The following is a 55,638-nucleotide window of genomic DNA, read 5'->3' as shown; positions in this document are numbered from 1 at the left end:
CGCCGTGGTGATGCCGTTGCGGATCAGCGTCGCGAAGGCGTGCTGCTTCTGGAAGGCGAGCTCCTCGCGCGAATACATCTCGTAGGGACCGGCCTCGATATAGCTGCGCGGCCAGACCCGGCCCTTCTTCCAGGCCGGCTGGTTGTCGTAAGCAAGGATCGTGGTGTCGAGGTCGGAGAGCGCATCGAGATCGACGAAGCCCGGCCCGATCAGTGCATTGCCATGGTCGATCCGCCGCGCCACCTCGCCCGGGAAGCGGTGCCCGGTGAAGATCACCTCGCCATCCTCGAAGACGATCTCGCCGTTCTCGTAGAGCCGGTGCCGGCCGTCGCGGTGGCCGACGAGCCAGCGCGCCGTCAGCAGGATACGGCCCTGCGGGCGCGGAGCAGCTTGCAAGGTCACGGCGCGGTCCTGACCGAGACGCCGTCCCGGGCGACGATCCTGCCGCGCTTGACGACGCGCCGCTTCGGCGAGCGAGTCACGATCGCCTCGGCCAGCGTCTCGCCCGGCAGGATGACGAGATCGGCATTGCTGCCTTCCGACAGCCCGTAACCTGCGATCTCCATCACCCTGGCGCCCTCCGTCGTGCAGACGTCGAGGCCGAGCCGGAGCTCGTCGTCGCGCCGGAAATTATTGCGCAGGCCGACGAACATCGCCCGCTCCAGCATGTCGGCATTGCCATAGGGGCCCCAGGTGTCGCGGATGCCGTCGGAGCCCGAGCAGACGCGCACGCCGGCCTGCAGCAGCTTCTTCACCGGCGGCGCCGGGCGGCTCGCCGGCGCGGTCGTCATGATCGCGATGTCGAGCTCGGCGAGCTGCTCGATCAGCGGGTCGATCAGGGCGGGGTCGGGCGTGCCGAGGCAGAAGGCATGGCTGACCGTGACCTTGCCGTTCATGCCGAGCGCCCGCGTCCGCTCGATGATCATGTCCATCGAGAAGGCGCCGACCTCGCCGGGCTCGTGCAAATGGATGTCGAGCGGCTTGCCATGGCGCTGGCAGAGCGCGAACACCGCATCGAGATGTCCCTTCGGGTCGCGGTCGATGGTGCAGGGATCGAGCCCCCCGACGACCTCGCAACCGGCGGCCATCGCCTGTTCCATCAGCTCGAGCGTGCCCGGCCGGCGCAGCAGGCCCGATTGCGGGAAGGCGACGAGCTCGATGTCGACGATGTCGCGGTATTCGTCGCGGGTCTGCATCACGCCCTCGACGCCCCACATGCCGTGCTCGGTGTCGACGTCGACATGGCTGCGGATATGGGTCGTGCCCATCAGCGAGGACTGGATGCTCTGGCGCGCCGATTGCCGGGCCGGGTCGATGTCGAGCCGTTTCTTGCTCAGGCGCTCATTGTCGATCTTGTCGAGCAGCTTCGGGCCGACCTCGTTCTTGTACCAGGGCTGGCCCCACAGGCTCTTGTCGAGATGGGTATGGGCCTCGACCAGGCCGGGGATGACGATCTCGCCCTTGCCGTCCTCGACCGCAACGCCGGCCGGAGCTGTCAGGTTTGCCCCGACCTGCGTGATCTTGCCGTTCTCGATCAGCAGGTCGGTGGCGGGGCCGGCATAGGGCCGGACATTGCGCAGCAGCAGGGAGACGGTCATCGCAGGCGTTTCCTCTTGTCGTTAGGCCGTTTCATTCGCCGTCATTGCGAGCGCAGCGAAGCAATCCAGAGCGGCAGCGCTCGACGTCCCCCTGGATTGCTTCGCTGCGCTCGCAATGACGGGCAGTGCCCATGCTCTCCATCACCTGAGCTTCGGGTTCAGCGCGTCGCGCAGCCAGTCGCCGAGCAGGTTGACCGAGAGCACGATCAGCCCGAGCTGGAGCGAGGGGAAGACGACGAGCCACCAGGAGCCGGAAAACAGATACTGGTTGCCGATCCGGATCAGCGTGCCGAGCGAGGGCTGGGTGATCGGCATGCCGACGCCGAGGAAGGACAGGGTCGCCTCCGAGAGGATGGCGAGGCCGAGATTGAGGGTGGCTGCGACCAGCACCGGCGTCAGCGTGTTGGGCAGGATATGCCGGCGCATGATCCGCGCCGCCGGCACCTTGATGATGCGGGCCGCCAGCACATACTCCTTGCGCCGCTCGACCATGGTCGAGGCGCGGACGGTGCGGGCATAGAGCACCCAGTTGGTCAGCGCGATCGAGACGACCAGCACCACGGCGGCGAAGGGTTCGCGCAGGCCGGGCGGCAGCAATTCGCGGAAGATCGCCGAGACCAGGATCGCCATCAGCAGCGTCGGGATCGACAGCACCGTATCGCCGAGCCGCATCAGGAGGTTGTCGATGCGCCCGCCATAGAAACCGGCGACGAGCCCGACGGTGACGCCGATGCCCATCGAGACCAGCACGGCGGCGAGCCCGATGATCAGCGAGACGCGGGTGCCGTAGAGAATGGCGGAGAGCACGTCGCGCCCCTGCGGATCGGTGCCGAGCAGGAAGGGCCATTCGCCGTCCTTGTTCCAGATCGGCGGGATCTCGGCCTTGTCGATGAAGACCTGGGCGAGGTCGTGCGGGTTCTGCGGGGCGATCAGCGGTGCCAGGAAGGCGCTGGCGAAGAGCAGCGCCAGCACCAGCGCCGAGAGCCAGGCGGCCGGCGTCTTGCGGAAGCTCCAGCCGATATCGCTGTCGAGGAAGCGGCGGAGAAGGGTGGGCCGGGCGAGGCTCTCAGCGGGCATTGGCGGCTCCCGCGATCGAATCCTCGCGCAGCCGCGGATCGACCCAGGCATAGGTCAGGTCGACCAGCGTATTGAGCGAGACGAAGATGAAGGAGACGACGATCAGATAGGCCGCCATCACCGGGATATCGACGAAGGTCACCGCCTGGACGAAGAGCAGGCCCATGCCCGGCCACTGGAACACCGTCTCGGTGACCAGCGCGAAGGCGATCAGATTGCCGATCTGCAGGCCGGTCACCGTGATCACCGGCATCAGGCAGTTGCGCAGCGCGTGGCGGAAATGGACGCTGCGCGAGGGCAGGCCGCGCGCCCGGGCGAAGCGGATGAAATCGGTCCGCATCGTCTCCAGCATCTCGGCCCGCACCAGCCGCATCACCAGCGTGATCTGGAAGAGCGAGAGCGTGATGCCGGGCAGGATCAGCGCCTTGCGGCCGGACGCGGTGAGCAGCCCGGTGCTCCACCAGCCGATCTGCACGACCTCGCCGCGGCCGAAGGCCGGCAGCCATTGCAGCGTCACCGAGAAGATCAGGATGAACAGGATGCCGAGCGCGAAGCTCGGCAGCGAGACGCCGAGCACCGAGACGAACTCCAGCGCCCGCGCGAGCAGGCTCTCGCGCCTGATCGCGGTGTAGACGCCGAGCGGGATGCCGACCGCCAGCGACAGGAAGGTCGCGACCAGCACCAGCTCGAAGGTCGCCGGGAAGCGCTCGGCGATCAGCGTGAACACCTCCTGCTGGTTGCGGTAGGAGATGCCGAAATCGCCGCGCAGCGCGTTGCCGACGAAGGTCAGGAATTGAAGGACGAAGCCCTTGTCGAGCCCGAGCCGGAGGCGCAATTCGTCGCGCTGCGCCTGGCTCGCCTGCTCGTTCAGCATCAGCTCGACCGGATCGCCGACGAAGCGGAAGATCAGGAAGGCGAGGAACGCCACCGCGAGCATGACGCCGGCCGCGTTGACGAGGCGCTTGAAGAGGAAGGCCGGCATCGGTGCTCCTGTCTCCCCGCCGTCATTCCCGGGCGCAGCGAAGCGCAGACCCGGGAATCTCAGGACGAGAGGGCGCTGGTTTCCGAGATGGCCGGGTCAAGCCCGGCCATGACGCCTGGATCGTTCACTTCATCCTGGTCAGCCAGAGCCGCGGCTTGTTGTCCGAGGCCTGCACCGTCGAGGCCACCGTATTGCGCATCGCCCAGGCCATGGGCTGCTGGTGCAGCGGGATGAACAGGTGCTCGGCCTTGGCGATCTTCAGCGCCTCCATCATCAGCGGGATGCGCTTCTCGTTGTCGAGCTCGACGCCGGCCTTGTCGACGAGCGCGTCGATGCGCGGATCGCCCCAATCGCCCCAGTTGAACACGCCGCCGGTGCCGCCCTTCGAGCGCAGCACCTGCACCAGCAGCGAATAGGCGTCGATCATCGGCTCATTGGCCCAGCCGAAGGAGATCACGTCGAACTCGCCCTTGACCCGCTTCGGCGTCTGCTGGCTGCGCGGCGCGAGGGTGAGATTGGGCTTCAGGCCGGCGCGCGACCACATCGAGGCGACCGCCTGGCAGAACTCCTCCTCGTTGACGAGCGAGTCGCTCTGGCAGTTCATCTGGAAGGAGAAGCCGTTCGGGTAGCCCGCCGCCGCCAGCAGCTTCTTGGCGCCGTCGAGATCGAAGGGCAGGCGCGCATCCTGCGACGGCTCGTAGCCGGGAATGGCGGGAGCGACGAGCGCCCCGGTGTTGCGCGAGAGCCCGCGCATCGCCCGCTTCTGCACCGCCTCGATGTCGATGGCGCGGTAGAGCGCCTCGCGCACCCGGATGTCCTTGAGCGGGTTCTTGTCCTTCACATCGCTCTCGAACAGCGCGTCCTTGAGGTTGAAGGCGAAGAACACCGAGCGCAGCTCATTGGTCTGCAGCACCTTGACCTCGGGCGAGGCCGCAAGCCGCGGCAGATCCTGCAAGGGAGCGACATTGGTGAAGTCGATCTCGCCCGAGAGCAGCGCCGCGACGCGGGTCGAGGAGGAGGTGATCGGCGCGAACTCGATCTTGTCGATATTGTGCTGGGGCTTGTCCCACCAGCTCGGGTTCCTGGCGAAGACGGTCTTCGCATCGGCCCGGCGCGACTCGACCTGGAACGGCCCGGTGCCGTTGGCATTGTCGGTGGCATAGCCCTTGACGCCCTTGCCGGAATCGGTCGGCAGCAGCGAGTTGTTGGCCTCCATCCACTCCTTGTCGAAGATGTAGATGTTGGTCAGGTCGTTGAGCAGCAGCGGATAGGGGCCGTTGACCTCCAGCTCGATGGTGAAGTCGTCGATCTTCTTCGCGCTCTTATAGGCCGGGAGATTGCCCTTCAGCGGCGAGGTCTCGTGGGTCACGCGTTGCAGCGAGGCGATCACGTCGTCGGCGGTGAACGGGTTGCCGTTATGGAACTTCACCCCCTGGCGCAGCTTGAAGCGCCAGAGCGTCGGCGACACCGTCTCCCAGGATTCCGCCAGCGCCGGCTCGATCTTGAGCTCGCCGGTATAGCGCACCAGCCCTTCATAGACATGGTTGAGCACGGAAAGCGTGAAGGTCTCGCCATAGGAATAAGGATCGAGCGAGGCGATCTCGCGGGCAGACCCCCATTTCAGGGTCTTGGCTTCAGCAGCGCCGTTGAGCGCCAGGGCGGCGACGGCCGCCAGCATCCAGGCCTTCTTCATCGAGCTCTCCCCTTTATTTCGTTTGCAGAGGCCGGCCCGCAGGCCCGCCATGTTCGTCTGTGCCGCCTCTTTGATCGTCGTGACGCTTTTCGCGCCATCTCGTGTACGATTACTATTCAAACTTGCATACGATTGAGAGATCGTATTGTATGCGATTATTGATGACAAGCGGAAACTGGTACGGAGCCCGCGCCCGTGACATTGACTGCCCCCGACAAGGCCAGGTCAGGACGAGGGAAGGCCGGAATGGGCGAGCCGCGAACTCCGGGATTGCGCGCGCAATCCGTCTACAGGGCGCTTCGGCGCGCCATCATCGAGCAGGCGCTGAAGCCCGGCATGAAGCTGCCGGAGGATTCGATCGGCGAGCAGCTCGGCGTCAGCCGCACTTTGGTGCGCGAGGCCTTCGGCCGGCTGGCGATCGAGGGGCTGGTCGAGCTCAAGCCCAATCGCGGCGCCTCGGTGGCCTATCCGACGCTGGAGGAGGCGCGCGACGTCTTCGACGTGCGCCGCGGGCTCGAACGCCTCGTCGCCGAGAGCCTGGCCGGACGGCTCACCGCCGCACAGGCAGCCGAGCTCGAGGCCCATGTCCGCCAGGAGGAAAAGGCGCATGGCCAGGACGGGCCGGAATCGATCCGGCTTTCCGGCGAGTTCCACATCAAGCTCGCCGAGATGACCGGAAACGCCCTGCTGCTGCGCTATGTCCAGGAAGCCTCCTCGCGCTGCTCGCTGATCCTTGCCATCTACGGCCGGCCGCATTCCTCCGAATGCGCCGTCTCCGAGCACCGGCAACTGATCGAGGCGCTGCGCGCCGGCGACGCCGCCCGTGCCGCCCATCTGATGGACCACCATCTCCAGGCCGTCGTCACCCGGGCCCTGCTGACGCCGCGCGGCGAGCGCGACATCCACGAGGTGCTCGCGCCCTATGCCCTGAGCGAAGGACTGAACCCGCCGTGACGCAGCCACTGACGCAGGATCGGCCGCCGGCGGCGCCCGCGCCGATCGTCACCTTCGATTTTTCGCAGCTCACCCCGCGCGAGCGCTACAAGCTGCTGATCGGCGCCGTGGTGCCGCGCCCGATCGCCCTGGTGACGACGGTGGATGTGAACGGCGTCGTCAACGCCGCCCCGTTCAGCTTCTTCAACTGCCTCTCGGCCGACCCGGCGATCCTGGCGCTCGGCGTCGAATACCGCCCGACCGGCGGCCAGAAGGACACCGGGCGCAATATCCGCGAGACGCTGTCCTTCACCGTCAACATCGTCTCCGACGCCCTGCTCGACGGCATGAACGCCTGCGCGGTACCGTTCGAGCCCGGCATCGACGAGCTGGCCGAGGCGGGGCTGACCGCCATGCCCGGCGCCAAGGTGCCCTGCCCCTGGATCGGCCAGGCGCCGGCGGCCTTCGAATGCCGCCATCACACCACGCTCGGCATCGGCAATTCGCGCGAGATCATCCTGGGCGAGGTGGTCTACGCCCATTTCCGCGCCGACACGGTCGATCCCGCAAAGCACTATGTCGACCCGGCGGCGCTCGACGCCGTCGGCCGCATGGGCGGCCACGGCTACGCCACGACGCGCGATTATTTCGACCTCGTCACCATGTCGGTCGCCGACTGGAGGAGCGACCCGGCCAAGGCGAAGCGCACACGGCCCGACCGGCGCTGAGGAAAGACCGCTCCCCTCCACGCAACCACTCCATCGTCATTCCGGACAAGCCGCGAAGCGGCGCCGATCCGGAATCCATCGTAGAGAACTGCGCTCTACGATGGATTCCGGCGCTGCGCTTCGCTTGGCCGGAATGACGGGCTGTTTGCACGACGAGGATCGACGGGCAGGACCGGAGACAAGGTTGACCTGCCGGCGATTTGCGCCAGCAATGCGCGGCTCACGTCGAATCTGATCCGGGCTCTCTCATGAACAAGCATGTTTCCGCCATCGATCCGGTCAAGCTCGGCCGGCTGGCTGAGGTCGCCGTCAAGGTCGGCCTCAATCTGCAGGAGGGGCAGGACCTCTTCCTGACCGCGCCGATGGCGGCGCTGCCGCTGGTGCGCCGCATCGCCGAGCACGCCTACAAGGCCGGCGCCGGCCTGGTCACACCGATCTTCTCCGATGAGGAGCTGACCCTGGCGCGCTACCGCTTCGGCAAGGATGGCAGCTTCGACCGCGCCGCCGGCTGGCTGCACGAGGGCGCCGCCAAGGCCTTCGCCGCCAACACCGCCCGCCTCGCCATCGTCGGCGACAACCCGATGCTGCTATCGGGCCAGGATCCGGCCAAGGTCGCCCGCGCCAACAAGGCGAACTCGATCGCCTATCAGCCGGCGCTGGAGAAGATCGCCAATTTCGACATCAACTGGAACATCGTCGCCTATCCCGGCGCCGCCTGGGCGCGGCAGGTCTTCAGGGACGATGCCGAGGAGATCGCCGTGGCAAAGCTCGCCGAGGCGATCTTCGCCGCCTCGCGCGTCGACCGCGACGACCCCGTCGCCGCCTGGGCCGCCCATAATGCCGCGCTCGCCCAGCGCACGAAATGGCTGAACGGCCAGCGCTTCTCTGCCCTGCATTTCACCGGACCGGGCACCGACCTCACCGTCGGCCTCGCCGATGGCCATGATTGGCAGGGCGGCGCCTCGACCGCGAAGAACGGCGTCATCTGCAACGCCAACATCCCGACCGAGGAGGTCTTCACCACGCCGCATGCCCGCCGCGTCGAGGGCCATGTCGCGAGCACCAAGCCGCTCTCCTATCAGGGCACGCTGATCGACGACATCCAGGTGCGCTTCGCGGAAGGCCGCATCGTCGAGGCGAAGGCGTCGCGCGGCGAAGAGGTGCTGAACCGGGTGCTCGACACCGACGAGGGCGCCCGGCGCCTCGGCGAGGTGGCGCTGGTGCCGCACTCCTCGCCGATCTCGCAGAGCGGCATCCTGTTCTACAACACGCTCTTCGACGAGAACGCCTCCTGCCATATCGCGCTCGGCCAGTGCTATTCGAAATGCTTCGTCGACGGCAGCAAGCTGACGCCGGAACAAATCGCGGCGCAGGGCGGCAACAAGAGCCTGATCCATATCGACTGGATGATCGGCTCCGGCGAGGTCGACATCGACGGCGTCAAGCCCGATGGCAGCCGCGTCGCGGTCTTCCGCAAGGGCGAATGGGCCTGAGGCCGCCGGCTGAAGCCTACTCCACCCGCGCCAGCGCCTGCTCGATCGCGGCGAAGATCGTCTCGATCTCCTCGGCCGCGATGACCAGCGGCGGCGACAGCACCAGCGTGTCGCCGGCATTGCGGATCAGCACGCCGTCATCGAGGCAGAACTTGCCGCAAGCCGCGCCGCGCGCCCCCTCCGCGCCCGGGCGCGGCGCAAGGTCGATGGCGCAGAGCAGGCCGGCGCTGCGGATGTCGACGACATGCGGCGCCCCCTTCAGCCGATGCGCCCGCTCCTCCCAGAGCGGCAGCACCTTGGCGAGCCCGCCGAGAAGGTCCTGCTCGGCGAAGACGTCGAGCGTCGCGAGCCCCGCCGCGCAGGCCAGCGGATGCGCCGAATAGGTATAGCCGTGCAGCAGCTCGATCGCCTCGGGCGGCCCGGCCATGAAGGCATCGAAGACATGGCCGGCGACCAGCACGCCGCCCATCGGCACGGCGCCATTGGTCATGCCCTTGGCGCAGCTCATCAGGTCCGGCGTGACGCCATAGGCCTGCGCCGCGAAGGGCGCCCCGAGCCGGCCGAAGCCGGTGATGACCTCGTCGAAGATCAGGAGGATGCCGTGCCGGTCGCAGATCGCCCGCAGGCGTTCGAGATAGCCCTTCGGCGGCGGATAGACTCCGCCCGAACCGGTGACCGGCTCGACGATCACCGCCGCGACCGTCGCTGGATCATGGATCTGGAGAAGCGTCTCCAGCGCCTCGGTGGCGCCGAGCCCGCCCTCCGGCCGGCCGCGCGAGAACGCCATGCTGGCGCGGTCATAGGGCAAGGGCAGATGCGCGACATCCGGCAATAGCGGCCCGAAGGCGGCCTTGTGCCGGCCGATGCCGGAAACCGAGAGCCCGCCCCAGCCCATGCCGTGATAGCCCTTGGCCCGGCCGATCAGCTTGGTGCGGGACGCCTCGCCGCGGGCCTGGTGGTAGGCGCGGGCGATCTTCAGCGCCGTATCGACCGCCTCCGAGCCGGAATTGACGAAGAAGACGTGGTCGATCCCCTCCGGCGCGAAATCGCAGAGCCGCGCCGCATAGCTCTGCGCGGCGGGGTGGCTCATCTTGAAGGAGGAGACGAAGTCGAGCCGCCCGGCCGCCTCGCGGATCGCCGCGGTGATCGCCGGCTGGGCATGCCCGGCATTGACGCACCAGAGCCCGGCCATGCCGTCGAGCACGCGCCGCCCGTCCGGCGTGAAGTAATGCATGCGCTCGGCGCGCTCGAACAGCAGCGGCGCCTGCCGGAAGGCCCGCATCGGCGTGAACGGCATCCAGAAGGCGTCCGGCTCATTGGCGAGACGGACCTCGGGGCGAGCATGGACGGTCATTGGGGGCTCCTCGACAGGGATCGAGGCATGGTGTGTTTTTTAATTCTGAAACGCAACAGCGTCGATCGACGACGTTCCGTCGAGCCCATCGGCCCGGCGCAATTGCATGGCGCGCCGCAGATGGCTGCGCATCAGCGCGCTGGCGAGCTCGCGATCGCCGGCCTCGAGCGTATCGAGCATCTGCAGATGCTCGCGGCTGTTCACCACGACGCGCTCGAAACCGAAGGTCCAGTCGTAATTCGAGAGCCGGCGCATCTGGTTCTGCCGGCGCACGGCCGAATGGATGAAGCGGTTGCCGGAGGCCGCCGCGAGACCCTCGTGGAAATCGGCGTTCATCTCGAAGAAGCCGATGGCGGAGCTCTCCCTCCAGGGCCGCTCCAGCGTCTCGCGATGCCGCGTCCGCATCTCCTCGATCCAGCCCGGCGCCAGCGCGAACCCCGGCTCCAGCAGCCCCATCGGCTCGATCAGCAGACGGAAGCGATAGCGCTCGTCATGCGCCGAGAGGTCGCGCGGGCCATGCAGGAAACGCCAGCCATAGCCCGGCTTGCGCTCGATCATGTCGAGATCGGCGAGGCGCGCCAGCAGGCGCTGCAGCTCGGGCCGGCCGATCTCGTAGCGCCGCATCAGCTCGAGCTCGGAGATCTCGTCCGGCAATTTTCCGCTCTCGCGGTCGCGGGCGATGCGGACCATGGCGAGCTCGGCGATGTCGGGCAGCGCCCCGCCCGCCATCCCCGCCGGCGCGCTCAGCAGCTCGACGCCCTTGTTGGGATGGCGCCGCACCAGCCCCTGCCGCGCGAGATGGTCGATCGCGGCACGCACCGGCGTGCGCGAGACGTTGAGGCGGCGCGCCGCGCTGTTCTCGCTGAGCCAGGCGCCGGCCCCGAGCCCATCCTCCTTCACCATCTGGAGAATGCGCTCGGCGAGATCCTGCTGCAGCTTGGTCGGGCTCGTCATCGAAAAGCTCTTGCTTGTCTTATTTTTGGATGAAATACATTAGAGCAGGATGCGAGAAAGTGGGAACCGGTTTTCGCATGAATCCTGTTCTAGGCTTTTGATGAGTGACGCCGCGCCAGTGCCGGCGGTGGAGACGCGATCATGGTCCAGCCCTGCCCCTTCGTCGATGTCTCCGGCTCGCCCTATGAGCGCGGCCGCCAGCATGGCGCCGCGGTCCCCGGGCGGGTGAAGCGTTCGATCGAGCTTTATGGCGGCCAGCTCGGCGAGCTCGGCTACGACGCGGCCGCCAAATCGGCCCTGATCGCCGAATTCGCCTGCGAGATCGAGGCTTTCGGCGCCCATTATATCGAGGAGATGCGCGGCATCGCCGACGGCGCCGGCGTGCCGCTCGAAGACATCGTCATGGTCAATGCCCGCACCGAGGTCATCGCCAAGGCGAAACTGCTGAAGAACACCCCGATCGCCGAGACCGAGGAGCTCGACGATGGCTGCACCGGCGCGGTGATCCTGCCCGAGCGCAGCGCCAGCGGCGCGCTGATCCACGGCCAGAACTGGGACTGGAAGGCCGAATGCGCCGAGACCGCGATCGTGCTGCGCGTGCGCCGGCAGGACGGGCCCGACATCCTGACCTTCGTCGAGGCCGGCGGCCTCGCCCGCTGCGGCATGAACGAGGCCGGCATCTGCATCACCGCCAATTATCTCGAATCCGAGCGCGACTTCACCCAGGCCGGCGTGCCGCTGGCGCTGATCCGCCGCAAGGTGCTGGAGCAGGAGCATCTCGCCTACGCGATCAAGGCGGTGGCGACGACGCCAAAGGCCTGCTCCAACAACATGATGCTGTCGACCGTCGCCGGCTTCGCCATCGACTTCGAATGCGCCCCGGACGAGGCTTTCCCGATCTATCCCAGCGAGGGGCTGATCGTGCATGCCAATCACTGGGTCGGCCAGGTCGCCCTGACCAAGATCAGGGACACCGGCATTCCGCGCGTGCCGGAGAGCTTCTATCGCGACTGGCGGGTGAGGAAGCTGCTCGACGAGGCCGGCGGCAAGCTCACCGTCGACGATCTGAAGCACGCCTTCTTCGACGATTTCCTGACGCCGCATTCGGTCTGCCGGCCGCCGCGCCTCAACGATACCGGCAATCTCTCGGCCACCGTCGCCATGGTGATCATGGAGCCGGCCAAGGGCACGATGGAGGTCGCGCCGCTGCCGGCGCTGAACCGGACCTTCACCCGCTACAGCCTCCGCGACGAGCCGGTGACGCTCGCGCAAGCGGCCGAATAGGGCCGCACCGACCACCCGATCATAAAAGGGGAACCTGCCGATGCATCGCCACCGCCGCCTTTCCCTCGCCCTCGCCGGGCTCGGCCTCGCCGCTCTCGCCGCCGTTCCGGCCACGGCGGGCAGCGTGCGCGTCCAGCTGCCTTTCGACATCCGCTCGATCAATCCGGGCGTGAACCGCGACCACAACACCGACGGCGTCGTGCTGCACATGGTCGAAGGGCTCGTCGCCTATGGCGAGGATTCGCTGCCCAAGCCCCTGCTGGCCGAGAAGGTCGCGATCTCCGATGACGGGCTGAGCTACAGCTTCACGCTGCGCCAGGGCGTGAAGTTCCACAATGGCGCCGAGCTCTCCTCCGCCGACGTGGTCTGGAGCTGGAACCGCTACATGGATCCGAAGACCGACTGGCGCTGCCTTTCGGAATTCGACGGTCGCGGCCTGGTCAAGGTCGAGCAGGTCACGGCGCCCGACGCCCGCACCGTGGTGTTCAAGCTCGACAAGCCGAGCGCGCTCTTCCTGGCCTCGCTCGCCCGCACCGATTGCGCCATGACCGGCATCCTGCACAAGGATTCGCTCAAGCCCGATGGCCGCTTCGACAAGCCGGTCGGCACCGGCCCATTCAAGCTCGGCGAATGGAAGCGCGGCGAATACATCCAGCTGGAGCGCTTCGCCGATTATGCCGCCCTGCCGGGCAAAATCGACGGCCTCACCGGCGCCAAGCGGCCGCTGGTCGACGAGGTCCGCTTCGTCATCATCCCCGACAGCGCCACCGCCAAGGCGGCGCTGCAGCGCGGCGACATCGACATCGTCCCCGACGTCGCCAATGCCGACATCGCGGAGCTGAAGAAGAACGAGCGGATCGGCCTTTCGGTCGTCACCCATATGGGCCTGGTCGGGCTGATCATCCAGACGCGCGATCCGCTGCTCGGCAACGTCAAGCTGCGCCAGGCGATCGCCTCTGCGATCGACACGCCCGAGCTCGTCGCCCAGGTCACGGACGGCATCGGCACGCCGAACCAGTCGATCGTGCCGGCGCTCTCGGCCTATTACGGCCCGGCCCAGAAGCAGGGCCGCCCCTACGACCTCGCGGCCGCGAAGAAGCTGCTCGCCGAGGCCGGCTACAAGGGCGAGAAGATCGTGATGCTCGCCAACAAGCGCTATCCGCAGAGCTTCGACGCGGCGGTCGTCTCGCAGCAGATGCTCAAGGCCGCCGGGATCAATGTCGAGATCGAGGTGCTCGAATGGGCGACCCAGCTCGACCGCTACAGCAAGGGCAACTACCAGATCCAGGCCTTCCCCTATTCGGGCCGGCTCGATCCCTCGCTCTCCTTCGAATCGATGACCGGGCCGAAGGACAAGCAGCCGCGCAAGCTCTGGGACGACCCTGCCGTGCAGGCCCTGCTCGACAAGTCGATGGTCGTCGCCGGCAAGAGCGAGCGCCAGGCGATCTTCGACGAGTTGCACAAGCGCTTCATCGCCGATGTGCCGATGGTGATGCTCTATAACGGCATAGTCGGCGGCGCCTATGGCAAGCGCGTCAAGGGCTACACCTCGTCGCTGACCTCGCTGCCCCGCCTCTGGGAAGTCTCCGTCGACGGCTGAAGCGCCGCCGGCACCTCGCTCATGTCCTTGACGATGTGGCCGATGGTCAGTTCGGCGAGGCGCTCGCCGTCGCCGGCCGCGATCGCGGCGACCATGGCGTGGTGGTCGCGGTCGCTGTTGAGCAGCGCCTGATGCGAGGTCCAGACCGTGACCGCCGAGCCGCGCGAGCGGTCGCGCAGCGCCCAGATCGTCTCCTCCAGCACTGGATTGCCGCAATGGGCGTAGATCAGATGGTGGAAGGCACGGTTGATCTCGCTCTGGCGCAGCCTGGTGCCGCTGCGCACGGCCTCGCCGAACTCATGGGCCAAAACTTCGAGGCGGGCGAGGGCGGCCGCGTCCATCCGGGGCGGCACCTCGCGGGCGGCGGCGGCCTCCAGGATGACGCGCGTGTCGCGGATGGCGCGATAGGTCCGGATGTCGATCTCGGCGACGCGGTAGCCGCGATTGGGCACATGCTCGATGGTCTTGCGCACGGTCAGCTCGTCGAGCGCCGTGCGGACATCGAAGCGCGTCGCCTTGAAGGCCTGCTCGAGATCGATCTGGCGCAGCCATTCGCCCGGGCGATAGGCGCGCATATGGATCGCCTCGGCGATCTCGCTGGCGAGGGCACCCTTGGCTCTTTGGCGGATCCGGGGACGAGTGGCCATGACAGGTCTCTAGAGCATCGCGGCCGTGCTTGGGAACCGGAGTTTCGGCGCGGCGCACAAACGGCGGCAGCGTGCGCGAATCCTGGGTTGCAGGCCTTCCCGTATCATGCAACATAATTGGCGCCAATTATACAGCCAATCGAGAGGCGCCGCATGACTGCCCCCGTCGCAAGCCAGGCCCAGCCCGAAGACGAGGCGACCGCCCGCGGCCGCGCCCTCTACGATCTCGGCCCGACGGCGGTCATCGCCTGCCGCCACGATCCGCGCTTCAGCTATTGCCTCTATGTGCCCAAGGACCTCGGCAAGGGCGGCGTCGCGCCCGAGCTCGTCGTCGCCATGCACGGCACCGGCCGCGGCTTCACCGGCTATCGCGACGCCTTCGAGGCCTTCGGGCGCTGGAACAACTGCGTCATCCTCGCCCCGCTCTTCCCGATCGGCGTGATGGGCGACGGCAATCGCGACGGCTTCAAATACATGCGCGAGGGCGCGGTCCGCTACGACCATGTCCTGCTCGCCATGGTCGAGGAGGTCGCCGAGGCCTATGGCCTGCGTTTCGACCGCTTCGCCCTGTTCGGCTATTCCGGCGGCGGCCATTTCGCCCACCGCTTCCTGATGCTGCAGCCGACGAGGCTCTGGGCGGTCTCGATCGGCGCGCCCGGCTCGGTCACCCTGCTCGATCCGACGCGCGACTGGTGGGTCGGCACCCGCAACATGGCCGGGCTCTTCGGCACCGCCCCCGACATTGAGGCGATGCGCCAGGTGCCGGTGCAGATGATCGTCGGCGCCGCCGATCTCGAGACCTGGGAGATCACCCACAGGCCCGGCGGCCGCAACTGGATGCCCGACGCCAACCATGCCGGCGCGACCCGCCCCGAGCGGCTGCAGCGCCTGCAACGCAATTTCGAGGAGCACGGCATCGGCGTCCGCTTCGACCTCGTGCCGAACCTGCCGCATGACGGGCTCAAGGCCGTTTCGCGCGTGGAAGACTTCTTCGCCGACGCGCTGGGCAAGCGCCGAAGCGGGGCTGCCAGAGCGGCCTGAGACCGCGGCAAAGATCGCAAGACGCATAAAAACAAGGGGAATCGGATATGAACCGCCTGCTCGCCTCCGCCTTCGCCCTGCTTGCCCTGGCAAGCCCGGCCGCCGCCCAATCGGTCACCGTCGCGGTCGCGGCCGACATCCGCAGCAACAATCCCGGCGTCAACCGCGACGACAACACCGACGATTTCGCGCTCCAGCTCGTCGAGGGCCTGGTCGGCTATGACGAGGGCGGCGTCGCCACGCCGCTGCTCGCCGAGAAGGTCGAGCTTTCCGCCGACGGCAGGACCTACACCTTCACGCTCCGCGAGGGCGTCAGGTTCCACAACGGCGCCGAGCTCTCCTCGACCGACGTGCTGTGGAGCTGGAACCGCTATATGGACCCGAAGACCGACTGGCGCTGCACCTCGGAATTCGACGGCCGCTCCGGCCTCAAGGTCGAGGAGGCGACGGCGCCCGATGCGCGAACCTTCGTGATGAAGATCGACAAGCCGAACGCGCTCTTCCTCGACACGCTCGCCCGCACCGACTGCGCCATGACCGCGATCCTGCACAAGGATTCGGTCAAGGCCGACGGAAGCTGGGACAAGCCGATCGGCACCGGCCCCTACAAGTTCGGCGAGTGGAAGCGCGGCGAATATTTCACCATGACCGCCTTCGACGGCTACAAATCGCCGAAGGAAGGCAGCCGCGACGGCTATGTCGGCGCCAAGCGCCCGCTGCTGAAGGAGGTCAAGTTCCTGGTCGTCAAGGACCCGGCGACGGTCAAGGCCGGGCTGCTCTCGGGCGCGCTCGACATGGCCGAGATCCTGCCCAGCGACGTCGAGGAATTGCGCCGGAATCCCAAGCTCGCCGTCGCGGTCCAGCCCAATGCCGTGCGCCATGTCTTCCTGATCCAGACCCGCGATGCGGTGATGGGCAACCAGAAGCTGCGCCAGGCGATCGCCGCCGCGCTCGACATGGAGGAGCTGGTCGCCGCGGCTTCGAACAATCTCGGCAAGCCGAACTCGTCGCCGATCTACTCGGCCTCCAGCTATTTCGGCGAGGCCGAGAAGAAGGGCCATGCCTACGATCCGGCCCGCGCCAGGAAGCTGCTGCAGGAGGCCGGCTACAAGGGCGAGAAGATCGTGATCCTCGCCAATAAGCGCCCGACCGTGCCGAGCTTCCCGGCGGCGGTAGTAGCCCAGCAGATGCTGCAGTCCGTTGGCGTCAATGCCGAGATCGAGGTGCTCGACTGGGCGACCCAGCTCGACCGCTTCAACAAGGGCAACTTCCAGATGCAGTCCTTCTCCTTCTCGGCCCGCTTCGACCCGGCCATCGCCTTCGAGCAGTTCTCCGGGCCGAAGGACAAGCAGCCGCGCAAGGTCTGGGACAATCCCGAGGCGCAGAAGCTGATCGACAGGCTGTTCCTCACCTCCGACCGGGCCGAGCGGCAGAAGCTCGTCAACCAGTTGCACCAGCGCGTCATCGACGAGGTGCCGCTGATCTTCGTCTTCAACGGGCTCGACGTCATCGCCCATGCCAAGCGCGTCCAGGGCTTCAAGCCCTGGCAGTCGAAGCTGCGCATGTGGGAAGTGACGCTGGCGGACTGACGCCGAACGCCGCTCGCACCGGAGGACACCGATGCTGCGCTTCGCGCTGACGCGCATCCTGATGGCCCTGCCGACGCTGCTGATCGTCTCGGTCGCGGTCTTCATCCTGATCCGCCTGATCCCGGGCGATCCGGCCTCGCTGATGCTCGGCGATCTCGCGACGCCGGCCTCGATCGCCGATCTGCGCACCAGGCTCGGCCTCGACCAGGCCTTGCCGGTGCAGTTCGGCATCTGGTTCGGCAACCTGCTGAACGGCGATCTCGGCTTCTCGATCAACTCGCAGCAGGCGGTGCTGCCGCTGATCCTCTCACGCTTCTGGGTCAGCGCCGAGATCGTGCTCGTCGCGGTCGCGCTGGCGAGCCTCGTCGCGGTGCCGGCAGGCGTGCTCGCCGCCTGGCGGCAGGATTCGTCGCTCGACCTCTCGCTGGTCGCGATGGCGACGCTGCTGCTCTCGGTGCCGACCTTCTGGCTCGGCTTGCTGCTGCTGCTCTTCTTCGGGCTGAAGCTCGAATGGCTGCCGGTCGTCGGCTATGTCTCGATCACCGAGGATCCCTGGCGCGGCATCCTCTACCTGGTCATGCCGATCCTGACGCTGTTCCTGCACGAGATCGGCGTGATCCTGCGCATGGCCCGCGCCTCGACGCTCGAGGTGCTGCGGCTCGACTACATCACCCATGCCCGCGCCAAGGGCCTGTCGGAAGGTTCCGTGCTCTGGAACCACGCCTTCAAGAACGCCTTCGGGCCGACCTGGACGCTGATCGGCCTCGTGCTCGGCAACCTGCTCGGCGGCATCGCGGTGGTCGAGACGGTCTTCACCATCCCAGGATTGGGCCGCCTGCTGGTCGACGCGATCTTCGCCCGCGACTACCCGGTGATCCAGGGCTGCATGCTCTTCGTCGCCTTCACCTATGTGCTGGTCAACCTCGTCGTCGACCTCTGCTATCCGATCTTCGATCCAAGGGTGACTGCACAATGACGGTGACGGCGCAATGAGGGTGACGGCAATGAGGCTCCCCGCTGCCAACGCCCTGATCGGCGGTACGCTGATCGGCTTCCTCGCGCTCGTCGCCTCGGTCAGCGCGCTCTGGACCCCCTATGATCCGCTGCGCCTGTCCTTCCGGGCCAAGCTGGTGCCGCCCTCTAGCCTGCACTGGCTCGGCACCGACGAGTTCGGCCGCGACGTGCTCTCCCGGCTGATGGCCGGCGCCGCCACCTCGGTCTGGATCAGCCTGCTGACGGTCGCGCTCGCAGTCTCGCTCGGCACCGTGATCGGCCTGTTCTCCGGCTATGTCCGCGGCTGGGTCGACCGGACGATCATGGCCTTCAACGACGCGCTGCTCGCCTTCCCCGGCATCCTCCTGGCGCTCGGCCTGCTCGCCGTGGTCGGCGCCAACAAATACGGCATCATCCTGGCGCTCGGCATCGCCTATGCGCCCTCGGTCGCCCGCATCGTGCGCGGCGCCGTGCTCTCGCTGCGCGAGAAGGAATTCATCGCCGCCTCGCGGGTGATGGGCAATTCCGAGACCTTCACCATGCTCCGCCACGTCCTGCCGAACTGCATCGCGCCGCTGACCGTGCTGGCGACCTCGATGTTCGGCTGGGTGCTGCTGGCCGAGAGCTCGCTCTCCTTCCTCGGCCTCGGCGTGCCGCCGCCGGCCCCGACCTGGGGCAACATGCTCGCCGGCAGCCGGCCCTATATCGACCAGGCGGTCTGGCTCGGCATCTTCCCCGGCCTCGCCATCTCGCTGACCCTGCTCGGCATCAACCTCCTGGGCGACGCGCTGCGCGACCGGCTCGACCCCCGCATGCGAGGTTCGCGATGAGCGCCGCAAAGCCGCTGCTCGCGGTCGAGGGCCTGACGCTGCGCATCGGCACGAGCGGCCGCACCGTCGTCGACGATGTCGGCTTTTCCGTCTCGCCGGGCGAGATCGTCGGCATCGTCGGCGAATCCGGCTCCGGCAAGACGCTGGCGGCACGCGCCGTGATGGGCTTCGTCCCGGCGGCGGTCCGGCTTGTCTCGGGCAGTATCCGCTTCGACGGCGAGGAGGTCACGACCATGGCGCCAAAGCGCCTGCGTGCCATCCGCGGCGCCCGGGTCGGCATGGTCTTCCAGGAGCCGATGACCTCGCTCAACCCCTCCATGCTGATCGGGCGCCAGCTCGAGGAAGGCCTGGCGCTGCATCGCAAGCTCGACGCCGCCGGCCGGCGCGCGCTGATCCTCGACATGCTGCGGCGCGTCGGCATCCGCGATCCGGAGGGTGCGTTCAACGCCTATCCGCACCAGTATTCCGGCGGCATGCGCCAGCGCATCATGCTGGCCTCGGTGATGCTGCTGAAGCCGGCCTTGCTGCTCGCCGACGAGCCGACCACCGCGCTCGACGCCGTCGTCCAGCGCGACGTCATGGAACTGATGGTCGACCTGACCAAGGAGAACGGCACTGCCGTGCTGCTGATCTCGCATGATCTCGGCATGGTCGCGCGCTATTGCAGCCGCATCGTCGTGATGTGCCAGGGCGAGGTGGTCGAACAGGGGAATAGCGAAGACATCCTCGCCCGGCCGCAGCATCCCTATACCCGCAAGCTGCTGGCGGCGATGCCGCATCGCGAGCCGGCGCGCGAACTGCCGGAAGCCGCAACCCCGATCGTCGCGGTCAGCGACCTCGTCGTCGATTATGGCGGCCGCCAGGGCTTCTTCCGCAAGGAGGCGGCCAAGCGCGCCTTGCACGGCATCAGCCTCGCCGTCCGGCCGGGCGAGGTCGTCGCCGTCGTCGGCGGCTCCGGCTCGGGCAAGACCACGCTCGGCCACGCCATCGCCGGGCTGATCAAGCCGACCGGCGGCGAGATCCTGTTCAACGGCAAGCCGATCGCCAAGGGCTCGAACGGCGGCGGCGAGACGGCCTATTGGGACTACCGGCTGAACTGCCAGATGGTCTTCCAGGACCCCTATTCCTCGCTCGACCCGCGCATGACCATCGGCGAGCTGGTGGCCGAGCCGTTGCGGCTGGTGCCCGGCATGGGCGCCGCCGACAGGAAGTCGCGCCTCGCCGAGGTGCTGGGCGAGGTCGGGCTCGGCGACGGCTTCGCCTCGCGCTATCCGCACGAGCTCTCCGGCGGCCAGCGCCAGCGCGTCGCCATCGCCCGCGCCATCATCCGCCGGCCGAGCTTCGTCATCGCCGACGAGCCGGTCTCGGCGCTCGACGTCACGGTCAGGGCGCAGGTGCTCGCGCTCTTCGCCGAACTCCAGCGCAAGCACGGCTTCTCCTGCCTGTTCATCAGCCATGATCTCGGCGTCGTCGAGCAGGTCTCCGACCGCGTCGTCGTCATGCATGAGGGCCGCATCGTCGAGGAAGGCACGCGCGACCAGATCTTCGACGCTCCCCGGCACGACTACACCCGCAAGCTGCTTTCCGCCGTGCCCGGGCTGGAGAGCATGCAGGATGGCGGGGTGCGCCTGTTCTGGCGGCTGGGCGAGCCGGAAGCGGCCGAGACCGCGCCGTCATTCCGGGGCGCTGCGCAGCAGTGAGCCCGGAATGACCAGGCGGTTCGTCGCGAAACCAGCGGGCGGCTAGAGATAGCGCCCCGGCGCGTATGGCGTCGGGTCGACCGGCGGGGCCTCGCCGCACATCAGGGCCGCCAGGATCTCGCCGGTCATCGGGCCGGTCGAGAAGCCGAGATGCTGGTTGCCGAAGGCGAGCCAGAGCCCGTCATGCCCGGGCGCGGCGCCGATCATCGGCAGCGAATCCGGCAAGGTCGGCCGCGCCCCGCGCCAGGTCGGGCCGATGACCGCGCCCAGCGGAAAGGCTTCGCGCGCGCTCTGCGTGACGCTGTCGATCTGGCGCAGCCGGTCGGGCGCGTCGCGGGCGCTGAGATCGACGCCGCTGGTGATGCGGTAGCCTTCCTCCATCGGCGTCATGAAATAGGCGCCGTCGACATCATAGACCGGGCGCGACAGGCGGGCCCCGTCCTGCGGCGCGAGATGGCGGTGGTAGCCGCGCTCGACATCGAGCTTCGGGTCGAGCCCGAGCGGGGCGAGCAGGTCGGCGCTCCAGGGCCCGAGCGCGACCACGACATCGCCCGCCTCGTGGACGCCCTGCCCGGTCTGGACCCGCCAGAGCGCGCCTTCGCGCCGGAGAGCGCCGACCTCATCCTGGACGATGCGGCCGCCGCGCGCCGCGAACAGGGCGGCATAGGCCGCCGTGACGGCGCCGGGCGAATCGACGGATGCGTTGGCGGCGACGAAGAGCCCGGTCGGAAAGATCGGGTTCAGGGACGGCTCGAGCGCGGAAATGCCCTGCCGGTCGAGGATTTCCGAAGCGATGCCATAGGCGGTGAACAGGGCCTGCTCGGCCCGGGCGGCCTCGGCGCCCGCCGCGCTGCGCCAGAGCTTGAGCGTGCCGGTCTCGCGCAGGCGATGGCTGATGCCGGCCTGCTGCATCAGGGCCCGGTGGCGCACGACCGCGCTGGCGGTCAGCCCGTTCATCGCCGCGATCCGGGCCGAGGCCTGCGAGGGCCGGGCTTCCCAGAGGAAGCGCAGCATCCAGCCGGGGCTGGCGAGCGCGCGGCGCCAGTCGAGATGCAGGGCCGGATGGCGGTTGCCGAGATAGGCCGGCAGCTTGGCGTAGAGACCGGGATTGTTGAGCGGCACCAGCGAGGAGCGGCCGATCACCCCGGCATTGCCATAGGAGGTCTCGCGACCGGGCTCGCGCCGGTCGAGCAGCGTCACGGCGAGGCCGCGCTGCTGCAGGGCGAGCGCGCAGGAGACGCCGACGATGCCGGCACCGAGGACGAGGACGCTGCGGCTCATGAGCTGGCGAGGGGGCTGATGGCCGGCTGCTCGAGCCAATGGTCGAGGAAGGCGTCGAGCCAGCTCCGGATGGCGGGGTCGTACTGGTACCAGCCGTCGAGATGCTGCTGGCGCAGCTGCGCGCCCGGCATCAGGGTGCGCTCGTGGCCGCGCACCGACCAGCGGCAGATCATCGCCGGCGTCACCTCGGGGTGGAACTGGATGCCATAGGCCCTTTCGCCGGCGCGGATCGCCTGCACCGGGAAATCGCCACCGGTGGCGAGGCATTGCGCACCGTTGGGGCAGTCGAAGCCCTCGCGGTGCCACTGATAGACCGTGCCGGGCCAGGCGAAGCCGGCGTCCTGCGCGTGGCTCCTGCCAGCTTCGGTCTGGTCGAGCCGGTAATAGCCGACCTCGGCCCGGCCTTGCGGATGCGTGTAGACGGTGCCGCCGAGATGCCGGGTCAGCATCTGGGCTCCGAGGCAAATGCCGAGAAAGGCCGCCTTTTCCTTGAGGCAGGTTCCGATCCAGTCGATCTCGGCCTTGACGAAATCGTCGGGGTCGTTGGCGCTCATCGGGCCGCCGAAGATCACCGCGCCGGCGTGCTCTTGCATGGTCCGGGGCAGCGGATCGCCGAAGCGTGGCTTGCGGATATCGAGCGCATATCCGCGTTCCACCAGCAGCCGGCCGACGCGGCCGGCCGTCGAGTGCTCCTGATGCAGCACCATCAGAACCGGCTTGCGGGGCTGGGGCAGGCGGTCGAGACGCGTGCGGAGCCGGCGGCGGGTCGGGAAACGAAAGGACTGGTCGTTCATCGCGGCGGTCGGTCGCGCCCCCGAGCAGAATCTCGCAGCAGGCCTGCTGGCGCCGGAGAATGCGGCCGCAGGCCGGGATCGGCAAGGAGATTATGCCTCGCGGCGGGTATGGCTGCGCCCCGCATGGTGCATGCGGCATGCAATCTGGCGAATATCCTTGCCGGGAATGCAACCGCCGGCCGCATCCGGCGTTGACTCGCGCGCCGGGATCAGGCAATGAGAATGAACGTTCATTCTCATTTTCTGACCGAACCTTGTCGCAGATCGCAGACCAGATCACGGCCGAACGCGGCCCCTCGGATCGCCACATCCGCATCCTCGATGCGGCCGAGCTCGTCTTTGCGCGCGCCGGCTTCCATGCCGCGACGATGAACGATGTCGCGCTCGAAGCCGGGATGAGTCCGGGCAATCTCTACCGCTATTTCCCGTCCAAGGATGCGATCGTCGCCGGCATCGCCGAGCGGGATCGCAGCGAGATCGCCGCCGACTTCGCCGACCTCGACCCGGCCAAGGGCCGTCTGCTCGACCAGCTCGAGGAGCTCGGGCGCCTCCATATGGTCCGCAAGCCGCGCGAAAAGGCGATCATCGCCCTGCAGATCTGGGCTGAATCGTCCCGCAACCCGGCGATGGCGCAGATGTGCGCCGGCATCGACGGCACGGTCGAGCACGGCCTCGCCGCCGCGGTCACGGCCGCCAAAGCGAGCGGCGAGCTGCCCGACAATCTCGATCAGGCGCGCTTCCTGCAGGCGATCTTCATGATGGCCGATGGCTTCTTCTGCCGGCGCGCCGTCGACCCCGATTTCGACGCCGCCGCCGGCGCCGAGACCCTTTTCGCCGCGATGCGCGGGCTGGCGCAGGTCATGCTGCTGCCGCCGACATCGGGCGAGCAACCATGAACGACCCGAAAGCGTCCCGCATGCCCGTTTCCCGCAAGAGCATCATAGCCCTGTCGCTCCTCGCCTTCGCCGCTGCGCCGGGCATCGCCCGCGCCCAGGCGCCGGCGGCCGCGGCCGTGCAGCAGCCGACCGCCGGCCCCGCGATCACGGTGACGACCGCCAAACGCGGCGAGATCGTACAGAGCGTCGTCGTCTCGGGCTCGATGATTGCCCGCGAAGAGATCATCGTCGCGCCCGAGATCGACGGCTTCGTCATCGTCGAATTGCTGGCGGAGGAAGGCGATCGCGTCGCCGCCGGCGAGGTGCTGGCGCGGCTGTCACGGACCACGCTGGAGGTGCAGCGCAGCCAGAGCGCGGCGCAGATCGACCGCGCCGAGGCGGGTGTCGACCAGGCCAAGGCGCAGATCGTCGAGGCCGAGGCCAATCTCGTCCAGGCCAACAACGCCTTCGACCGCACCAAGGCGCTGCGCGACAACGGCAATGCCAGCCTGGAGACCTTCGACCAGCGCTCCGCCGCCGCTCGTTCAGCGCAGGCGCGGCTGAACTCGGCCAAGCAGGCGCTGGCGATCATGACGGCCGACCTCGCTCTGGCGAAGGCCCAGGCCAAGGACATCGAGGTCAGGCTGGCGCGAACCGAGATCAAGACGCCGAAGGCCGGCATCGTCAGCCGTCGCAATGCCCGCCTCGGCGCCATGGCGACGCTGGCTTCGGCCGAGCCGCTGTTCAAGATCATCGCCGACGGCGCCATCGAGCTCGAGGCCGAGGTCGCCGAGGTCGAGCTCCCCAGCCTCAGGATCGGCCAGAAGGTCGCGGTGACGCCGGCCGGCGCGGCGCAGGCCCTGGAAGGCGAGATCCGGCTGATCGCGCCCGAGGTCGACAAGGCCTCGCGGCTCGGGCGGGTGCGGATCGCGCTCAAGGACAATCCGCCGGTGGCGCTCGGCTCCTTCGCCCGCGGCGTGATCGAGACCGGCCGCAAGACCAATGTCGTGCTGCCGCTTTCGGCGATCACCTATACGCGCGCCGGCGCCACGGTGCAGGCCGTCAAGGACGCCAGGGTCACGACGAAGAAGGTCGAGCTCGGCCTCATCGGCGACGGTCGCGCCGAGATCGTCTCCGGCCTCGCCGAGGGCGAGAGCGTGGTGGCGCGCGCCGGCACCTTCGTGCGCGACGGCGACGTGATCACGCCGGTCGCGACGAACTGACGGGGCTGGCGATGGACATCAACTTCTCAGCCTGGTCGATCCGCAAGCCGGTTCCGGCGATCCTGCTCTTCGTCGTGCTCTGCGTGCTCGGCCTGCTCTCGTTCTCGAAGCTGCCGGTGACGCGCTTCCCGAACATCGACGTGCCGCTGGTCTCGGTGACGGTGACGCAGTCCGGCGCCGCGCCGGCCGAACTCGAAAGCCAGGTCAGCAAGCGCGTCGAGGACGCGGTCGCCAACATCACCGGCGTCAAGCATGTGATGTCGACGCTGACCGACGGCTCCTCGGCGACGATCATCGAGTTCCGCCTGGAGACCGATACCGACCGGGCCGTCAACGACGTCAAGGACGCCATCGCCAAGATCAGGGCCGACCTGCCGCGCCAGATCGACGAGCCGGTGATCCAGCGCATCGATGTCGAGGGCCAGTCGATCCTGACCTATGGCGCGGCCTCGGCCGGCATGACGCTGGAGCAGCTCTCCTGGCATGTCGACGATGTCGTCGCGCGCGAACTGCAGGGGCTGAAGGGCGTCGGCCGGGTCGAGCGCTATGGCGGCGTCGACCGCGAGATCCGGATCTCGCTCGATCCCGACCGGCTGCTGGCGCTCGGCACCACCGCCGGCGAGGTCAACCGCCAGATCCGCGCCACCAATGTCGACCTCGCCGGCGGGCGCGGCGAGGTCGGCGGCCAGGAGCAGGCGATCCGCACCCTGGCCGGGGCGCGCAGCGTCGCCGAACTCGCCGAGAGCAAGATCCAGCTCACCGGCGGGCGCGAGGTCCGCCTGAAGGAGCTCGGCCGCGTCGAGGATTCCAATTCCGAGCCGCGCGCCTTCGGCCGGCTCGACAAGCAGCCGGTCGTCACCTTCGCGGTGTTCCGCTCCAAGGGCTCGAGCGAGCTCTCGGTCAAGGACGTCGTCTCGGCCAGGATCGACGAGCTCAACAAGCGCTATCCCGATATCGCGCTCAAACCGATCGACGACGCCGTCGCCTACACCTACGGCAACTACAAGGCGGCGATGGAGACGCTGCTGGAGGGCGCAGGCCTCGCCGTGCTCGTCGTCTTCCTGTTCCTGCGCAACTGGCGCGCCACGCTGATCACCGCCATTGCCCTGCCGCTCTCGGCCATCCCGACCTTCTGGGTGATGGAGCTGATGGGCTTCTCGCTCAACCTGGTCAGCCTGCTCGGCATCACGCTGGTCACCGGCATCCTGGTCGACGACGCCATCGTCGAGATCGAGAACATCGTCCGGCACATGAAGATGGGCAAATCGCCCTATCGCGCCGCGATGGAGGCGGCCGACGAGATCGGGCTCGCGGTCATCGCGATCACCCTGACCATCGTCGCGATCTTCGCGCCGGTCTCGTTCATGGGCGGCGTCGCCGGGCAATATTTCCGCCAGTTCGGCCTGACGGTCGCGGTCGCGGTGCTGTTCTCGCTCCTGGTCGCGCGCCTGATCACGCCGATGATGGCGGCCTATCTGATGAAGCCGGTGAAGCATCACGACGCCAAGGACGGCTTCGTCATGCGCGGCTATGTCGGCCTGCTGAAGGCGACGCTGAAGGTTCGCTATCTGACGCTGGTGATCGGCTTCGGATTCCTCTGGGCCTCGATCCAGGCGACCTCGCTGCTGCCGACCGGCTTCATCCCGGACGAGGACACCTCGCGCGTCGTGGCTTCCGTCGAGCTGCCGCCCGGCGCGACGCTGGAGGACACCCGCGTCACCACCGACAAGATCGTCGACAAGCTGCACGAGATCCCGGAGGTGACGCAGGTCTTCGTGCTCGGCGGCGCCTCGCCGACCGGCCAGCGCGAGGTCCGGCGCGCCGCGGTGACGATCCTGCTGCTGCCCAAGAACCAGCGCGAGGCCAGGCAGAAGGACCTCAAGGCGGTGATCGCCGAGAAGCTCGCCTCGGTTCCCGATGTCCGCGCCTGGTATGTCAACGAGCGCGGCGAGCGCGAGATGGCCTTCTCGATCCTCTCCAAGGACGGGCCGGCGCTGGACGAGGCGGTGGCGCGGATCGAGGCGCGGATGCGCAAGGTCGACGGCTATCTCAATGTCGCCACCGCCGGCTCGCTGAGCCGGCCGGAGCTGCGCGTCACGCCCAAGCTCGAGCGGGCCGCCAGTCTCGGCGTCACGCCGGAGGCGATCTCCGAGGCGATCCGGGTCGCGACCATCGGCGACATCGGCGCCAACCTCGCCAAGTTCAATGCCGGCGACCGGCTGGTGCCGATCCGCGTCCAGCTCGACGAGGCGGCGCGCACCGACATCCGCAACATCGCCGCGCTGCGCGTCACCAATGTCAACGGCATCTCGATCCCGCTGACCGCCGTCGCCGAGATCGGCTTCGGCGAGGGCCCGTCCTCGATCGACCGCTATGACCGCGTCCGCCGCGCCGCCATCGGCGCCGACCTGAAGCGCGGCTTCGAGCTCGGCACGGCGCAAAGCAAGTTCGAGGAGATCGTCAAGGAGGTCGGCCTGCCCGAGGGCGTGCGCATCGCCGCCACCGGCGACGCCGAGATCCAGGGCGAGGTCGTGCAGGGCTTCATCACGGCGATGACCACCGGGCTGATGCTGGTGCTCGCCGTGCTGATCCTGCTGTTCGGCTCGGTCTTCCAGCCGATCACCATCCTGCTCTCGCTGCCGCTCTCCTTCGGCGGCGTGGTCATCGCCCTGCTCGCGACCCAGAATCCGGTGTCGATGCCGGTCTATATCGGCCTCCTGATGCTGATGGGCATCGTCACCAAGAATGCGATCATGCTGGTCGATTTCGCGGTCGAGGAGGTGGCGCGCGGCAAGGACCGGATGACGGCGCTGATCGAATCCGGCCGCAAGCGCGCAAGGCCGATCGTGATGACCACCATCGCCATGGCGGCCGGCATGCTGCCTTCCGCCTATGGCGTCGGCGATGGCGGCGAGTTCCGCGCGCCGATGGCGATCGCGGTGATCGGCGGGCTGATCGTCTCGACCGTGCTCTCGCTCGTGTTCGTGCCGTCCTTCTACACGGTGATGGACGATCTCGGCCGCCTGCTGAGCTGGGCCTTCGGCCGCTTCTTCAGCAAGGCCGAGGACGAGAGCAAATGGGAAGCGATCCATGACGAGGAGACCCCGGGCGAGGCCAGCGCCAAGGCGATGACGCGCCCGCCGCCGCCAAGGCTGGCGGCGGAATAGGCGCGAGAACGTCATTGCGAGGAGCGAAGCGACGAAGCAATCCAGGGGACGTAGAGCGAGCCCTTCTGGATTGCTTCGCTTACGCTCGCAATGACGGGGAGGATACCGCATCGCTCAAACGCGAAGCCGCTGGTATCAGATCTCGTTCAGCGCCAGATCGAGATTTTGCCCCTGGCCGGGCTTGCTGCCGCGCAGCGTCAGCGCGATGCCGTCCTGCCGCCGGCTGATCGTCAGGGTCGCAGGCGGGTTCGGCCGGACGCTCTCCGCCGTCTCGGTGAAGGCGAGGGTCAGCCGCTGGCCCTGCCGCGCACCGGAAAGGTCGGCCACCGTTCCCGTGCTCTCCCTGAACCCGCCATCATAGCGCCGGGTCTTTTGATCATGGCGGAGCTCGATCTGGATCGTGGCGCTGAAGATGGCCGCCGTCCTGCAGGTGCCGTTCAGGCTCAGCCGGGAGCCCTGCTGGTCGCCCTTGAACTCGCAGTTCAGCGAGCGGCTGCTCCCGCCGGCATTTTCGAGGGTGCCGGTGCCGCTGAAGCGGCCCTCGAACGATTTGAGGAAAGCGGCCTCGCCGCTCTCGGCCTCCTGCTGGGCAGCGCCCGGCTGCACCAGCGTCAACGCCAGCATCGCGGCGAAGGTCGTCGCCAGGTGATGAGGTTTCATGGTTGCTCCTCCTGCCGGCTAAACGTCGGAGGAGCCGTTTTGATCTGTCACGCGCGAAAATAAGCCGGCGCGGGCAGGCGGCGGACCAAACCTCACGCCACGGCCGGCTCCGCTTCTGCCGTTTCCGCCGGCGCCTTGCGCTCCAGCGCAAGGCGATAGGCCTCGGTCAGTTCGCCGAGTACGGATTGGGCCGGCTGCGGCGCGCCGAGATGGAGGAAGCGCAGCTCCTCCATGAACTTCGCCCAGAGCGCCGGGCCACCCTCGGCGAGTATTTCGGCGCGGACCGACATCTCCGGCGTCACCGGCAGGAAACGCCGGCCCCAGTCGGCCATCGCGGCGAAGACCGGCACCAGCGAGATCGCCATCTCGGTCAGGCTGTAGATGCCCTTCTGCTTGTGGGAGGCGTCGTCGCGGCGCGAGATCAGTCCGTTCGCGAGCAGGCGCTTCAGCCGGTCGGCGAGAATGTTCGAGGCGATGCCCTCGTCCGATTTCGCCAGCAGCTCGCGAAAGTGCCGGCGGTTGCCGAACATCATGTCGCGCAGGACGATGAGGCTCCAGCGATCCCCGAGGATTTCGAGCGTCAGGTTGATCGGGCAACCCGAGCGGCCGGTCTCTTTCATGTGCGCCTCCAAAACCGCTTGCATTCTACAATCAGTTTGGTTAGAAGCCAACTGCTTGCAAATCGCAAGCGGTTTTGACCGGCGCCGTCGAGCGCCTGCAGGGAGGATGCGATGGCCAAGGTGATCGTCTGGAACCTCGTGACGCTGGACGGCTATTTCGAGGGCACGGAGAAATGGGACCTCTCGTTTCACAACGACGCCTGGGGCGAGGAGCTGGATGCGCTCAGCAAGGAGTTCGGCCAGCGCGCTCAATGCCTCGTCTTCGGCCGCGTCACACATGACGGCATGAAGGCCTACTGGGCGACAGCCGATGACGGCGAGGTCACGCGCTACATGAACGCGCTGCCCAAGCTCGTCGCCTCGCGCAGCGTTCAGAGCTCCGACTGGAACAACACCCGCGTCACCGCCGATATCATAAGCGAGATCGCCAAGCTGCGGGCTGCCGCGGGCAAAGATGTCCTCGTCTTCGGCAGTGCCGAGCTGGTCGACTCGCTGCTCGCGGCGAACCAGATCGACGAGCTGATGCTGGCGGTGGTGCCGGTACAGCTCGGTGCCGGCACGCCGCTGTTCAAGGCCGGCGCGGAAAGGCGGAAGCTCGACCTGCTGGAGAGCCGCCCCTTGAAGAACGGAACGGTGATCCTGCGCTATGCGACAGGTGCTTGAGCGGGCGGGTTGCCGCGTCCGGGAAGGGAGAGGCCCGGGCCTATCCCTTCCGCACCATCAGCACCGCCGCCAGGATCGCGACGCCGCCGAAGGCCTGCGCCGGCGATGGCTGCTCGGCGAAGATCGCCCAGGCGGCGAGCACCGAGACCAGCGCCGGCCAGACCATGACCAGCGAGGCGGCGTTGGCGCCGTAATGGCCGAGCGCCAGGGTGATCAGGCCCTGGCCCATGGCATGCGAGACCAGGCCGAGCGCGGCGACGGCGAGCCAGCCGGTCAGGCTCTGCGGCAGCACGGTCTCGCCGAGGGCGAAGGCGGCAACCAGACAGAAGACGGCGCAGATCGCGCTTGAGATCAGGCCGATGCGCCCGGCCGCGGCGCGGTTGCGGGCGCGGCGCACGGCAAGGATATAGGCGGCATAGGAGAAGGCGGCGCCGATGGCGAGGGTGTCGCCGAGCAGGGCGCCGGGGGCGGCCGGCGCCGCGCCGGAGAGCTTCGGCAGCACCAGCATGCCGGCGCCGCCGAGCGCCAGCAGCAGCGCGCCGAGGATGCGCCGCGTCGGCTTCTCGCCGAACAGCAGCCAGCCGCCGAGGATGACGCCGACCGGCGAGAGATTGCCGAGCAGCGAGGCATTGGCGATGGTCGTGAAGCCGAGCGAGGCATTGTAGAGCATGACGTCGACGCCGAAGGCGAGGCCGGCGAGCGCGATCGGCCACATGGCGCCCGGTCTGACGCGGCCCGCTCCGGCGCGCCGATCCTCCAGCGCCATCCAGGCGCCGAGCACCGGCAGCGCGAAGAGCACGCGCCAGAAACCGGCCGCCGCCGGCCCGACATCGGCGAAGCGCACGAAGATGCCGGAGAAGCCGATGCAGGTCGCGCCCAGCATCAGGATCAGGAACATGCCGAGCGCCGGCGACGCCGGGCGGTCGGAAAGGGTGAGGCCGGGGGCGGACATGGTCGGCTTTCGGTCGCTGCGTGCGAGCCCTCATCCTGAGGAGCCGCGAGAGCGGCGTCTCGAAGGATGATCCAGAGGGCGCTGGACCATCCTTCGAGACGCGATCCGCGATCGCTCCTCAGGATGAGGGCTGTCTTGATACCCGCCGATATAAGATGCTTCCTGCAATCGGAAAAACGGATTATTCTGATTCATCTATTGGCGTTTCCGATGGAGACCCGCATGCCCACCCATCTCGATCTCGACGCGCTCGCCATGCTGGTCGCGGTCGCCGAGACCGGCGGCTTCACCGCGGCCGGCGTGAGGCTCGGGCGCACCCAATCGGCGATCTCGGGCCGGATTCAGGACCTCGAGGCGACGCTCGGCCGGCAATTGCTGGAGCGCTCGCGCCGCGGCGTCACGCCGACGCAGGCCGGCGAGCGGCTGCTCGCCCATGCGCGCCGGCTGCTCGCCGTCGAGCGCGAGGCGCGGGCCGAGCTGGAGGGCGACAAGGCAACCGGGCGGCTGCGCATCGGCCTGCCGGACGACTATGTCGACGCCTATCTGCGCCCGCTGATCATGCGCTTTGCCGAGGAGCATCCGCGCGTCGAGATCGAGGTGCATTGCGAGCTCTCGAAGCGGATCGAGCCGGCGGTCGCCGCCGGCGAGCTCGACCTTGCAGTGATCACCCAGGATCCGGGCCGGCCGAAGGGCGAACGGCTGCGGCGCGAGCCGCTGGTCTGGGTCGCGGCGCGCGGCCATCGGCCCGAGCTGGAGGAGACCTTGCCGCTCGGCCTGTTCAACGAGGGCTGCCGGGCCAGGCCGCGCATCCTCGGGGCGCTCGAAGCCGCGGGCCGGCCGCACCGGCTGGTGTTCTCGTCCTCGCATATGGCCGGCCTGCTCTCGGCGGTCGAGGCGGGCCTGTGCGTCACGGCGATCACCGAGAGCGCCGCTCCGGCGACCCTGCGCCGCCTCGGTTCGCCCGAGAATCTGCCGGGCCTGTTCGAGCTCTCGGTCGCGCTGGTGATCGCGCCGCAGGCCGGGCTGGCAGCGCGGCATTTCGCCCAGGCGCTGCGCGAGGCGATGACCGCGCCGAAGCTGGCGGCGTGAGCGGACGCCGTCATGCTCGGGCGAAGACCCGAGCATCTCTTTCCGGAATGGCGCTGGCCGGCGCCTTCTCGTCCTGAGATTCTCGGGTCTGCGCTGCGCTTCGCCCGAGAATGACGCGGGGGCCCTACTCCGCCGCCTGCGGCTTCAGCACGCCGCGGCGGATCTGGTCCTCCTCGATCGATTCGAAGAGAGCCCGGAAATTGCCCTCGCCGAAGCCGTCATCGCCCTTGCGCTGGATGAACTCGAAGAAGATCGGGCCGACCACCGTGGCGGAGAAGATCTGCAGCAGCACCTTGCTCATCCGGCCGGCCTTCTCGCCGAGCGCGACCGCGCCCTCGCCGTCGATCAGGATGCCGTTGCTCTTGAGCCGCTCGACCGGCTCGCCATGGTTCGGCACGCGGGCGTCGACCTTCTCGTAATAGGTCGCGGGCGGCGCGGGCATGAAGGGCAGGCCGTTCGCCCGCAGCTTCTCGACGCTGGCATAGATGTCGCGGGCGCCGAGCGCGACATGCTGGATGCCCTCGCCCTTGTACTGGCGCAGGTACTCCTCGATCTGGCTCTTGTCGTCGAGCGACTCGTTGATCGGGATGCGGATCTTGCCGCAGGGCGAGGTCAAAGCGCGCGAGATCAGCCCGGTGAGCTTGCCCTCGATGTTGAAGAAGCGGATCTCGCGGAAATTGAAGAGCTTGCCGTACCAGTCGGCCCAATGGTCCATGCGGCCGCGCATGACGTTGTGGGTGAGGTGGTCGAGGTAATACATCCCGGCCTGCTCGGGATGCGGGTCTGGCTCGCCGAGCCATTCGAAGTCGACGTCCCAGATCGAGCCCTTCTCGCCATAGCGCTCGACGAAATAGAGCAGCGAGCCGCCGATGCCCTTCACCGCGGGGATGGCAAGCTCGCCCGGGCCGACGCGGCTCTCATAGGGCTCGGCGCCGAGCGAGACGGCGCGCTCGAAGGCGTGCCTGGCATCGACCACCCTGAAGGCCATGGCGCAGGCGCAGGGGCCGTGCGCGGCAGCGAAACCTTGCGCGAAGGAATCCGGCTCGGCGTTGACGACGAAGTTGACGTCGCCCTGGCGATAGAGCGTCACCGCTTTGGAGCGGTGCTTCGCCACCTTGGTGAAGCCCATGGTCTCGAACAGCGCGCCGAGCTTTTCCGGCTCGGGGTGGGCGTATTCGACGAACTCGAAGCCGTCGGTGCCCATCGGGTTGGCCTCGGAAATGGCGGGCGGGGCGGAATCGTGCGGGAACGGGCCCATGGCATTCTCCTCCTGATCGAACGTGAAGGACATGGTCTCGCGTCCGGCTGGCAATGGCCTTGCAAAATCGGGTTTCCAGGCGCTCTATTCGCACGGAACGTGCATGTTTAAGCTGAAAGGCTCACGGAATGGCCGTCCTCGACGCTTTCGACTGGCGCCTGATCGATGCCCTCCAGAACGATGCCTCGCTGACCAATGGCGCGCTGGCGGAGAAGGTCGGGCTGTCGCCGAGCCAGGTTTCGCGCCGGCGCCAGCGGCTCGAGCAGGAGGGCGTGGTGCGCGGCTATCGCGCTTTGATCGATCCGGAGGCGATCGGGCTTTCGGTCACCGTCTTCATCCATGTCGCGCTCAACACCCATTCGCGCGACAATGCCCGGCGCTTCCGCGATTTGGTGAAGCTGACGCCGGCGGTGCTCGAGGCCCATGCCCTGACCGGCGAGGCCGACTACATGCTTAAGGTCGCGGTCGGCGACCTCAAGGAATTGTCGCGGCTGGTGAACGAGATCCTGCTGCCGCATGAGAGCGTGGCGCGGGTGCGTTCCGAGATCGCGCTGGAAACACTGAAGGAGCCGGGCCTGCTGCCGCTGCCGATGGGTTGAGGGGGCGATTGAACCGCCCCCTTCCTCTCTCGCGGCGGCGCGCTATAACTCCCGCATGGTCATCCTCAACCGAATCTATACGCGCACCGGCGACGACGGCACCACGGCGCTCGCCACCGGGGCGCGCCGGCCGAAATTCGACCTGCGCATCGCCGCCTACGGCACCACCGACGAGACCAATGCCTGCATCGGCATGGCGCGGCTGCATTGCGCCGGCGAAGATGCTGAGGTCGACGCGATGCTGGGCCGCATCCAGAACGACCTGTTCGACCTCGGCGCCGAGCTCGCCTCCCCCGATACCGGCGAGAAGCTGGAATGGGAGCCGCTCAGGATCGTGCAGGCGCAGGTCGACCGGCTCGAAGCCGAGATCGACAGGCTGAACAAGGGCCTCGGCAGCTTACGCTCCTTCGTGCTGCCGGGCGGCACGCCCGCCGCCGCCCATCTGCACCTCGCGCGCACGGTCAGCCGGCGGGCGGAGCGGCTGATGGTCGAGCTCGCCGGCATCGAGGGCGAGAACGTCGCGCCGCCGGCGCTGAAGTTCATCAACCGCCTCTCCGATTTCCTGTTCGTCGCCTCCCGCTATCTCAACGCCAGGGCGGGGGGCGACGTGCTCTGGACGCCCGGCCAGAACCGGTAAGGGGACCGGGCCATGTTCGTGCCGCTGCATGACGGCGTGCCGATGCGCTTCCTGCGCGTCCCTTATGTCACCTATTGGCTGATCTGCCTGTGCATCGCGATCCGGCTCGGCATCCATCTCTTTGCCGATGAGGCGGGCGAGGTCGCCGTGCTCGCCGGGTTCGGGACGATTCCCTCGGTACTGTTCGGCGAGGCGATGCTGCCCGAGGAGCTCTACAAGGCACCACCCTGGCTGACGCTGGCGACGGGCATCCTGTTCCATGCCAGCTTCGCGCATCTGGTCGGCAACATGCTGTTCCTCTGGGTCTTCGGCGACAATGTCGAGGATGCGATGGGGCATGTCCGCTTCCTGGTCTTCTTCGTGCTCTGCGGCATGGCGGGCGCCATCCTTCATGCGCTGATGAATCCTGAATCGCCGCAGCCTTTGGTCGGCGCCTCGGGCGCGATTTCCGGCGTGATCGCCTCCTATCTGATGCTCTACCCGCGCGTGCGGGTCTGGGGGCTGGCCTTCAAATGGATTCCGCTGCGGATTCCGGCGATGTATGCGCTCGGCGCCTGGATCCTGTTCCAGCTGCTGGCAGCCCTGTTCGACACGCAGGGCGCCGTCGGCTGGTGGGCGCATCTCGGCGGACTCGGTGCCGGCGCGGTGCTGACCCCGCTCCTGGTCCGGCGCGGCCTGCCGCTGTTCGGCCGTCCGGCATGAACCCGGCGCGACCTTCGCGACGTTGACAACGGCAAATTCCCATCGCTACGGTCCCCGCGCATTCCAGCCGAGAGCCGCGATGCCGAACTGCCGCCATTTCGTTCGGCTCCGGCCCGCGGTCCACCTCTCCCGAACGGTGAAGCGCCCATGAAGATCCTCGTGCCTGTCAAGCGGGTTGTCGATTACAATGTGAAGATCCGCGTGAAGGCGGACGGCTCGGGTGTCGAGCTGGCCAATGTCAAGATGTCGATGAATCCCTTCGACGAGATCGCCGTCGAGGAGGCGCTGCGCCTCAAGGAAGCCGGCAAGGCGACCGAGGTCGTCGTCGTCTCGATCGGCCCGGCGCAGGCGGCGGAGACGATCCGCACCGGCCTCGCCATGGGTGCCGATCGCGGCATCCTGGTCAAGGTCGACGGCACGGTCGAGCCGCTCGCCGTCGCCAAGCTCCTGAAAAGCATCGTCGAGCAGGAGACGCCGGAACTCGTCATCCTCGGCAAGCAGGCGATCGACGACGACGCCAACCAGACCGGCCAGATGCTGGCGGCGCTGCTCGGCTGGCCGCAGGGCACCTTCGCCTCGAAGGTCACGGTTGGCGACGGCTCTGTCGATGTCATCCGCGAGGTCGATGGCGGCCTGCAGACGGTGGCCCTGAAGCTGCCGGCGATCATCACCACCGATCTGCGCCTGAACGAGCCGCGCTATGCCTCGCTGCCGAACATCATGAAGGCGAAGAAGAAGCCGCTCGACGAGACCAGCGCCGAGGCGCTCGGCGTCGATGTCGCGCCCCGTCTCAAGGTGCTGAAGACGGCCGAGCCGCCGAGCCGCTCGGCCGGCGTCAAGGTCGGATCGGTCGCCGAACTGGTCTCGAAGCTGAAGAACGAAGCGGGAGTGCTCTGAAACCATGACGACGCTGCTGCTCGCCAAGCACGACAACAAGGCCCTCAACGAAGCGACCCGCAAGGCGCTGACCGCCGCCAAGGCGCTCGGCGCCCCGGTCCATGTCCTGGTCGCCGGCCACAACGCCAAGGCCGTCGCCGAAGCCGCCGCCAGGCTCGACGGCGTCGAGAAGGTGCTGCATGCCGAAGGCGCCGCCTATGAGCACCGCCTCGCCGAGCCGCTCGCGGCGCTGATCGTCTCGCTCGCCGGTTCCTATGACGCGCTCGTCGCGCCGGGCACCACGACCGGCAAGAACGTGATGCCGCGGGTCGCCGCTTTGCTCGACGTGATGCAGGTCTCGGAAGTGACCAAGGTCGTTTCGGCCGACACGTTCGAGCGCCCGATCTATGCCGGCAACGCCATCCAGACGGTGCAGAGCGGCGATGCCAAGAAGGTCATCACCGTGCGCGGCGCCTCCTTCCACGCGGCCGGCGACGGCTCCGCGACCGCTCCGATCGAGAGCGTCGCGGCGGTGGAGGATACCGGCATTTCGAGCTTCAAGGGCGAGGAGGTCGCCAAGTCCGACCGTCCGGAGCTCGCCTCGGCCAGGATCATCGTCTCGGGCGGGCGGGCGCTCGCCTCGGCCGAGAATTTCGGCAAGGTGATCGAGCCGGTCGCCGACAAGCTCGGCGCGGCGATGGGCGCCTCGCGCGCCGCCGTCGATGCCGGCTATGCTCCGAACGACTGGCAGGTCGGCCAGACCGGCAAGGTCGTGGCGCCGGATCTCTATGTCGCGGTCGGCATCTCGGGCGCGATCCAGCATCTCGCCGGCATGAAGGACTCCAAGGTCATCGTCGCGATCAACAAGGACGAGGAGGCGCCGATCTTCCAGGTCGCCGATTACGGCCTGGTCGGCGATCTCTTCACCATCATGCCCGAGCTCGCAAAAGAGCTCGAGAAGATCGGAAAATAGGCCGTATCTGCGGGCCGCCGAGCTGCGGCAGCCCGCGCTGGAGCAGAATGCGAACGGGCGGAACCGCTTTTTCGCCTTCTGCTCTAACTCTATATTGGGAGACGGATCAGGCTTTAGGGCGGCGGCGCTGCGCGGTTCCACCTGAAGGCATCTGTCTCTGAGCTATTGATAGAGAACGCGGACCCGATCAGATTGCGCCGCAATCTGATCGGCGCGTGCTCTAGCCACCGGGAAACAGAAGCGTCACATGGACCAACAGATCAGGACGATCGGCATCATCGGCGCCGGGCAGATGGGCAACGGCATCGCCCATGTGGCGTCGGTAGCCGGGTTCGAGGTCAAGCTGCACGACATCGCCGAGGACCGCATCAACGCGGCGCTGGCGACGATCGACGGCAACATGGCAAGGCAGGTCTCGAAGGGCGCGATCGCCGACGAGATCCGGCGCGACGCCATGGCGCGGATTTCGGCGGCGCCTGCGCTCGACGGCCTTGGCGCCTGCGACCTGGTGATCGAGGCCGCGACCGAGAGCGAGGAGGTCAAGCGCAAGATCTTCACCGCGGTCTGCCCCTATCTGCGGCCGGACGCGCTGCTCGCCTCCAACACCTCCTCGATCTCGATCACCCGCCTCGCCGCCGCCACCGACCGGCCGGAGCGCTTCATCGGCATCCATTTCATGAATCCGGTGCCGCTGATGCAGCTCGTCGAGCTGATCCGCGGCATCGCCACCGACGACCACACCTTCGAGCTCGCCAAGGACTTCGTCGGCCGGCTGCACAAGACCGCCTCGGTCTCCGAGGATTTCCCGGCCTTCATCGTCAACCGCATCCTGCTGCCGATGATCAACGAGGCGGTCTACACGCTTTATGAGGGCGTCGGCTCGGTCGAGGCGATCGACACGGCGATGCGGCTCGGCGCCAATCACCCGATGGGCCCGCTCCAGCTCGCCGACTTCATCGGCCTCGACACCTGCCTTTCGGTGATGCAGGTGCTGCATGACGGGCTGGCCGATTCGAAATACCGGCCCTGCCCGCTGCTGGTGAAATATGTCGAGGCCGGCTGGCTCGGCCGCAAGACCAAGCGCGGCTTCTACGATTATCGCGGCGAGAAGCCGATCCCGACACGCTGAAGGCGCTGTCCCACATAGGTAAGCCGCATCGTCCCGGCCGCCGCGAAGCGGAGCGCCGGAATCCATCGTGACGCGCTGGAGCAGGATGCGAAAAAGTGGAGACCGGTTTTTCGGATTGATCCTGCTCTAGCTCTTTGATGCGAGTCCCAGGATAGATTCCGGAGCTGCGCGGCTTGTCCGGAATGACGGGCGCGCATGAAGCTCCGCCCCGCGCCGGCACACCATCTCGCCGCAGCCGCTTCACAATCCTGTCGTCTCGCGCTTACATTGTCGGGCTACGGGATTCGTCCGGCTGAACAAGCGGAGGCGCGATACGGGTGACGGCGCATGTAATGCATCCGATGGCTTCGCCGGACGGCTGTCCGGCTTTGGTGCTCAACGCCGATTTCCGGCCGCTGAGCTACTATCCTCTGTCGTTGTGGAGCTGGCAGGACGCGATCAAGGCGGTCTTCATGGACCGGGTCAACATCGTCTCCGAATACGACACCGTAGTGCGCAGCCCGAGCTTCAACATGAAGCTGCCCTCGGTGGTCTCGCTCAAGACCTATATCAAGCCGTCGCGGACGCCGGCCTTCACCCGCTTCAACGTCTTCCTGCGCGACCGTTTCGCCTGCCAGTACTGCCTGGCGCGCGACGAGCTGACCTTCGACCACGTCATCCCGCGTTCCAAGGGCGGCATGACGACCTGGGAGAACGTCGTCGCCGCCTGCTCGCCCTGCAATCTGCGCAAGGGCGACAAGCTGCCGAATGCCGTCGGCATGCTGCCGATGCAAAAGCCGTTCGCCCCGTCGATCAACGACCTGCACCGCAACGGCAAGCTCTTCCCGCCGAACTACCTGCACGACAGCTGGCTCGACTACCTCTACTGGGATTCGGAACTGGAGCCGTAAGCGCTCCGGGTACTCTCTCCGTCATTGCGAGCGCAGCGAAGCAATCCAGGGGCGGCAGAACCCTACGCCTCCCCTGGATTGCTTCGTCGCTTCGCTCCTCGCAATGACGTTCAGGCTCTGCCGCTGAGCCTCAATGCGCCCTTCAGCCCGAGAAGCGCCGCCGCCAGCAATCCGAGCGAGGCGAGCACGTTCCAGCCGGCGAGCGACAGGCCGAGGAAGCGCCAGGCCGCTTCGGTGCAGGAAACGACGCGCGTCGTCTGGAGCTGCTGCATGAAGTCCTGCATGCCGGAAGCGGCGGGGGGGACAGCGCCGCCGCAATCGTTCGGCCCGGCGAACCAGCCCCATTCGACGCCGGAATGATAGATGCCGAGCCCGGTGCTCCACGCCATCAGCAAGGCGAGGCCGACCAGCGCGAGAGCCTGGGTGCGCGGCGAGCGGGCGAGCAGCAGCGCGGCCGCCGAAAGCCCGATCGCGACGTAATGCGGGGTGCGCTGCTCGAGGCAGAGCTTGCAGGGCCGCAGATGCAGGACGAGCTCGAAGAACCAGGCCCCGGCGATCAAGGCGAGGCTGGCGAGGCCGATCAGGGCGATGACGCGGCGGGGGCTTGCGAAGCTGCGGGCGTGGGACGGGCTGGTCATGGCTCGCTCAGCAGGAGAAAAGCTGGCCGGAGCCTGTCAGCAGCTTGAGGCCGAAATAGAGCAGGATCAGCCCGGCGGCGCCGCCGAGCGCGATCAGCTTCAGGCGCTTCTCGATGAAATGCCGGATCGCCTCGCCATGGCGGCGCAGGAGATAGGCGAGCGCGAAGAAGCGCGCGCCGCGGGCGAGGATGCAGGAGAGGACGAAGAAGCCGAGCCCGATATGCACGGCGCCGGCGAGGATCGTCACCACCTTGATCGGCGGCAGATGGGCGAGGCCCGAGGTGGTCAGGAGCAGCAGGGTCATGTCCGGGCCGGCGCAGGCGCGCAGGGCCTCGAAAGCGTCGAGCTTGCCGTAGAAGGCGAGCACCGGCCGGGCGAGCGCGTCGAAGGCGTAGTAGCCCAGCGCATAGCCGGCGATGCCGCCGAGCGTCGAGAAGGTGGTGGCGACCAGGGCGTAGCGATAGGCCCGCGCCGGCTTCGCCAGCGCCATCGGCACGAACAGCACATCGGCCGGGATCAGGAAGAACGAGCTCTCGACGAAGGCGACGACGGCGAGCCAGAGCTGCGCGGCGGGGCGCGCCGCAAGCGACAGGGTCCAGAGATAGAGGCGCTGGAACAGGCCCGGCCTGTCGCCCCGGAGGGCGGTGGCGGGAGGCGTTTTCGCGGAAGCCATGCTCCAGCCCTCTCTCGACGACGGCGTTCTCCGCAGCCGGCGTATCCGCCCGATGCGGCGCGATCTTGCTAGAGCATCGCACCGAAAAGTGGAATCCGGTTTTCGAAAGGCGTCCGATGCTGCGACAGGAAGATAGATCGCCATCTCCGCGCCCGAATGGACGCACGGCGATCTAGCCGGGTCTGCCTGCCGCGTCCATGCCGGCTTTCGCTTCGAAAAGCCGTTCACGCGAGATTGACCGGCCCGGATCGACCGCTATAGTCCCGGCCGCCCGCAAGAGCACGCGCCGATCAGGTTGCTGCGCAATCTGATCGGATCACGCGTTCTCTATCTACAGTTTAGAGGCGGATTCACCGATCAGGTTGATTCAACCTGATCGGATCCGGCTCTAGGGGCCCCTGTGGCGGAATTGGTAGACGCGCTCGACTCAAAATCGAGTTCCGCAAGGAGTGCTGGTTCGATCCCGGCCAGGGGCACCATTCTTGTTGGCGCGATACCGCCAGTCGGTCGTCGTGCGGTTTCGATCCCTCTCCGCTTTCTCGCATCGGCGCGCATCCGCTCGAGCTCGCCCGCCGGCGCAGCGAGACACCTTCCCGAATCGGGCTGGCGCCCTCCGGCTGCGGTGCGCTTCCGGCTCATCGAGAAGTCGGAGCAGGATCAGCCTGCTCTAGGCGAAGGTCATCACCAGCGCCATCGCGATGACGATCAGGACGAGGCCGGAGACGAGCATCGGGACCAGCGTCGTGCCGGCCTCGGGTGGCGAGGCCTCGCCTTGCGGGCGAGCCGGCCGTTCATCGCGCAAGCTGCTCATGAAGAGACACTCCGAATGGGGCCGGTTTCTAGCTCATAAAAGATGCATTGTAAATGTTACTTTTAGTATGCGCGCCAAGTCCGCCACCGCGGCAGGCCTGCTATCCGGGCTCGCCAGCGATCACGCCCTTGCGGAACAGGAAGCAGCCATAGGGGCGCGGGTCGCCGACCTGGACCACGGCGAAGCTCGCCTTCGCCGCCGCATAGAAGGCGAAGCGCTCGATGCCGGCGAGCGGTGCGGCGCGGCCGAGCGCCCGGTCGAGCTCGGCCTGGACCTGCTGCTGCACCTGCGGGATCGCGGTGGCGTCGCCGACGACCAGCATCCGCCTTGCCGGCTCCGGCTCGAAATCGTCGATCGGCAGCACCGAGAGGATGGCGCGGGCGGCGCGAGCCATGGTGAGGCCGGGAAGGCGGATCAGCTTTTCGCTCGTGGTCGCGCGGGCGATCGTCTCGGCCGGGTGATTGGCGTCGACCAGAGCAAGCTCATCGCCATGGCCCATGGCGGCGAGCACCCAGAGCAGGTCGGCGGAGAGGACTGGGTCGAGGTTCTTCAGCATGTCACTGGCGTCCGCGCTGCGAGAGATAGAGCTTGCGCGCATTGCCGCCGAAGATGGCGGCGCGCTCGGCATCGGAAAGTCCGGCGAGCAGGCCCTCGGCGGTCTCGAACCATCGCGCATAGGAAGCCCGCAGCGTCACCACCGGCCAGTCGCTGCCGAAGATCAGGCGCTCCGGACCGAAGACGGCGAGCAGATGCTCGACGACCGGCCGCAGCGTCTCGCTTGTCCAGTCCGGAGCCGCCTCGGTGACGAGCCCGGAGAGCTTGCAGAACAGCTGCGGATGCGCGGCGAGCGCCGTCATGCCGTCGCGCCAGCCGGAGAGGTCGCCGCTGACGAGGTCCGGCTTGGCGCCATGGTCGATGACGACGGCAAGCTCGGGATGGCGCTCCAGCGCCTGGAGCATCGGCGCGATATGGCGCGGCTTCAGCAGGGCGTCGAAGACCAGGTGATGGCCGGCCATGGCGCGGAAGGCCGGCGCCAGTCCGGGCCGCGCCAGCCAGTCGTCCTCGGCGAGGTCGTGCACCATAGGCCGCAAGCCGACGAGCAGGGGATCGTCGGCGAGCAGCGCGATGCGCTCCGCGGCATCGGGCGAGTCGAAATCGCTCCAGCCGACGACGCCGGCGACGAAGGGCGTCTGCGCCGCGAGGTCGAGCAGGAACGCGGTCTCGGCTTGTGTTGGTGCCGCCTGGACCAGGATGGTGCGGGCGATGCCGTGTTTCGCCAGCAGCGGTTCGAGGTCGGCCGGGCCGAAATCGCGATGGATGGGGGCCAGCGCCGGCGTCAGCCAGCAATAGTCGCCGCGGGCGAGGGTCCAGAAGTGCTGGTGAGCGTCGATCCGCATCGGCTCAGTCCGGAACCGGGACATCGGCGCCGAGCAGACCCTGTGCCTTCAGTTCGGTCCAGAGCGCGGCGGGGATCGGCGCGGACAATTCGGCGATCTGGTCTTCGACCTCGCCGGCCGAGACCGCGCCCATCACCAGGCTCGCCACGGCGGGGTGGCCGAGCGGGAATTGCAGGGCGGCGCGGCGCAAAGGCACGCCATGGCGCGCGCAGACGGCTTCGATCGCGGCGACGCGGGCAAGGATGTCGGGCGGCGCCGGCCGGTAATTGTACCTGGCGCCGGCGACCGGGCCGGTGGCAAGGATGCCCGAGTTGAAGACGCCGCCGAGCATCAGGCCGATGCCCTTCTCCAGCGCCAGCGGCATGAAGGAAGCGAGCGCCGGCTGCTCCAGCAGGGAGTAGCGCCCGGCCAGCAGCATGGCGTCGAAATCGCCGGCGCGGGCGAAGCGCTCGCACATCTCGGCTTCGTTGACGCCGACGCCGATCGCCTTGACGGCGCCGGCGGCGCGCAAGCTTTCCAGCGCGCGATAGGCACCGTCCATGGCTTCCGCAAAACGCTGCTCGATCGCGCCCTGCCCATGCGTCCAGACATCGACATCGTGGATCAGGACGATGTCGAACCGGTCGACGCCGAGGCGCAGCGCCGACTGCTCGAGCGAGCGCATGGCGCCGTCACGGGAATAGTCGAAGCGCATGCCATGCGGCAGGCCGCCGCGATAGCCCGAGCCGTCGCCGCGCCCGGCGAAAGGCTCAGCGACGCGGCCGACCTTGGTCGAGAGCACGACGTCCTTGCGGCCGGCGCGACGCAGCGCCGCCCCGATGCGATGCTCGGAGAGGCCGTGGCCATAGAGCGGCGAGGTGTCGATCAGGTTGACGCCGTCGGCCAGCGCCGCCTCGACGGTCGCGACAGCGGCCGCCTCGTCGAGCTGGCCATAGAGATCGCCGAGCGGCGCGCCGCCGAAGCCGAGCGCGGTCAGGCTGAGGCCGGAGCGGCCGAGCGGTCTGGAAGGAAGCGTCGAAGCCGTCATGCGCGAAAGGCCGCCGGGTGGAGGTGCAGCACTATGTGCACGCCAACATGTCAGCTTGCAACCGGGTTTGAACCGGATTAGCGTCGCGGCCTCGGCATGGGCCGCTCGTCTGGAGCGCGGCCTGCCGGCACCGGATCAAAGGGCCCGAAGCGGCCTTCTCATATCCACAGGGAGGACGACCATGACCGACAGCATTCTGAAGCCGACCCGGCGCGCTTTGCTGCGCGGCGCCGCTGCGCTCGGCGCCACCGGGGCGGTGGCCTCGCCGCTGGTGCTGCGCGAGGCGCGCGCCCAGGCGGCGTTCAACTGGAAGCGCTTCTCGGGCACGACCCTCGACGTGCTGCTGGTCAAGAATCCGCGCTCCGACCTGATGCAGGCGGCGGAGAAGGAATTCACCGAGCTCACCGGCATCAAGGTCTCGGGCGAGCAGGTGCCGGAACAGCAGCAGCGCCAGAAGGCGGTGATCGAGTTCGCCTCCGGCAAGCCGAGCTTCGACGTCAGCGGCATCTCGCTGCATGTGCAGAAGCGCATGGCCGCCAAGGGCAAATGGTTCGAGGATCTGCGGCCCTATATCGCCGATGCCTCGCTGACCGCCCCCGATTTCAATTTCGACGATTTCGGCGCCGGGCCGGTGGCCTATGCGCGCCAGGCCGACGGGGCCCTCGATACCATTCCGTTCTTCGTCGACTACTGGATGATCTACTACAACAAGGAGCTCTTCGACGCGAAGGGCGTGGCCTATCCGAAGACGATGGAGGAGATCGCCACCGTCGCCGCCAAGCTGCACGACCCGGCCAAGGGCGTCGCCGGCTTCGTCTCGCGCGGCCTGAAGAACGCCAATATCCCGGTCTGGACCAGCCTGCTGCTCGGCCAGGGCATCGAGGCGGTCGGCCCCGACGGCAAATTGCAGACCGACGGGCCGGAGGCGATCTGGGCCGGGGAGCTCTACAAGAAGCTCAACAAGGAGACCGGCCCGGTCGGCCAGGTCGGCTTCAACTGGAACGAATGCCAGACCACCTTCATGCAGGGCCGCGCCGCGATGTGGCTCGACGGCATCGGCTTCGCCACGCCGCTGGAGGATCCGACCAAGTCGCGCATCGTCGGCAAGGTCGGCTATGGCGTCACCCCGCCCGGACCGAAGGCGCACCATGCCGGCATGTTCGCCGACGGCATCGGCATCTCGCGCGGCTCGCAGAAGAAGCAGGCGGCCTGGCTCTACATCCAGTTCATGACCAACAAGGCCAACCAGATCGCGATGCTGAAGGCGGGCGCCGGCGCGCCGGGCCGCTCCTCGGCCTATCTCGACCAGGAGACGATCGCCTCGTCGAAGTTCGGCAAGCAGTATTTCGAATGCCTGCTGGCTTCGGCCAAGATCGCCCGGGCCGGCCTGCCGCAGATCGTGCCGGTGACCGAGTTCCGCGACGTCTTCGGCGTGGCGTTGACCAACGCCATCGGCGGCGCCGATGTCGCGGCCGAGCTGAAGAAGGCTACCGAAGCCTTCGCGCCGGTGCTGCTGAAGAGCGAGCAGGGCTGAGGCCGCCAGACGCGTCATGGCCGGGGCTTGACCCGGCCATCTCGTGACCAGTGCGTTTCCTTCCTGAGATGGCCGGGTCAAGCCCGGCCATGACGCCCAATTGCAAGCGGACAGCATGAGCAGCACCACCGCCCTACCAGCGAGCCTTGCGAAGCCGGCGCACCTTGCGACGGGCCAGTCGCAGGATTTCACGCCGCGCTACTGGCTGTTCTCGGTCCCGGCGGTGCTGCTGGTCGTCGGCGTGATCGTCTTCCCCTGGCTGTTCACGCTCTACATGTCGACGCAGGACTGGAAGATCGGCGGCGGGCCGGAATTCGTCGGCCTGCAGAACTATGCCGAGTTGCTGCGCGATGCGCGCTTCCTCGAATCGATGGTGCACACCTTCTATTTCACCGTGCTCGCCGTCGTGCTGCCGATCTTCTTCGGAACCGCCGCGGCCCTGGTGTTCCACCGCGAATTCCCGTTCCGCGGGCTGCTGCGCACCATCTTCGTGATGCCGATGATGGCGACGCCGGTCGCGGTGGCGCTGGTCTGGACGATGATGTTCCACCCCCAGCTCGGCGTGCTGAACTACCTTCTCTCGCTGGTCGGCATCGGTCCGCAGCCCTGGGTCTACGATCCCGACACCGTGATCCCGACGCTGATCCTGGTCGAGGTCTGGCACTGGACGCCGCTGGTCATGCTGATCGTGCTCGGCGGCCTCGCCGGCCTGCCGCGCGAGCCTTACGAATCCGCGCTGATCGACGGCGCCAATGACTGGCACATGTTCCGGCACATCACGCTGCCGCTGGTCTGGCCGTTCATCATGGTGGCGATCGTGATCCGCACCATCGACGCGCTGAAGGTCTTCGACACGATCTTCGTCATCACCCAGGGCGGGCCGGGCACGGCCTCGGAGACGCTCAACATCTTCCTCTATCTGCAGGCCTTCCAGTTCTACAAGATCGGCTACGCCTCCGCCGTCGTGGTGATCTTCTTCGTGATCATCATCATGCTGTCGCTGCTGCTGCTCTACGCGCGCCAGAAGTCGAAGTGGAACGCGTGATGACGAGTTGGCAGGGAAACGCTCCGTCATCCCGGGCTTCGCGCAGCGAAGTCCCGGGATCCATCAGAGAGCGCCGAGCTTTCCGATGGATCCCGGGACGGCCTTTGGCCGCCCGGGATGACGGAGCGGTTTCGGCAGGCGAGGCACGCCGATGAAGCGACTCGTCAAAAAGCTCGGCTTCTACGCCTCGGTCTTCGTGCTGGTCTCGCCGGCGGTGCTGGTCTTCCTCTGGATGATCTCGCTCTCCTTCAAGAACGAGCTCGACAACACCGCCTTCCCGCCGGTCTTCATCCCGAACCCGCCGACGCTGAAGAACTATGTCGACGTCTTCGCCCAGAACAATTTCGCGCTCTATCTGTGGAACTCGATCCTGGTCACCGGCGGGGCGGTGCTGATCGGCCTCGCCGTCGGCGTCCCGGCCGGCTATGGCATCGCGCGCGGCAAGGCCAACAAGTTCGCGATCCTGATCCTGATCGCGCGGATGACGCCGGCCTTGTCCTATCTGATCCCGCTCTTCCTGCTGTTCCAGATGACCGGCCTGGTCGGCACGATCACCGCGCTCGTGATCACCCATCTCGTCATCACCATCCCGATCATCGTCTGGATCATGATCGGCTATTTCGAGAACGTTCCGATGGAGCTCGAGGACGCCGCCCGCATCGACGGCGCCACGACCTGGCAGGCCTTCCGCCATGTCGCCTTGCCGCTCGCCCGGCCCGGCATCGTCGTCGGCGGCATCCTCGCCTTCATCTTCTCCTGGAACAATTTCATCTTCTCGGTGGTGCTCGGCGGCAAGAACAGCCGCACTTTGCCCTCGGCCGTCTACAACTCGCTGACCTTCGAGCAGATCTCCTGGGGGCCGCTCGCCGCAGCGGCGCTGCTGGTGACGCTGCCGGTGCTGCTGCTCACCGTGCTCGCCCAGCGCGAGATCGTCGCCGGGCTTTCCGCCGGAGGGCTCAAGGATGGCTGATCCGCTTGCGGCCATGCTGCCTGCGCGCTAACCTGTTTCTAACATGTCAGCTCAACACGCTTCGGGAAAGACGATCTCCATGGCCCTCGACCCCAACCGCTTCGGCCTCTCCTGCGCCATCACCACGCCGATGCGCGAGGGCGGCGCGGTCGACCTGCCGCGTCTCGTCCACCATGCCCGCCATGTCCTGGGCAATGGCTGCGACAGCGTCACCCTGTTCGGCACCACCGGCGAGGGCGCGGCGCTCGGCAGCCCGGCCCGCACCGCCATGCTCGGCGCGCTCGTCGGAGCCGGGATCGACCCGGCGACGAAGATCTATGCCGGCGTCGCCGCCGCCTCGCTGCACGAGGCGGTCGAGCAGGCGCAGACGGCGCTGAATGTCGGGGCGAAGGGGCTGCTGGTCGCGCCGCCCTTCTACTTCAAGGGCATCAGTGACGAGGGGCTCTATGCCTGGTTCTCGCAATTCTTCGAGAAGCTCGGGCCGTCGGCACGCAACACCATCCTCTATCACATCCCCTCGGTGACGGCGGTCGACATCTCGGTCGGCCTGGTCGAGCGGCTGAAGAAGGCCTTCCCGGGCATCGTCACCGGCGTCAAGGATTCCTCCTGCGACTACCCGACCACGGAAGCCTTCCTCAAGGCGCATGGCGAGCTCGCCATCCTGGTCGGCGACGAGCGCCTGCTCGGGCGCGCCGTGCGCGCCGGGGCGCAGGGCTCGATCTGCGGCCTCGCCAATCTCGCCCCGCATCTGCTGCGGCCGATCGTCTATGAGGGCGCCGAGGACCCGGTCGTCAACGCGCTGGTCGACGAGATTTGCTCCTATCCGGTGCTGGCGGCGGTGAAGGCCCTGGTCGGCCATCTCCATGGCGATGCCGGCTATGGCGCGATGCGCCCGCCGCTGACCGCGCTCGACGAAAGCCAGCGCCAGCGGCTCTTCGCGGCCTTCGACCAGATCAGCCGCGCCAGGGCGGCTTGAGAGGGGAAATGATGAGCGAGCCCGAGCCGGAACGCGAAGGCGAGCCGCTGAAGCTCAGGGAGCGGGCCTATGCCAGCTTCACCGAGCGGCTGCTCGCCCGCGAGATCAAGCCGGGCCAGTTCGTCACCCAGCGCGAGCTCGTCGCCATGACCGGCTTCCCGCTCGGCGCCATCCGCGAGCTGATCCCGCGGCTGGAGGCGGAGGGGCTGATCAAGACCGTGCCGCAGCGCGGCATGCAGGTCGCCCATGTCGATCTCGACCTGATCCGCAACGCCTTCCAGTTCCGGCTCTTCCTCGAGAAGGAGGCGACGGCCGCCTATGCCCGCAACGCCAGCGATGCCGAGATCGCCGAGCAGCGCCAGCGCCACGAGGCGATCGTGCGCCGCGCCGAGGCTGGCGAGGAAGGCCAGGCGCTGATCGAGGAGGCCGAAGATGTCGACCGGCTGATGCATGAGGCGATCATCGACCATCTCGACAACGACATCGTCTCGAAGGCCTTCCGCGTCACCTGGCTGAAGATCAGACTGATCCGGCAATACGAGACGCGCATCCACAACAGCATCATCGTGCCGGTGATGCAGGACCATCTGCGGATCATCGCGGCGATCGAAACGCGCGATCCGGAGGCGGCGGCGGCAGCGATGAGCGAGCATATCGGCAACGCCCGTGCCCGGGCGATGAGTTACTGAACCGAACCACAAGGCCGGAAAACGGCTGTTTCGAGGGAGAAGACCAGGACTCTCGATCTCACGCCCTCATCCTGAGGAGCCGCGAAGCGGCGTCTCGAAGGATGATCCAGGAGGCACCGGAGCAATCTGGAGCCTTCGAGACGCGATCCGGCGGATCGCTCCTCAGGATGAGGGCTTCGGAAGAGCGTTGGCGTCACACAGGGAGGGAGAAGACCATGACGAAGCTGACCAAGCGCGCCTTTCTCGCCGGCTCGGCCGCGGCCGGCACGGCGATCGCGATGCCGACCGTGCTCAGGGCGCAGGCCACCGTGCTGCGCTGGGGCGAGATGCTGCCGACCACCCATCCGCAGGTGCAGATGGTCGAGCGCATCGCCAAGGAGGTGAAGGAGAAGACCGGAGGGCGCGTCGAGATCCAGTCCTTCCCGGCGGGGCAGCTCGGCTCGGGCAAGGACATGATGGAATCGGTCGCCTCGGGCGCGCTGACCATGACGACGGACGGCGCCGCCGCACTCGGCTCCTTCCTGCCGCAGCTCTCGGTGATCGAGGCGCCCTATCTCTGGCGCGACCCGGCCCATATGGCCAAGGTCGGCAAGGCGCCGGTCTTCGCGCAGATGAACGACGAGCTGGTCAAGAAGCGCGGCATGCGCATGGCGGCGGTGACCTATTACGGCAAGCGCCACCTCACCACCGGCTCGAAGGCGGTGAAGAGCGCCGCCGACGTCGTCGGCCTGAAGCTGCGCGTGCCGCCGGTCGACACCTTCCGCGCCATGGTCGAGGCCTGGGGCGCCAAGGCGACGCCGGTCAACTTCAACGAGCTCTATCTGGCGCTGAGCCAGGGCGCGGTCGACGGCCAGGAGAACCCGCTGCCGACGATCCACAGCGCCAAGCTGCAGGAGGTGCAGAAGCACCTGATCCTGACCGGCCACATCATCACGCCGCGCCTGGTCATCGTGAACCAGGATTTCTGGAAGGGGCTGAAGGAGGCCGACCGGACAATCCTCGAGGCGGCGATCGCCAATGGCGCCGCCTGGCAGGATGCCGAGCTGACGAGCCAGGAAGGCAGCCTGGTCGCGACGCTGAAGGCGGCCGGCATGACCGTCACCGAGCCCGATCTGGAAAGCTTCAGCAAGCCGGTGCTGGCGACCCTGCCCAAGCAGTTCGAGAGCAAATGGGGCAAGGGCACCTGGGACGCGCTGGCGGCTCTTTGAGCGGTGCAGCCGGCAGTTCGCCGTCATGGTCGGGCTTGTCCCGACCATCCACGTCTTCGCTTCACCGGTCGAGTGCGGTGTTCAAGACGTGGATGCTCGCCACAAGGGCGAGCATGACGGCATCGCTCGGATCTGCAGAGACTTCAGCATGACATCGGGGCCTGCCGCGCAGTGAAAACCCTCCTCCATCTCTCCGATCGTTTCGTGCGCGCTTCGGCCGTCGTCCTGCTGCTGGCGATGCTGGTTACGGTGCTGCTCGGCGTCGCCTCGCGGCAGGTCAACGCGCCGCTGGCCTGGACCGACGAGCTGGCGCAGTACCTTCTGGTCTGGACCGGTTTCATCGGCTGGATCATCGCGGCGAGGCAGCGCTCGCATATCCGCATCACCGTCATCGCCGAGCGGCTTCCGGCCGGCGCCGGGCGCTTGCTGGAGATCGCGACGCAAGGCGCGATCATCCTCTTCGCCGCCGTCCTGATCCGCTATTCCTTCGGGCTGATCGAGCGGACCTGGGATGTCGAATCGATCGCGCTGCCGGTGTCGAGCGCAGCGCTCTATGCGGTGATGCCGCTCGCCGGGCTGGCGCTGATCCTGCAGGCGCTGGCCGAGATCGCCGCCGTGCTCTCCGGCCGCAAGCTCGAGGCCGCCGAACCGGGGACGCAGCCGCTATGACCACCCTGATGCTGCAGATCCTGCCGCTCTGGTTCGCGGCGCTCCTGATCGGCGTGCCGCTCTTCGTCTCGATGGGGCTCGCGGCCATCGCCTTCGCCTTCTTCGGCGGCTTCCCGCTCGGCATCGTGCCGCAGAAGATCGCGCAATCGGCCAATTCCTTCCCGCTGCTGGCGGCGCCGCTCTTCATCCTGATGGGCAACATCATGAATTCGGCCGGGGTGACCGACCGGATCTTCGCCTTCGCCACGGCCTGCGTCGGCTTCATGCGCGGCGGGCTCTGCCACGCCAACATCTTCGCCAGCGTGATCTTCGCCGGCATGTCGGGCTCGGCGGTCGCCGATGCCGGCGGCGTCGGCACGCTCGAGATCAAGGCGATGCGGGACGAGGGCTACGATCCCGAGACCGCGGCGGCGATCACCGCCGCCTCCGCCACGATCGGGCCGATCATCCCGCCCTCGCTGCCGATGGTGATCTACGGCGTCTCGGCCGATGTCTCGATCGGCGGGCTCTTCCTCGCCGGCGTCATCCCGGGCCTGCTGATGGCCGGCGCGCTGATGGGAATGGTGGTCTATGTCGCGAAGAAGCGCGACCTGCCGCGCCACCCCTTCCCCGGCATGGCGAAGCTCTGGGTCGCCTACAAGGAGGCGCACTGGGCGCTGATGACGCCGGCGATCCTGTTCGGCGGCATGATGGCCGGCATCTTCACGCCGACGGAGGCCGCTGCGGTCGCGACCGCCTATGCGATCGTGCTCGGGCTCTTCGTCTATCGCAGCTTTTCGCTCAAGGACCTGCCCGAGCTCGTGGTCCAGACGGTCGAGACCACCGGCGTGGTGCTGGCGCTGGTGATGACGGCGGCGGCGCTCGGCTGGTGCCTGTCGATCTCGCGCATCCCGCAGACGGTCGGGCCGATGCTGGTCGACCTCGCCGGCAATCCGCTGATCTTCCTCCTGATCGTCAACCTGCTGCTGCTCTTCGTCGGCTGCTTCATGGAAGCGCTGGCGGCGATGCTGATCCTGATCCCGATCCTGACGCCGGCGGCGGCGCAGTTCGGCATCGATCCGGTCCAGTTCGGCCTGATCTTCGTGCTCAACCTGATGATCGGTACGATCACGCCGCCGGTCGGCGTCGTGCTCTTCGTCACCGCGAAGATCGCCAGGATCAGCTTCGAGGCGATGTCGCGGGCGATCGTGCCCTGGCTGATCCCGCTGCTGGCGGTGCTCATCGCGATCACGCTATGGCCGCCGCTGACGACCTGGCTGCCGAACCTCGTGCTCGGCAAGTGAGGTAGCAGGCGGCCCCGCAGGGTCGGCGCCGGTCGGTTCGGCCCGCTTGCCGCGGCGCGGCAGATTGGCTCTTCTCGCAGCAACCGCGCTGCCGGCCGGCGGCGGAAATCAATGATCGGGAGGAATGGTTGCAATTGCAGGAAGCCGCCTATCTGGCCGGGTTGCACGCGCTCTGGGACAAGGCCTGGCCGTCCGACCTGCCGCGAAAGCCGCATTATCCGCTCGGCGAGATCGCGATCAGCGAGCACCTGCGCGAATGGGCGCGGCGCCAACCCCACAAGCCGGCCTGCATCTTCTACGGACGCGAGATCAGCTATGCCGAGCTCGACGATCTGAGCGACCGCTTCGCCGCCCTGCTCCACAGCCATGGCGTGCGTCGCGGCGACCGGGTCGCGGTTTTCCTGCCGAACTGCCCGCAATTCATGATCGCCTTCTTCGGCATCCTGAAGCTCGGCTGCGTGCATGTGCCGGTGAACCCGCTGTTTCGCGAGGCCGAGCTCGCCTATGAGCTCGACGACACCGCTGCCGAAACCGTCATCTGCCTCGACACCCTGCTACCGTTGCTGCGGGCCGTGCGAGCGCAGACCGCGATCCGCACGGTGTTCGTCACCGGCTTCGCCGATTTTATGCCGGCCGAGCCGAGCTTCCCGGCGCCCGCCGCCATGCGGCAGCCGCGCCTGCCGGCGGGCGAGGATGAGATCGAGCTCATGCCGGCGCTGGAGGCGGTGTCCGAACCGGCTCCGGAGGTCGTGCCGGACCTCGATGCGGTCGCGGCGCTGAACTATACCGGCGGCACCACCGGCATGCCGAAGGGCTGCGTCCATACGCAAGCCGACATGCTCTACACCGCGGCCACCAGCCTCGCCACCAGCTTCGCGCTGACGCCCGACGATATCGTGGTCAACTTCGTCCCGATCTTCTGGATCGCCGGCGAGGATGCGGGGCTGCTCTTCCCGATCGTGGCCGGGGCGACGGTCGTGCTGATGGCGCGCTGGGATGCCGTCGGCTTCATGGCGGCGACCCAGCGCTACAGAGCGAGCTTCTCCTATTTGCTCGTCGACAACACGGTCGAGATTCTCGAGCACGAGCGCGTGCGGGAATTCGACCTGACCTCGCTGAAGCGGGTGCGGGTCTCCTCCTTCGTCAAGAAGCTCAACCCGGATTTCCGCGCACGCTGGCGCGAGCTCACCGGCGGCACCATGGTCGAGGCCGCCTGGGGCATGACCGAGACCCATACGATGGACAGTTTCAGCGTCGGCATGCAGCAGGAGGATTTCGACCTCAATTCGCAGCCGGTCTTCGTCGGCCTGCCCATGGCCGGGACCGAGTTCAAGATCTGCGATTTCGAAACCGGGGCGCTGAAGCCGCTCGGCGAGGAAGGCGAGATCTGCGTGCGCACGCCCTCGCTGATGAAGGGCTATTGGAACAAGCCCGACGCGACCGCCGAGGCGATCCGCGGCGGCTTCCTGCACACCGGCGACATCGGCGTGCTCGATAAGGACGGCTATCTGCATTTCCTCGGCCGGCGCAAGGAGATGCTCAAGGTCAAGGGCATGAGCGTCTTCCCGGCCGAGATCGAGGCGCTGCTCGGCCAGCACCCGGCGATCGCCGCCTCCGGCGTGATCGGCCGCGAGGATGCCGAGCGCGGCCAGGTCCCGGTCGCCTATATCTGCCTCAACCCGGCGTCGGCCGAGCAGCCGGACGCGGTCGCGCTCGCCGCCTGGTGCAAGGCGCGGATGGCCGCCTACAAGGTGCCGGAGATCCGCCTCGTCGCAGCCCTGCCGATGACCGCGACCGGCAAGGTCAAGAAGGACGAGCTGCGCACGCTCTGAATGAGGACCGGCCCTTCGCGCCACGCCGATGACCGCGGCGGGCGCGCATGCCACGATGGCGGCGAGATCCCCCGGAGACCGACGATGAATGCCGAGCCGCACCGCGCCAAAGCCTATCGCAGCCAGAACTGGAGCCTGACCAAGCCCTCGGCGCGCGGCCGGGGCGGCATCGTCGTCTCGCAGAACCATGAGGCGGCGGCAGCCGGCGCCGCCATCCTCAAGGCCGGCGGCAATGCGGCGGACGCGGCTGTCGCGACCGCCTTCGCTCTGGCGGCGGTCGAGCCCTGGAACAGCGGCCTCGGCGGCATCGGCTTTTGCGTGGTGCTCAAGGCCGGTGAAACCAAAGCCCAGGTGATCGATTTCGGCCCGGTCGCGCCGCGCCGTGCCGACCCGGCCGATTACCCGCTGACCGGCGAGATGAAGCTCGACTTCTTCGCCTGGCCCGGCGTCGTCGGAGACCGCAACATCCACGGCCCGCTTTCCTTCTGCATCCCGTCATCGGTGGCCGGCTATGCGAAGCTCAAGGACAGTTTTGGCACCAGGATGCCGGTCTCGGAGCTGCTCGCCCCCGCGATCGCCCTGGCGCGGCGCGGCCTGGCGCAGGACTGGTACGCGACGCTGAAGATCGCCTCCTCGGCTTCGATCCTGCGGCTCTATGAGGAGAGCGCCCGCATCTATCTGCCGGACGGCCTGCCGCCGGTGCCGCCCTATCAGGGCGTGCCCGGCTTCCGGCCCCTCGGCAATCTCGCGGCGACGCTGGAGCATCTGGCGAAAGCCGGGCTCGACGATTTCTATCGCGGCGAACTGGCGGGCAGGCTTGCCGCCGACATCGCCGCCGCGGGCGGCGTCGTCGACGCGCAGGACCTCGCCGCTTGCGAGGCGAGCCTGCGCGAGGCGCCGGTGATCGACTGGCGCGGCACGCATCAGATCCATACCGCCGGCGGGCTGACGGCGGCGCCGACCTTGCAGGCGGTGATCGAGGGCATGGCGGCAAGCCCGCCGCCCGCCGGGCAGCCGGACGCCGCCTGGTTCGCCAGGCTCTCGCAGGTGATGCGTGAGGCCTATTCCAGCCGGCTCTCAGGCCTCGGCGCAGCGCAGATGGCGAAGGAACCGGCTGAGACCTGCACCACCCATCTCACCGTGGTCGACGGCGAGGGCAATCTCGTCGCGCTGACCACGACGCTGCTCTCCTCGATGGGTAGCCGCTACGTCCTGCCGGAAACCGGCGTGCTGATGAACAACGGCATGATGTGGTTCGATCCGCGCCCGGGCAGCGCCAATGCGATCGCGCCGGGCGCGCGCCCGCTCTGCAATATGTGCCCAGTGGTGGTGACGCCGGCCGATGGCGGCTGGCCGCGGCATGCCGCCGGGTCCTCGGGCGGGCGGCGCATCCTGGCGAGCATCTACCAGATGCTCGCCTTCACCCTGGATTGCGGCATGAGCCTCGACGATGCCGCGCATCAGCCGCGCATCGACGTCTCCGGCCCGGACGGCACCAGCGCCGATGCGCGCCTGCCCGAGGAAACGCTCGACGCGCTTGAGGCTGCGGGACCGCTCACGATCGTCGAGCACGGCGTGCTGCCGCTCAATTTTGCCTGCCCGAACCTGATCCGGGCGGGCAAAAGCGAGGCGGAAGGCATCAGCGACGCCGCCTCGCCCTGGTCGGCCGCGGTGGCGGCGTCATAGGGCGCGAGAACCACGACGCGAAACCCCTCTCCTGGAAGGAGAGGGGCAGGGGTGAGGTGTTCGGAAGCTGAATCGTTGGCCTGAACCCAACCGCGCTGTCAGCTCTCGCGGAGCTGGTCACAGGGCCTACACCTCACCCTGCCCTCTCCTTACAGGAGAGGGTTCCCCGCGTTTCGCTCGTCACGAGGCCAGGCGTCACGCCCGCTTCAGCCCCCACGGATAAGGCGCCGAGCCCGGCAGCATGCCGGTCAGGTCCTTGCGATAGGCGGTCTTGATGACGAATTGGCCGAGCGGGATCGTGGCGCATTCCTCCAGC

53 protein-coding genes and 1 tRNA gene (2 of these 54 running past the window's edge) are annotated in these 55,638 nt (G+C 67.8%); 33 read left to right on the top strand and 21 right to left on the bottom strand.

Going from position 1 to position 55,638, the window contains the following annotated elements:
- The 5 genes from V6M56_RS05670 to V6M56_RS05650 form a co-directional block, all read right to left on the bottom strand.
- Positions 1-402, bottom strand: partial view of an amidohydrolase family protein gene (locus V6M56_RS05670; RefSeq protein ID WP_332681988.1) — the 5' portion only. Its footprint begins 1,104 nt before the window's first position; only the first 402 of its 1,506 coding nucleotides appear in the window; its start codon is at positions 400-402; its stop codon lies off the left edge, out of view.
- A complete protein-coding gene (locus V6M56_RS05665; protein ID WP_332681986.1) occupies positions 399-1,598 on the bottom strand; it encodes an amidohydrolase family protein in 1,200 nt (399 codons plus the stop codon). The genes V6M56_RS05670 and V6M56_RS05665 overlap by 4 nt, the downstream gene beginning before the upstream one ends.
- 141 nt (positions 1,599-1,739) lie before the next feature.
- Positions 1,740-2,675 carry an ABC transporter permease gene (locus V6M56_RS05660; protein WP_332681984.1) on the bottom strand — a complete coding sequence of 312 codons (936 nt, stop codon included), beginning with the start codon at positions 2,673-2,675 and terminating at the stop codon, positions 1,740-1,742.
- Complete coding sequence (locus V6M56_RS05655) at positions 2,665-3,657, bottom strand: ABC transporter permease (protein WP_332681982.1); 993 nt, start codon at positions 3,655-3,657, stop codon at positions 2,665-2,667. The genes V6M56_RS05660 and V6M56_RS05655 overlap by 11 nt, the downstream gene beginning before the upstream one ends.
- 124 nt (positions 3,658-3,781) lie before the next feature.
- The gene (locus V6M56_RS05650; RefSeq protein ID WP_332681981.1) at positions 3,782-5,350 is read right to left on the bottom strand and encodes an ABC transporter substrate-binding protein; all 1,569 of its coding nucleotides are present in this window, start codon (positions 5,348-5,350) and stop codon (positions 3,782-3,784) included.
- A 246-nt stretch (positions 5,351-5,596) separates the two neighbouring features.
- On the opposite strand from V6M56_RS05650, the gene V6M56_RS05645 reads away from it, so the two are divergent.
- The 3 genes from V6M56_RS05645 to V6M56_RS05635 all read left to right on the top strand — a co-directional run bounded on the left by V6M56_RS05645 (position 5,597) and on the right by V6M56_RS05635 (position 8,504).
- Entirely contained in the window at positions 5,597-6,304 is a 708-nt protein-coding gene (locus V6M56_RS05645; RefSeq protein WP_442881088.1) for a GntR family transcriptional regulator, read from the top strand.
- Complete coding sequence (locus V6M56_RS05640) at positions 6,301-7,011, top strand: flavin reductase family protein (protein WP_332681978.1); 711 nt, start codon at positions 6,301-6,303, stop codon at positions 7,009-7,011. The genes V6M56_RS05645 and V6M56_RS05640 overlap by 4 nt, the downstream gene beginning before the upstream one ends.
- Positions 7,012-7,259: 248 nt before the next feature.
- Positions 7,260-8,504: an aminopeptidase gene (locus V6M56_RS05635; RefSeq protein WP_332681976.1), complete on the top strand. Its 1,245-nt coding sequence runs from the start codon at positions 7,260-7,262 to the stop codon at positions 8,502-8,504.
- A gap of 16 nt (positions 8,505-8,520) precedes the next feature.
- On the opposite strand, the gene aptA is transcribed toward V6M56_RS05635, so the two are convergent.
- A complete protein-coding gene (gene aptA / locus V6M56_RS05630; RefSeq protein ID WP_332681974.1) occupies positions 8,521-9,858 on the bottom strand; it encodes an omega-aminotransferase AptA in 1,338 nt (445 codons plus the stop codon).
- Positions 9,859-9,897: 39 nt separating this feature from the next.
- Positions 9,898-10,812 carry a GntR family transcriptional regulator gene (locus tag V6M56_RS05625; RefSeq protein WP_332681971.1) on the bottom strand — a complete coding sequence of 305 codons (915 nt, stop codon included), beginning with the start codon at positions 10,810-10,812 and terminating at the stop codon, positions 9,898-9,900.
- 141 nt (positions 10,813-10,953) lie between these two features.
- Between V6M56_RS05625 and V6M56_RS05620 the strand changes: the two genes are divergently transcribed.
- Both V6M56_RS05620 and V6M56_RS05615 read left to right on the top strand, forming a co-directional pair.
- On the top strand, positions 10,954-12,096 hold the full coding sequence (locus tag V6M56_RS05620; protein WP_332681970.1) for a C45 family peptidase: 1,143 nt from the start codon (positions 10,954-10,956) through the stop codon (positions 12,094-12,096).
- 40 nt (positions 12,097-12,136) lie between these two features.
- Positions 12,137-13,696, top strand: coding sequence for an ABC transporter substrate-binding protein (locus V6M56_RS05615; RefSeq protein ID WP_332681968.1), 1,560 nt, complete (start codon positions 12,137-12,139; stop codon positions 13,694-13,696).
- Here the strand turns inward: V6M56_RS05615 and V6M56_RS05610 are convergent.
- Positions 13,639-14,343 carry a GntR family transcriptional regulator gene (locus tag V6M56_RS05610; protein WP_332681966.1) on the bottom strand — a complete coding sequence of 235 codons (705 nt, stop codon included), beginning with the start codon at positions 14,341-14,343 and terminating at the stop codon, positions 13,639-13,641. The genes V6M56_RS05615 and V6M56_RS05610 overlap by 58 nt on opposite strands.
- A gap of 153 nt (positions 14,344-14,496) precedes the next feature.
- Here V6M56_RS05610 and V6M56_RS05605 point away from each other — a divergent pair, with 153 nt between their 5' ends.
- Genes V6M56_RS05605 through V6M56_RS05585 form a run of 5 tightly spaced genes read left to right on the top strand, consistent with a single transcriptional unit; the run spans position 14,497 to position 20,496 of the window.
- Positions 14,497-15,384, top strand: a complete 888-nt coding sequence (locus V6M56_RS05605) for an alpha/beta hydrolase family protein (protein ID WP_332681964.1) — start codon at positions 14,497-14,499, stop codon at positions 15,382-15,384.
- A 47-nt stretch (positions 15,385-15,431) separates the two neighbouring features.
- Positions 15,432-16,973, top strand: a complete 1,542-nt coding sequence (locus V6M56_RS05600) for an ABC transporter substrate-binding protein (RefSeq protein WP_332681963.1) — start codon at positions 15,432-15,434, stop codon at positions 16,971-16,973.
- Positions 16,974-17,004: 31 nt separating this feature from the next.
- Positions 17,005-17,949 (top strand): ABC transporter permease, encoded by a 945-nt coding sequence (locus V6M56_RS05595; RefSeq protein WP_332681961.1) that lies wholly within the window; start codon positions 17,005-17,007, stop codon positions 17,947-17,949.
- A 28-nt stretch (positions 17,950-17,977) separates the two neighbouring features.
- On the top strand, positions 17,978-18,796 hold the full coding sequence (locus V6M56_RS05590; RefSeq protein ID WP_332681959.1) for an ABC transporter permease: 819 nt from the start codon (positions 17,978-17,980) through the stop codon (positions 18,794-18,796).
- A complete protein-coding gene (locus tag V6M56_RS05585) occupies positions 18,793-20,496 on the top strand; it encodes an ABC transporter ATP-binding protein (RefSeq protein ID WP_332681957.1) in 1,704 nt (567 codons plus the stop codon). The genes V6M56_RS05590 and V6M56_RS05585 overlap by 4 nt, the downstream gene beginning before the upstream one ends.
- A 42-nt stretch (positions 20,497-20,538) precedes the next feature.
- Here V6M56_RS05585 and V6M56_RS05580 read toward each other — a convergent pair whose 3' ends face one another.
- Entirely contained in the window at positions 20,539-21,777 is a 1,239-nt protein-coding gene (locus tag V6M56_RS05580) for an NAD(P)/FAD-dependent oxidoreductase (protein ID WP_332681956.1), read from the bottom strand.
- Positions 21,774-22,571 carry a glutamine amidotransferase gene (locus V6M56_RS05575; RefSeq protein ID WP_332681953.1) on the bottom strand — a complete coding sequence of 266 codons (798 nt, stop codon included), beginning with the start codon at positions 22,569-22,571 and terminating at the stop codon, positions 21,774-21,776. The genes V6M56_RS05580 and V6M56_RS05575 overlap by 4 nt, the downstream gene beginning before the upstream one ends.
- A 254-nt stretch (positions 22,572-22,825) precedes the next feature.
- Here V6M56_RS05575 and V6M56_RS05570 point away from each other — a divergent pair, with 254 nt between their 5' ends.
- From V6M56_RS05570 to V6M56_RS05560, 3 genes are read left to right on the top strand one after another with little or no spacing between them, the layout of a single operon-like run.
- Positions 22,826-23,467 carry a TetR/AcrR family transcriptional regulator gene (locus V6M56_RS05570; protein ID WP_332681951.1) on the top strand — a complete coding sequence of 214 codons (642 nt, stop codon included), beginning with the start codon at positions 22,826-22,828 and terminating at the stop codon, positions 23,465-23,467.
- A gap of 20 nt (positions 23,468-23,487) precedes the next feature.
- On the top strand, positions 23,488-24,669 hold the full coding sequence (locus tag V6M56_RS05565; protein ID WP_332681950.1) for an efflux RND transporter periplasmic adaptor subunit: 1,182 nt from the start codon (positions 23,488-23,490) through the stop codon (positions 24,667-24,669).
- 11 nt (positions 24,670-24,680) lie between these two features.
- A complete protein-coding gene (locus V6M56_RS05560) occupies positions 24,681-27,836 on the top strand; it encodes an efflux RND transporter permease subunit (RefSeq protein WP_332681947.1) in 3,156 nt (1,051 codons plus the stop codon).
- 135 nt (positions 27,837-27,971) lie between these two features.
- Here the strand turns inward: V6M56_RS05560 and V6M56_RS05555 are convergent, their stop codons facing one another.
- Together V6M56_RS05555 and V6M56_RS05550 are read right to left on the bottom strand one after the other, a co-directional pair.
- Entirely contained in the window at positions 27,972-28,496 is a 525-nt protein-coding gene (locus V6M56_RS05555; protein ID WP_332681945.1) for a hypothetical protein, read from the bottom strand.
- Positions 28,497-28,588: 92 nt separating this feature from the next.
- Complete coding sequence (locus V6M56_RS05550) at positions 28,589-29,116, bottom strand: winged helix-turn-helix transcriptional regulator (protein ID WP_332681943.1); 528 nt, start codon at positions 29,114-29,116, stop codon at positions 28,589-28,591.
- 111 nt (positions 29,117-29,227) lie between these two features.
- Between V6M56_RS05550 and V6M56_RS05545 the strand changes: the two genes are divergently transcribed.
- Positions 29,228-29,779 (top strand): dihydrofolate reductase family protein, encoded by a 552-nt coding sequence (locus V6M56_RS05545; RefSeq protein WP_332681941.1) that lies wholly within the window; start codon positions 29,228-29,230, stop codon positions 29,777-29,779.
- Positions 29,780-29,819: 40 nt separating this feature from the next.
- On the opposite strand, the gene V6M56_RS05540 is transcribed toward V6M56_RS05545, so the two are convergent.
- Positions 29,820-30,731 carry a DMT family transporter gene (locus tag V6M56_RS05540; RefSeq protein ID WP_332681940.1) on the bottom strand — a complete coding sequence of 304 codons (912 nt, stop codon included), beginning with the start codon at positions 30,729-30,731 and terminating at the stop codon, positions 29,820-29,822.
- A 222-nt stretch (positions 30,732-30,953) separates the two neighbouring features.
- Here V6M56_RS05540 and V6M56_RS05535 point away from each other — a divergent pair, with 222 nt between their 5' ends.
- A complete protein-coding gene (locus V6M56_RS05535; RefSeq protein ID WP_332681939.1) occupies positions 30,954-31,820 on the top strand; it encodes a LysR family transcriptional regulator in 867 nt (288 codons plus the stop codon).
- A gap of 124 nt (positions 31,821-31,944) precedes the next feature.
- Here V6M56_RS05535 and hppD read toward each other — a convergent pair whose 3' ends face one another.
- The gene (hppD, locus tag V6M56_RS05530; RefSeq protein WP_332682040.1) at positions 31,945-33,078 is read right to left on the bottom strand and encodes a 4-hydroxyphenylpyruvate dioxygenase; all 1,134 of its coding nucleotides are present in this window, start codon (positions 33,076-33,078) and stop codon (positions 31,945-31,947) included.
- Positions 33,079-33,206: 128 nt separating this feature from the next.
- On the opposite strand from hppD, the gene V6M56_RS05525 reads away from it, so the two are divergent.
- The 7 genes from V6M56_RS05525 to V6M56_RS05495 all read left to right on the top strand — a co-directional run bounded on the left by V6M56_RS05525 (position 33,207) and on the right by V6M56_RS05495 (position 38,884).
- Entirely contained in the window at positions 33,207-33,677 is a 471-nt protein-coding gene (locus tag V6M56_RS05525; protein ID WP_332681937.1) for an Lrp/AsnC family transcriptional regulator, read from the top strand.
- A gap of 55 nt (positions 33,678-33,732) precedes the next feature.
- Positions 33,733-34,314 (top strand): cob(I)yrinic acid a,c-diamide adenosyltransferase, encoded by a 582-nt coding sequence (locus V6M56_RS05520; protein WP_332681935.1) that lies wholly within the window; start codon positions 33,733-33,735, stop codon positions 34,312-34,314.
- A gap of 12 nt (positions 34,315-34,326) precedes the next feature.
- Positions 34,327-35,016, top strand: a complete 690-nt coding sequence (locus V6M56_RS05515) for a rhomboid family intramembrane serine protease (protein WP_332681934.1) — start codon at positions 34,327-34,329, stop codon at positions 35,014-35,016.
- 147 nt (positions 35,017-35,163) lie between these two features.
- Positions 35,164-35,913: an electron transfer flavoprotein subunit beta/FixA family protein gene (locus V6M56_RS05510; protein WP_332681932.1), complete on the top strand. Its 750-nt coding sequence runs from the start codon at positions 35,164-35,166 to the stop codon at positions 35,911-35,913.
- A gap of 4 nt (positions 35,914-35,917) precedes the next feature.
- The gene (locus tag V6M56_RS05505; protein ID WP_332681930.1) at positions 35,918-36,865 is read left to right on the top strand and encodes an electron transfer flavoprotein subunit alpha/FixB family protein; all 948 of its coding nucleotides are present in this window, start codon (positions 35,918-35,920) and stop codon (positions 36,863-36,865) included.
- 247 nt (positions 36,866-37,112) lie between these two features.
- Positions 37,113-37,994 (top strand): 3-hydroxybutyryl-CoA dehydrogenase, encoded by an 882-nt coding sequence (locus V6M56_RS05500; RefSeq protein ID WP_332681928.1) that lies wholly within the window; start codon positions 37,113-37,115, stop codon positions 37,992-37,994.
- A gap of 332 nt (positions 37,995-38,326) precedes the next feature.
- Complete coding sequence (locus V6M56_RS05495; RefSeq protein ID WP_332681926.1) at positions 38,327-38,884, top strand: HNH endonuclease; 558 nt, start codon at positions 38,327-38,329, stop codon at positions 38,882-38,884.
- Positions 38,885-38,994: 110 nt separating this feature from the next.
- Here the strand turns inward: V6M56_RS05495 and V6M56_RS05490 are convergent, their stop codons facing one another.
- Positions 38,995-39,522 (bottom strand): disulfide bond formation protein B, encoded by a 528-nt coding sequence (locus tag V6M56_RS05490; RefSeq protein ID WP_332681924.1) that lies wholly within the window; start codon positions 39,520-39,522, stop codon positions 38,995-38,997.
- Positions 39,523-39,529: 7 nt separating this feature from the next.
- Positions 39,530-40,141, bottom strand: coding sequence for a YqaA family protein (locus tag V6M56_RS05485; RefSeq protein WP_332682039.1), 612 nt, complete (start codon positions 40,139-40,141; stop codon positions 39,530-39,532).
- Between the two features lie 448 nt (positions 40,142-40,589).
- On the opposite strand from V6M56_RS05485, the gene V6M56_RS05480 reads away from it, so the two are divergent.
- Positions 40,590-40,674, top strand: a tRNA-Leu gene (locus V6M56_RS05480).
- A gap of 188 nt (positions 40,675-40,862) precedes the next feature.
- Here V6M56_RS05480 and V6M56_RS05475 read toward each other — a convergent pair.
- The 4 genes from V6M56_RS05475 to V6M56_RS05460 form a co-directional block, all read right to left on the bottom strand.
- On the bottom strand, positions 40,863-41,006 hold the full coding sequence (locus V6M56_RS05475) for a hypothetical protein (protein WP_332681922.1): 144 nt from the start codon (positions 41,004-41,006) through the stop codon (positions 40,863-40,865).
- A gap of 100 nt (positions 41,007-41,106) precedes the next feature.
- On the bottom strand, positions 41,107-41,562 hold the full coding sequence (locus V6M56_RS05470; protein WP_332681921.1) for an RbsD/FucU family protein: 456 nt from the start codon (positions 41,560-41,562) through the stop codon (positions 41,107-41,109).
- A 1-nt stretch (position 41,563) separates the two neighbouring features.
- On the bottom strand, positions 41,564-42,403 hold the full coding sequence (locus tag V6M56_RS05465) for an amidohydrolase family protein (RefSeq protein WP_332681919.1): 840 nt from the start codon (positions 42,401-42,403) through the stop codon (positions 41,564-41,566).
- 4 nt (positions 42,404-42,407) lie between these two features.
- Complete coding sequence (locus V6M56_RS05460; protein ID WP_332681917.1) at positions 42,408-43,430, bottom strand: aldo/keto reductase; 1,023 nt, start codon at positions 43,428-43,430, stop codon at positions 42,408-42,410.
- Between the two features lie 181 nt (positions 43,431-43,611).
- On the opposite strand from V6M56_RS05460, the gene V6M56_RS05455 reads away from it, so the two are divergent.
- The 10 genes from V6M56_RS05455 to V6M56_RS05410 all read left to right on the top strand — a co-directional run bounded on the left by V6M56_RS05455 (position 43,612) and on the right by V6M56_RS05410 (position 55,322).
- Complete coding sequence (locus V6M56_RS05455; RefSeq protein WP_332681916.1) at positions 43,612-44,964, top strand: ABC transporter substrate-binding protein; 1,353 nt, start codon at positions 43,612-43,614, stop codon at positions 44,962-44,964.
- A gap of 115 nt (positions 44,965-45,079) precedes the next feature.
- Positions 45,080-46,009 (top strand): carbohydrate ABC transporter permease, encoded by a 930-nt coding sequence (locus V6M56_RS05450; RefSeq protein ID WP_332681913.1) that lies wholly within the window; start codon positions 45,080-45,082, stop codon positions 46,007-46,009.
- Positions 46,010-46,160: 151 nt separating this feature from the next.
- On the top strand, positions 46,161-46,979 hold the full coding sequence (locus V6M56_RS05445; RefSeq protein WP_332681911.1) for a carbohydrate ABC transporter permease: 819 nt from the start codon (positions 46,161-46,163) through the stop codon (positions 46,977-46,979).
- 79 nt (positions 46,980-47,058) lie between these two features.
- Positions 47,059-47,955 (top strand): dihydrodipicolinate synthase family protein, encoded by an 897-nt coding sequence (locus V6M56_RS05440; RefSeq protein ID WP_332681910.1) that lies wholly within the window; start codon positions 47,059-47,061, stop codon positions 47,953-47,955.
- 8 nt (positions 47,956-47,963) lie between these two features.
- A complete protein-coding gene (locus V6M56_RS05435) occupies positions 47,964-48,644 on the top strand; it encodes a GntR family transcriptional regulator (protein ID WP_332681909.1) in 681 nt (226 codons plus the stop codon).
- Between the two features lie 215 nt (positions 48,645-48,859).
- Entirely contained in the window at positions 48,860-49,852 is a 993-nt protein-coding gene (locus V6M56_RS05430) for a sialic acid TRAP transporter substrate-binding protein SiaP (RefSeq protein WP_332681908.1), read from the top strand.
- Between the two features lie 204 nt (positions 49,853-50,056).
- Positions 50,057-50,521 (top strand): TRAP transporter small permease, encoded by a 465-nt coding sequence (locus V6M56_RS05425; protein WP_332681906.1) that lies wholly within the window; start codon positions 50,057-50,059, stop codon positions 50,519-50,521.
- A complete protein-coding gene (locus V6M56_RS05420; protein ID WP_332681905.1) occupies positions 50,518-51,804 on the top strand; it encodes a TRAP transporter large permease in 1,287 nt (428 codons plus the stop codon). The genes V6M56_RS05425 and V6M56_RS05420 overlap by 4 nt, the downstream gene beginning before the upstream one ends.
- Before the next feature lie 128 nt (positions 51,805-51,932).
- Positions 51,933-53,636, top strand: a complete 1,704-nt coding sequence (locus V6M56_RS05415) for an AMP-binding protein (RefSeq protein ID WP_332681904.1) — start codon at positions 51,933-51,935, stop codon at positions 53,634-53,636.
- A gap of 84 nt (positions 53,637-53,720) precedes the next feature.
- Positions 53,721-55,322 (top strand): gamma-glutamyltransferase, encoded by a 1,602-nt coding sequence (locus V6M56_RS05410; protein WP_332681903.1) that lies wholly within the window; start codon positions 53,721-53,723, stop codon positions 55,320-55,322.
- 195 nt (positions 55,323-55,517) lie between these two features.
- Here V6M56_RS05410 and V6M56_RS05405 read toward each other — a convergent pair whose 3' ends face one another.
- Positions 55,518-55,638, bottom strand: partial view of an ABC transporter substrate-binding protein gene (locus tag V6M56_RS05405; protein WP_332681901.1) — the end only. The gene runs 1,466 nt beyond the window's last position; only the last 121 of its 1,587 coding nucleotides appear in the window; its start codon lies off the right edge, out of view; it ends in the stop codon at positions 55,518-55,520.

The organism is Allobosea sp., assembly GCF_036675845.1.
Classification (GTDB): Bacteria; Pseudomonadota; Alphaproteobacteria; order Rhizobiales; family Beijerinckiaceae; genus Allobosea.
This window is presented reverse-complemented; position numbering and strand designations above follow the sequence as displayed.

Bases quoted from the DNA above. Each gene is read 5' to 3' on its own strand.
- V6M56_RS05520 (WP_332681935.1), top strand. From the start codon at position 33,733: ATGGTCATCCTCAACCGAATCTATACGCGCACCGGCGACGACGGCACC.
- V6M56_RS05410 (WP_332681903.1), top strand. From the start codon at position 53,721: ATGAATGCCGAGCCGCACCGCGCCAAAGCCTATCGCAGCCAGAACTGG.
- V6M56_RS05625 (WP_332681971.1), bottom strand. From the start codon at position 10,812: ATGACGAGCCCGACCAAGCTGCAGCAGGATCTCGCCGAGCGCATTCTC.
- V6M56_RS05440 (WP_332681910.1), top strand. From the start codon at position 47,059: ATGGCCCTCGACCCCAACCGCTTCGGCCTCTCCTGCGCCATCACCACG.
- V6M56_RS05435 (WP_332681909.1), top strand. From the start codon at position 47,964: ATGATGAGCGAGCCCGAGCCGGAACGCGAAGGCGAGCCGCTGAAGCTC.
- V6M56_RS05655 (WP_332681982.1), bottom strand. From the start codon at position 3,657: ATGCCGGCCTTCCTCTTCAAGCGCCTCGTCAACGCGGCCGGCGTCATG.
- V6M56_RS05595 (WP_332681961.1), top strand. From the start codon at position 17,005: ATGCTGCGCTTCGCGCTGACGCGCATCCTGATGGCCCTGCCGACGCTG.
- V6M56_RS05620 (WP_332681970.1), top strand. From the start codon at position 10,954: ATGGTCCAGCCCTGCCCCTTCGTCGATGTCTCCGGCTCGCCCTATGAG.
- V6M56_RS05455 (WP_332681916.1), top strand. From the start codon at position 43,612: ATGACCGACAGCATTCTGAAGCCGACCCGGCGCGCTTTGCTGCGCGGC.
- V6M56_RS05505 (WP_332681930.1), top strand. From the start codon at position 35,918: ATGACGACGCTGCTGCTCGCCAAGCACGACAACAAGGCCCTCAACGAA.
- V6M56_RS05465 (WP_332681919.1), bottom strand. From the start codon at position 42,403: ATGCGGATCGACGCTCACCAGCACTTCTGGACCCTCGCCCGCGGCGAC.
- V6M56_RS05575 (WP_332681953.1), bottom strand. From the start codon at position 22,571: ATGAACGACCAGTCCTTTCGTTTCCCGACCCGCCGCCGGCTCCGCACG.
- aptA (WP_332681974.1), bottom strand. From the start codon at position 9,858: ATGACCGTCCATGCTCGCCCCGAGGTCCGTCTCGCCAATGAGCCGGAC.
- V6M56_RS05540 (WP_332681940.1), bottom strand. From the start codon at position 30,731: ATGTCCGCCCCCGGCCTCACCCTTTCCGACCGCCCGGCGTCGCCGGCG.
- V6M56_RS05430 (WP_332681908.1), top strand. From the start codon at position 48,860: ATGACGAAGCTGACCAAGCGCGCCTTTCTCGCCGGCTCGGCCGCGGCC.
- V6M56_RS05475 (WP_332681922.1), bottom strand. From the start codon at position 41,006: ATGAGCAGCTTGCGCGATGAACGGCCGGCTCGCCCGCAAGGCGAGGCC.
- V6M56_RS05535 (WP_332681939.1), top strand. From the start codon at position 30,954: ATGCCCACCCATCTCGATCTCGACGCGCTCGCCATGCTGGTCGCGGTC.
- V6M56_RS05555 (WP_332681945.1), bottom strand. From the start codon at position 28,496: ATGAAACCTCATCACCTGGCGACGACCTTCGCCGCGATGCTGGCGTTG.
- V6M56_RS05600 (WP_332681963.1), top strand. From the start codon at position 15,432: ATGAACCGCCTGCTCGCCTCCGCCTTCGCCCTGCTTGCCCTGGCAAGC.
- V6M56_RS05650 (WP_332681981.1), bottom strand. From the start codon at position 5,350: ATGAAGAAGGCCTGGATGCTGGCGGCCGTCGCCGCCCTGGCGCTCAAC.
- V6M56_RS05550 (WP_332681943.1), bottom strand. From the start codon at position 29,116: ATGAAAGAGACCGGCCGCTCGGGTTGCCCGATCAACCTGACGCTCGAA.
- V6M56_RS05645 (WP_442881088.1), top strand. From the start codon at position 5,597: ATGGGCGAGCCGCGAACTCCGGGATTGCGCGCGCAATCCGTCTACAGG.
- V6M56_RS05565 (WP_332681950.1), top strand. From the start codon at position 23,488: ATGCCCGTTTCCCGCAAGAGCATCATAGCCCTGTCGCTCCTCGCCTTC.
- V6M56_RS05450 (WP_332681913.1), top strand. From the start codon at position 45,080: ATGAGCAGCACCACCGCCCTACCAGCGAGCCTTGCGAAGCCGGCGCAC.
- V6M56_RS05460 (WP_332681917.1), bottom strand. From the start codon at position 43,430: ATGACGGCTTCGACGCTTCCTTCCAGACCGCTCGGCCGCTCCGGCCTC.
- V6M56_RS05580 (WP_332681956.1), bottom strand. From the start codon at position 21,777: ATGAGCCGCAGCGTCCTCGTCCTCGGTGCCGGCATCGTCGGCGTCTCC.
- V6M56_RS05605 (WP_332681964.1), top strand. From the start codon at position 14,497: ATGACTGCCCCCGTCGCAAGCCAGGCCCAGCCCGAAGACGAGGCGACC.
- V6M56_RS05445 (WP_332681911.1), top strand. From the start codon at position 46,161: ATGAAGCGACTCGTCAAAAAGCTCGGCTTCTACGCCTCGGTCTTCGTG.
- V6M56_RS05635 (WP_332681976.1), top strand. From the start codon at position 7,260: ATGAACAAGCATGTTTCCGCCATCGATCCGGTCAAGCTCGGCCGGCTG.
- V6M56_RS05470 (WP_332681921.1), bottom strand. From the start codon at position 41,562: ATGCTGAAGAACCTCGACCCAGTCCTCTCCGCCGACCTGCTCTGGGTG.
- V6M56_RS05590 (WP_332681959.1), top strand. From the start codon at position 17,978: ATGAGGCTCCCCGCTGCCAACGCCCTGATCGGCGGTACGCTGATCGGC.
- V6M56_RS05500 (WP_332681928.1), top strand. From the start codon at position 37,113: ATGGACCAACAGATCAGGACGATCGGCATCATCGGCGCCGGGCAGATG.
- V6M56_RS05665 (WP_332681986.1), bottom strand. From the start codon at position 1,598: ATGACCGTCTCCCTGCTGCTGCGCAATGTCCGGCCCTATGCCGGCCCC.
- V6M56_RS05615 (WP_332681968.1), top strand. From the start codon at position 12,137: ATGCATCGCCACCGCCGCCTTTCCCTCGCCCTCGCCGGGCTCGGCCTC.
- V6M56_RS05495 (WP_332681926.1), top strand. From the start codon at position 38,327: ATGCATCCGATGGCTTCGCCGGACGGCTGTCCGGCTTTGGTGCTCAAC.
- hppD (WP_332682040.1), bottom strand. From the start codon at position 33,078: ATGGGCCCGTTCCCGCACGATTCCGCCCCGCCCGCCATTTCCGAGGCC.
- V6M56_RS05585 (WP_332681957.1), top strand. From the start codon at position 18,793: ATGAGCGCCGCAAAGCCGCTGCTCGCGGTCGAGGGCCTGACGCTGCGC.
- V6M56_RS05490 (WP_332681924.1), bottom strand. From the start codon at position 39,522: ATGACCAGCCCGTCCCACGCCCGCAGCTTCGCAAGCCCCCGCCGCGTC.
- V6M56_RS05545 (WP_332681941.1), top strand. From the start codon at position 29,228: ATGGCCAAGGTGATCGTCTGGAACCTCGTGACGCTGGACGGCTATTTC.
- V6M56_RS05510 (WP_332681932.1), top strand. From the start codon at position 35,164: ATGAAGATCCTCGTGCCTGTCAAGCGGGTTGTCGATTACAATGTGAAG.
- V6M56_RS05660 (WP_332681984.1), bottom strand. From the start codon at position 2,675: ATGCCCGCTGAGAGCCTCGCCCGGCCCACCCTTCTCCGCCGCTTCCTC.
- V6M56_RS05525 (WP_332681937.1), top strand. From the start codon at position 33,207: ATGGCCGTCCTCGACGCTTTCGACTGGCGCCTGATCGATGCCCTCCAG.
- V6M56_RS05420 (WP_332681905.1), top strand. From the start codon at position 50,518: ATGACCACCCTGATGCTGCAGATCCTGCCGCTCTGGTTCGCGGCGCTC.
- V6M56_RS05610 (WP_332681966.1), bottom strand. From the start codon at position 14,343: ATGGCCACTCGTCCCCGGATCCGCCAAAGAGCCAAGGGTGCCCTCGCC.
- V6M56_RS05560 (WP_332681947.1), top strand. From the start codon at position 24,681: ATGGACATCAACTTCTCAGCCTGGTCGATCCGCAAGCCGGTTCCGGCG.
- V6M56_RS05515 (WP_332681934.1), top strand. From the start codon at position 34,327: ATGTTCGTGCCGCTGCATGACGGCGTGCCGATGCGCTTCCTGCGCGTC.